Consider the following 57671-nt stretch of genomic DNA (forward strand, 5'->3'; position numbering starts at 1 on the left):
TCAGACAAACCTGAGATCTTCAACGTATGTTTTGCAGCAAACACAGTCGCAAAAATCGACTTAACATCATAACATGACCGTCACCCATGTCCCCGAACAAACGTCAACTATCTCTCCGGGACAAACACGAAGACCCGGGATCTATAACCCCAGTGTCAGAAATTGACCGAACGCCTTCGTGAAAAAGCAATCGGTTATGGATCCCAGCTAAAAAGCTAGGACGGCACCGAGGGAGTTTAACTGATGCAGTCTCTTGGTGGCTACCTGTTACGAAACCGGAACGCACTCATGCTGATGGAGCGGTAAGTGAAGCTCTCATGCAGCTTTTCGCCATAAGCATGCTCACCTGCAGCTCCATATGCCACCAGAAGCGGAAGGAAGTGTTCATCAGTTGGAAGTGCTTTTTTGTAGTACTTGTGATTGCCGGAAGAGAGCAGTGCGCAGGTCTCCCCTTGTTCCGCAAGCTCGGTAATCCAGTGGTCAAACTCCAATGCCCAGTCTGGCGTGACACCATTGCCGCTGACTTCAGAAAAATTATGCGTCAGCGCACCACTGCCGATAACAAGGATACCCTCTTCCGCCAGCGGAGCTAAAGCACGCCCTAGGTTAAAGCTCTCTTCGCTTCCATAGGCATAGGGCAAAGACACCTGAACCACTGGAATATCCGCATCAGGAAAAGCCAGTGACAAAGGAACCCAGGCACCGTGGTCCAAACCCCATGAATTATCTTCGCAAACGGTCAGGCCATAGCGCGTAATGGCGTCGTGTGTGCGAGTAACCAGCCAGCTTGGGGCATCCGTAGCGTATTGCATGTCATAGAGTTTCGGCGAGAAGCCGCGAAAATCATGGATGGTCTTCAACGGACCTGCTGAGGTGATGACGAGTCGCTCTGTTTGCCAGTGAGGCGAAATGATCACGATCGCATTGGGCTTAACCTCTGAAACACAAAGGTTTTTGAGAAACTGATGAGCTTCCAGTTCAGGTCTTATTGCGAGATCTGGTGCTCCATGGGGCAAAAAGAGAGGTGATTGTTTCATGTGAAACGCTTTTTTGTTTCGGTTTGTTGATGAATTTCTTATTCTCAACAGTGTATTGCATTAGCGAATTACGACCAATCTCAGTAAAGTTGATAGGACTGTTCACTGAAAGTGACCTTATCCTGGGATAAGGACCTTGATCGAATTTCATGCGCCTACTGGAAGAAATTGCAAACTCCTGTTAGAAAAGACGCCTCTTATCAATGGGCCTCTTCATGACACCAAAACTAAAAATTACGCGCCTTCCTCACAGCGAAGGATTAGAGCTTCCTGCTTATCAAAGTGCAGAGGCTGCTGGTTTGGATTTGCAAGCAGCAAATACAGATGCGATCGAGTTGAAGCCTGGACAGCGGGCGATGGTGCCAACGGGCCTTTCACTTGCTCTGCCATCTGGTCATGAGGGGCAGGTTCGTCCACGTTCAGGTCTGGCCGCTAAACACGGTGTGACGGTCCTCAACACACCAGGTACGGTTGATGCTGATTATCGCGGCGAAGTGAAAGTCATCCTGATCAATCTGGGGGAAGACTCCTTTGTGATTGAACGCGGAATGCGCATCGCTCAAATGGTGGTGGCCCCTGTCACGCAAGTGCAGATCGAAGAAGTCAAAGAGCTTGAAACCACCGAACGTGGTGAAGGCGGGTTTGGCTCCTCTGGCGTTTAAGCGCATCTTCAAAGGATACGCTGGAAGAAAACTGGAGCATCTCGCGTCAACTCCCATGAAGGCGAGAGGCTCCGAGGAATACAAGGAAGAATTATGAAGCCGGAACTGGTGATTTTCGATTGTGATGGCATTCTTGTCGACACCGAAACCATAGCGAATGAAGTCCTTTCTGACTTCATGAAGAAAATCGGCCTCGATTTCTCGCCTTTGGAATGTCACCACCGCTTCACCGGCACCGCAATGGACACCATTAAGGAAGAAGCCGAGCGCCTCAGCGGCAAAAAGCTTCCTGATGACTGGGCTGCACAGGTTCGCCAGGCTGATCTGGTCGCGTTTGAAGCTGGTATTGAGCCAATTCCGGGTATTCTGGATGTTGTTGCTCATCTGAAAGCAGAAGGCATTCCATTCTGCGTTGGCTCCTCAGGTCGCTATGAAAAGATGCAGATGACACTTGGCTCTGCAGGCCTTTGGGAAACCTTCAAGGACGTGCTTTATTCTGCGCAGGATTGCAAAATGGGCAAACCAGCGCCGGATATCTTCCTCTACGCAGCCAAAGGCATGGGCTTTAAGCCAGAGCAATGCGTTGTAATTGAAGACAGTATCGCTGGCATCAAAGCCGCAAAAGCCGCAGGAATGCGCGTCTTCAACTACACGGGCGATGTAAATGCAGACATCGAGCAGGCCAAATCTCTTGGCGCTATCACCTTCGGCCACATGTCAGACCTGCCTGCCCTGTTGGGTCTTGAAGCGCTGGATCAAACCACCGCGTAGTTCATCTATTTTCGAGGAAATGGTCTTTTTTGCAAAAGACCATACTAAATCGTCTCTCAGCTAGAATCTAATTCTATGTTACTGCAGTATTTTGCATCACGTTTCTATATCCTATAGTATTCGGGGTTTTTGAAACCTCGAAAACCCTCGTTACACTTCCTACATTTCATTCAGAAATTTAATGAGGCTGCAGCTCGGGAGTCTTCCGCCGAGACAGGGCTCAAACTCACAAGTAAATTGCATAAAGGGGATTTCGATGAGCACTTCCAAGCCGGGTCGTGGAAAAATTTACTCTTCCATCACTGAGACTATCGGAAACACACCAATCGTACGTCTGGACCGTTTGGCAAAGGCTCACGGCGTAAAAGGCAACCTGCTTGCCAAACTCGAGTTCTTCAACCCGATTTCCAGCGTGAAAGACCGTATCGGTGTCGCAATGGTTGAGGCAATGGAAGCAGCGGGCAAGATCATTCCGGGCAAAACCACTCTGATCGAGCCAACCTCCGGCAACACAGGCATCGCGCTGGCCTTCGTCGCAGCTGCAAAAGGCTACCGCCTGATCCTCGTAATGCCAGAGACCATGTCCATCGAACGCCGTAAGATGTTGAAGCTTCTGGGCGCTGAGATTGACCTGACTGAAGGTCCAAAGGGCATGAAGGGTGCTGTCGCACGCGCAGAAGAGCTTCTGGCGGAGATTCCAGATGCTGTTATTCCGCAGCAGTTCGAAAATCCGGCCAACCCTGAGATCCACCGCAAAACCACTGCTGAAGAAATCTGGAACGATACCGACGGAAACGTTGATGTATTCGTATCCGGCATCGGCACCGGCGGCACCATCACGGGCACTTCTCAGGTGTTGAAAGAGCGCAATCCAGCCCTTCACGTGGTCGCTGTTGAGCCAGCTGACAGCCCGCTTTTGTCCGGCGGTCAGCCTGGTCCGCACAAAATTCAGGGCATCGGCGCTGGCTTCGTGCCGGGCGTTCTGGATACCGCTGTTTATGATGAAGTGGTCACCGTTTCCAATGAGGACTCGTTTGCGCTGTCTCGTGAAGTGGCGAAAACAGAAGGCGTTCCGGTCGGTATCTCTTCCGGTGCGGCGCTAAAAGCTGCGATCGAAGTTGGCAAGCGTGATGAAATGGCAGGCAAAAACATTGTCATCATCATCCCAAGCTTTGCGGAGCGCTATCTCTCAACAGCTCTTTTCGAAGGTCTGGATGCCTGATCCCAGCGAGACTTGAAACGAATTAAGGGAGGCAATTGCCTCCCTTTTTTGTGTCTACCGATCATTTCGAGTCTGAATCGAACCTTGTTTACTCAGGCGGTGTGCCATTTCTGTCAAGAATTTCGCCAGCTAAGTAAAGTGAGCCGCTAAACAGAATACGTGGTGCTTCGTCTTCATCCTGCGCACGTCGTCTGATCTCCGCAATTGCTCTGTCCATGGTGCCATGAGCCGATGCCGAAAGACCTGCGGCCTGTGCAATCTCGGCAAGTTCAATCGGAGACCGCCCTGCGCTTGTGGTGGTCAACGGCACGCAGATGACATGCTTCGCCAGCCCTTCAAACTGCTCAAAGAACCCTTCTGGATCTTTCGTGTTCATCATGCCCATGACCAGATAGGTCGGACGGGACGCTTTATCCGTCAAATCCGCGAGAAAAGAAGCAATCACCTTTGCGGCGCCGGGATTATGCCCGCCATCAACCCAGATTTCACTGCTTTCTGGCAGCTCGTCAAAGAGCTTACCTTCATAAAGAGGCTGCATCCGTGCTGGCCAGTTGATGGAGCGCAGCGCTTTATCGCAAGCAACCCGCGCCTCTTCGCTCTCAAGCAGTCCCGCCGCCCGCAACGCAGCCAATGCAAGACCGGAGTTGGACATCTGATGGAATCCAGCAAGCTTTGGCGGTGAAAGGTCCAGCAAGCCAAACTCATCCTGATAAACAAGCCGCCCGCCCTCTTCCCAGGCAGAAAACTCTTGTCCCTGGAACCAGATCGGCGCGCGCTCCCGCCCGGCTTTGTTCTCAATCACATCCCACACGGCATCCGCTTGCGGTCCCACAACAACAGGACAACCCGGCTTAATTATCCCAGCCTTCTCCAGCGCAATGCCTTCAAGGCTATCACCCAGGAAATTCTCGTGGTCTTTTGAGATCGGCGTAATCACACTCACCAGCGGCTTCTCAACAACGTTGGTGGCATCCAGAACACCACCAAGCCCAACTTCCAAAACAAGGTAATCAGCAGGATTTTTGGCAAACAGGTAGAACGCAACAGCCGTTGTCGCCTCAAAAAACGTCAGCTCATGACCATCATTGGCTTTCTCAACCTGCTCAATCGCTTCAAGCAATGCATCATCTTCAACAAAGCGACCTGTACCACCCAGCCGAATGCGCTCGTTGAAGCGAACCAGATGCGGTGAGGAATACACATGAACGGTTTTCCCCTGTGCCTCCAGAAGCGCCCTGATAGAGGCGCCAGTAGAGCCTTTGCCATTGGTCCCCGCTATATGGAAGACTGGCGGAATGCGTGTCTCAGGGCTCCCCAGCGCCTTCATGACCCGATGCATACGGTCTAAGGACAGATCAATCTCATCGGGATGAAGTTTCATCAAACGATCAAGGGCGGCTTTGATCTTGTTCATTGGCTATCCACCTTCAAATCTGCTGGGCATCTGAATAAAGAAAAAGCCCGGCACGGTATGCCGGACTTTTTAAAGCAAATCGCAACTCCGTGAGCCGTAAAGGCTTATTGGGTTGCAGCAACCTCAGTGCTAGCCTCTGGTTCTACAGGCTTTTCTTCAAGCACTGGCAGCTGAGCTTCACGCTTCATCAGCAGGTTACACAGGTTGGAAATGGTTTCTTTCAGCTCGTGACGATGCACAACCATGTCGACCATACCGTGATCACGCAGATACTCAGAACGCTGGAAGCCTTCAGGAAGCTTCTCGCGAATAGTCTGCTCAATCACGCGCTGTCCAGCAAAGCCGATCAAAGCGTTAGGCTCAGCAATGTGAACATCGCCCAGCATCGCGTAGGAGGCTGTTACGCCACCGGTCGTCGGGTTGGTCAGCACCACAATGTAAGGCAGGCCTGCTTCACGAAGCATCTGTACGGTTACAGTAGTCCGTGGCAGCTGCATCAGCGAGAGGATGCCTTCCTGCATGCGTGCACCGCCGGAAGCGGCAAACATGACGAAAGGTGTTTTGTGCTCAACGGCATGTTCCATACCGCGGATGATCGCTTCACCAGCTGCCATGCCAAGAGAACCGCCCATGAAGGCGAAATCCTGAACAGCAGTGGTCATGTCGTAGCCATTCACCTTACCGCTGGCGACAACGACAGAGTCGGTCATCTCGGTTTTGGCTTTGGCATCTTTCAGGCGATCAACATACTTGCGCTGGTCGCGGAATTTCAGTGGGTCGACAGCAACTTCCGGAGTCTCGATGCTGGTGTATTCACCCTGGTCAAAGAAATACTCCAAACGCTTCTTGCTGGAGAGGCGCATATGAAAGTTGGAGTTTGGTACAACCCACTGGTTTGCCTCCAAATCGCGATGGAAGACCATCTCGCCAGTTTCAGGGCACTTGATCCAAAGGTTTTCCGGAATTTCGCGCTTTTCGAGAAAGCTGCGGATTTTCGGCCGTACGACGTTGTTAATCCAGTTCACGGGCTGCCGCCTGTCTTTAATTTCGTTTTCAATTTTTAATGGCCATTAAACGGGCCATACGTAAAGCAATACTTATTTCCGAGCTTTTTCTACACCCACACGTAGTGAGCGCACAACTTCGGTAACAGCAGCTTGTGTCTGATTTGTGGCTTTACCATTGTCGTCAAGGCTTGTTCTAATCGCCTCAACAAGAATAGAGCCAACCACCACACCGTCGGCATGCTTGCCAATTTCTTCTGCTTGTTCAGCGGTTTTAATGCCAAAGCCAACAGCAACAGGAAGCTCAGTGTGGGATTTAATTCGTGTAACTGCCTTAGCAACAGCAGTGGTGTCTGCAGCGGCAGATCCGGTTACACCAGTTACGGATACGTAGTAAACAAAACCTGATGTATTCGCCAGAACAGTTGGAAGGCGTTTGTCATCAGTTGTTGGTGTGGTCAGGCGGATAAAGTTTACACCACCCTCAATTGCCGGAATGCAAAGTTCGTCATCTGCTTCCGCAGGCACATCAACAACAATAAGACCATCAACGCCAGCTTCACGTGCTTCTTTCACAAAAGCAGCGCTGCCACGTACAAAGATCGGGTTGTAGTAACCCATCAGAACGATTGGAGTGTCATTGTCCTTTTTACGGAACTCACGCACCATCTGAAGCGTTTTGTCCATCGTGTGACCATGCGCTAGAGAGCGCTGAGTCGCCAGCTGGATTGGAACACCTTCAGCCATCGGGTCAGAAAACGGCATGCCAAGCTCAATAACATCACTACCCGCTTCTGGAAGTGCATCCAGAATAGCTTGTGAAGTGGCGAGGTCCGGGTCTCCGGCCGTAATAAAAGTTACGAGCGCAGGACGTCCTTCAGCCTTCAGCTTAGCAAAGCGTCGATCAATACGAGTTTCAATCATTCATCCGACCATCTGATGTATTGGGGCAAGCCCCACCAATCAATCAGCAAGGATGTAGGGGTGCAACTAGCCCTCTGTCAATAAACACAGCGCAAATTGAATGCGTTTCTGGCGAATTTTATAAGAAATAGACAACAGCTCCAGAGAATATCCAGCGATAAAGACTCTCAAGGTCTCAGATTGACCATTACGTCAAATATAATATTGCCTGCTCTGATCGTGAGCATATGGTGAACTCGACCCACTAAGCGGCAATAAGCACTGTATTTTTAGATCTGTAGTAGAACCAGTTTTAAGCATCGAAACGCGATAAACAGCCATATCAATAATCAATTCAATCCCCCCTTAGACCATAGTTGTGTGGCTCATATGACAACCCTCTGCTTTGGTTCCGGCGTATTTTTTTATGAGATTAGTTTTGGGGTAAGAGATGCGAGGATGGAAGGCGATAGTTTTTATGTGTTTGGCGGTGGTTCTTTCCGCCTGCGTAGATATTGAGTTGCACTATGATTTTGCTGAGGATGGTTCTGTCACACAGCGCATGACCTACAAGATGACAGAGGCTACCTATGCCCGTATGCAGGAAAAAAAGAAGCAAAACTCAGGTCCGGTTCCTGTGGTGGCCTTTTGTGATAACGGCGAGGTAAAGCGGGAAAACGGGTTTGTGTTCTGCAGCAATACCGTTGAACAGAGTTTATCTGATTTGCTCTTACCAGAGCAGGAAACCCCTTCGCCCCCTACATCCATGGGGCCATCCGTTCTCCAGTTAACTCGGGTGGATGATACGAGCTTACAAGTGGTCTTGAAGGTGTCGGATTTCAATAATGCCGATTCTGGAACTACAGTCCTGACCAAAGCCACTTTTCTTGAGAAAGCTGTGCTGTCTCAAGCTCTTGCTGAGCGCAATCTGACCGTAATCCTTAGCGGCCCTGCGCTTATCAATGCTTCTGGAAACAAGATTGCAGACACAACGCAATCAGTAACATCGGTTCCACTCACTGATCTCATCACCGGCCAACTTGATGCAAAAGATCCCTCCGCCACTTTCCGATTTGCTCACCCCTTGCCTCCTGATAGAGAGAAGCAGGTAAAAATGATGTCTCAACTTTTCGAGGGCTATCAGTTCGACAATTGGGAAGACATGCACGGTCCAATATCGGATTACCTTCAACAGCAACCGCGTATGATGACTTGTGGAGTCCGCATGACAGAGCAGGCCTGTAAAGTTACGCGGGCAGAACTGGCTCAGCGCATCACGGCCGATAACACTGGCTTCAAAGAGCAGTTTATAAAGGTTCTTCACGCGCGTTATAGTATTCAGGATCTTCAGGACATGCTGGGGCTGGTTCAACAGAACCCTACTCTGTTCAAGTCACCCGTGTGCGATGACTTCCCACAAATGGACCGGCGCTGTGTGGTTATGGCACATACGGTGGATGCCTTGTTGCTCAAACACATCGTTGCGGCCAACGAGGCAGCGCAAGCGCGCGTGTCGCCCTTTTTAAAGGATGAGTGAGTGCGCCAGTAAAAGCAGCCGCAACACTCCGGAAAGCAAAAAAGCCGCAGATTATCTGCGGCTTTCTCAGTCTTGAAACTAAACGCAAATTAGCCGCGACGGCTTTCCAAAAAGCCAATAATGCGACGTACATCATGCAGCACTGGTTCTGCAATCTCAGCAGCACGTTCAGCACCATCACGCAGAACAGCATCAACGCTTGCAGGATCATCCATGATCCGGCGCATTTCATTGTTCATTGGAGCCAGTTTCTCAACAGCCAGCTCGGAAAGAGCTGGTTTGAATGCTGAGAACTGCTGACCGCCGAACTCGCCCAGAACCTCTGCTTTGGTACGTCCGGAAAGGGCAGCATAAATGCCAACAAGGTTGTCAGCTTCCGCACGACCTTCCAGTCCATCCACTTCACTTGGAAGCGCTTCAGGATCGGTCTTTGCCTTTCTGATTTTCTTCGCAATCGTGTCCTGATCATCAGTCAGGTTGATGCGGGAAAGATCAGAAGGATCAGACTTGGACATCTTCTTGTTGCCGTCACGCAGGCTCATGATACGGGTCGCAGGACCAGTGATCATTGGCTCAGTGACCGGGAAGTAAAGCTCATCCGGCGCTTCATGAGATGGTTCAGGGTTTGGAACACCAAGACCCAGCTCTTTGATGCGATCAGCAAAATCATTGTTGAACTTCTGCGCAATATCGCGTGTCAGCTCAAGGTGCTGCTTCTGGTCATCGCCAACCGGAACATGGGTAGCGCGGTAAGCCAGAATGTCTGCTGCCATCAGGTTAGGATAAGCAAACAGACCAACAGAAGCGTTTTCTGCGTTCTTTCCTGCTTTGTCCTTGAACTGAGTCATGCGCTTCAGCCAGCCCATGCGGGCGATACAGTTGAAAATCCATGCCAGTTCAGCATGTTCTTTCACCTGGCTCTGGTTGAAGATGATCGACTTCTTCGGATCAACACCGGCTGCGAGGTAAGCTGCTGTTACTTCACGGGTCTGCTGCGTCAGCTCGGCAGGGTCCTGCCAGACTGTGATCGCATGCATGTCAACGATGGAGAAGATGGTCGGCATCTGGTCCTGAAGCGGAACAAAGCGGACAATAGCACCGAGGTAGTTACCAAGGTGGAGGTTTCCGGTTGGTTGAACACCGGAGAAAACGCGAGGCTGAAACGCCGTCATAACAAATATCCCTAGGCTTGGGCCTGTTGGAAGGGCCAGTGGGTTGCGCGGGCATAGATTGAATGGGTGACAAACAAACTAGAACAGCCCGCGCAGATAAAGCCCGGTGGTTATGACTGCGCTTTTTCGTATGTGCAAGTGATTTGCAGAGTGAGAAAGCCTTTATCGCCGCAATTTCTGCAGTTGTACGCGAAAATCCACGGTCCCGGTGAGCTGAACCAAAATCCCAAAGGAAATCAGGCCAATGGTGACAAGAAGGACCAGCTCGCTGGCTCGCACAACAAACAGATTGGAGGTTGAAAGCGGCTCCAGAACAAGCGTGCCGCCATAGACCACAACACCCATCAAAGCGCTGGCAAAGCCCAATAGCGGAATTCTTTTCAGCAATGCTGCGTCGACAACAAAATGACCACGCCGCCACAGCACAAAGGCCAGCAGCGCCGAGTTGACCCAACCCGCAGCAGTTGTCCCAATCGCGATGCCCACGTGCTTGAAGGTAGGGAATAACAAGATTGAGAGCGCCACGTTCACCACCATGGCAACAGCGGCAAAGTACATTGGGGTCTTTGTATCTTCCCGCGCAAAGAAGCCAGGGGACAGCACCTTATTCAGCACAAACGCAGGCAAACCAACGGCAAATGCCATCAAAGCCAAAGCAGTCTGCTCAACAGCAGCATCCGTAAACTGACCGCGCTGGAACAGTACGGAAATCACGGTATCTGGGATGATAACGAGCGCGACTGCAGCAGGTAGAGTAAGCGCAAGAGCGAACTCCATTGACCGGTTCTGCGTATGATGAACCAGCTCTTCCTGACCAGAGCGCAACTGCCGTGTCAGGCTTGGCAAAAGCACAACACCAATCGCGATACCCACCACACCAAGCGGCAGCTGGTATATCCTGTCAGCATAGTAAAGGTATGAATTCGCACTGCTTTCCAGCGATGCGATGATCGTTCCAACCGTGATGTTGATCTGCGTAATCCCCCCGGCAATCACACCGGGAACACCCAAAACCAGCAAGCGCTTTACGCCCGGCGTCCATCGTGGGCGCATGATAGGGACGCGAAACCCGAGCCGCTTCATGCCAATGGCAACGACAGCGAGCTGAACAACACCTGCTACAGCGACACCAGTAACCAATAGCACTCCGGTCGTCTGATCAGGCTCCATACCATAAAAACCAATGCCTGCGAGCACAGCCATCATCACAACATTGAGCATGACCGGTGCCATGGCTGCGGCCAGAAACTTCTGAAATGTATTGAGAATTCCGCTTAAGAACGCGAGCAAGGACATGAACAGCAAATACGGAAATGCAATGCGTGACATGAGGACTGTGAGGTCGAATTTTGCGGGGTCAGAGAAATAACCCGGCGCCAGCACATGTACGAGCAAAGGCATGAAAACCTCTGCCAGAGCGAGGATAACCACCAGCGTCCAGAACAAAGCTGCCGCAATCTCACCAGCAAATTTTTGTGCGCCCTGCTCTCCATCTTCCTCAACAGAGCGGGCAAACAACGGTACGAAAGCTGAGTTAAATGCACCTTCCGCAAACAATCTGCGGAACAGGTTTGGTAAGCGGAAAGCCACAACAAAAGCATCTGCAACAGGACCAGTGCCTACAAAGGCAGCCAGCATCACATCTCGCCCAAACCCGCAGAGACGGCTTAGCATTGTTGCACCACCAACCGTGGCGAAGCTCTTGAAAAGGCTCATATAAAATTACTTACCTGTATGTTTTTGAGGTTTACGGCGTGAGCTCGTAGGCGCTTTTTGTGGCTTTTTACCGTCAAAGGCATTTTTGAGTCTATCGCGAATAGATTCCTGACGTCCCACATTGTGTACTTTCTGGCCAGTCAGATCGGTCACGTAAAATACATCGACCGCTTTCTCCCCAAAAGTCCCAACATGAGCACTCGCAATATTCAGGTTGAGAGCCGAGATCTCGGTGGTCAAATCAGAAAGTAAACCCGGTCGGTCAAGTCCGGTCACTTCAAGAACCGTATAGTTTTCTGACCATGAATTGCTAACTAAAACAGTTGTTTGCAGCGTAAACGCCTTGTTACGAGCATTCGGCTTTGTCGCTGCACCCTTCACTTCAGGAACAGGTGCCGTGCCGCGCAGTGCTTCTTTAATCAAACAGCAAATCCGCTCCCCGCGACGATGCTCGTCATCGTCCTCAGGTAACTCACGGCTGATGTAGATCGTATCCAGCGCGAGACCATCTTTTGTGGTGTCGATGTGTGCGTCCACAATGTTTCCACCTGCCGCAAAACAAGCTCGTGCAATTGTGGAGAGTAATCTTGGATGATCCGGTGCTAGAACGGTGATTTCTGTAACGCCCTCAAAAGCATGAGGCTCCACAGAGGTCGCCAGATGCTCTTCTTCCTTGTCCGTTTTGCGGATCAGGTTCGCATGGTTGATCTTGCTCTTCAGATCAACGCGCAGCCAATAGGCCGGATAGTGGCGATTGAGGTAATTATCCAGCTCCTCATCAGTCCAGCCTACCAGCTCTTCGGCCAGCTCTTGCTTCGCATGGTCAACACGTTGCTGCTGGCTCATACGGCCATGACCACCACTGAGGATCGTCTCGCTCTCATAATAGAGCGTGCGCAGCAATTGCCCTTTCCAGCCATTAAATACATTGGGACCCACTGCCCGAATGTCCGCAACCGTCAAAATCAACAGGAGCTGCAAACGCTCCAGACTCTGCACTTTACGGCAGAAATCCTTGATGGTTTTCGGATCACTCAAGTCGCGAGACTGTGCAACCGTACTCATTTCCAGATGCTGCTCGATGAGCCAGGCGACAGTATCAGTCTCTGCTGGAGAAAGGCCAAGACGTGGGCAAATCTTCCGCGCAATCTTGGCTCCTGCAATAGAATGATCCTCTGGCCGTCCCTTCGCCACATCATGCAAAAGCATTGCAACATAAAGGACTTTCCGGCTGTGAACCGATTTGATCAGATCCGTTGCCAGCGGGTGGCTATCACCACCCATCCCGCGCTCAATTTCAGAAAGAACGCCAACAGATCGGATGAGGTGTTCGTCGACAGTGTAGTGGTGATACATGTTGAATTGCATCATCGCGACGACCTTCCGAAACTCCGGCAGGAACTGGCCAAGGATAGACGACTCGTTCATCGCACGCAAAACGGTTTCCGGATCACTGCGACTTGTCAGGACCTTCAGGAACAGCCGATTCGCTTGTTCATTCTTGCGGAATTCCGCATTGATCAGCCGCCTGGATCGACGAACCAGTTTCAGCAATTCTGGGTGCATATCCAAATTGGTTTTGTCGATCAGATAAAACACACGGATCACATTGACCGGATCTTTCTCAAAGACATCCGGCTTCGCCGCAATAATGCGCCCGTTCTCGACAAGGAAGTCCTTGGTTCCTTTGATAGATCGCCGCTTGTGCTTGCTTCCCGGAACAAAACTGCCAAGGAACCGCGAAATGCTTGGGGCGGACTTCACATGCTGCTCTTCAAGAGCCGCCGCAAAAATGCGTGTCAGATCACCAACATCCTTCGCAACAAGGAAGTAGTGCTTCATGAACCGCTCAACAGCCCGCATGCCGGGATGGTCCATGTAACCGAGACGGTCAGCAATTTCCCGTTGAACATCAAAGCTCAAGCGTTCTTCAGGACGGTTTGTTAGAAAATGCAGATGACAGCGGACAGCCCAGAGAAAATCCTGACTCTTTCGGAACCGATTCAATACACGCCGCGAGAAAACACCCTTTTCAACCAGCCCTAAGCCACTGGGAACGCGATAAAAATACTTGGCGATCCAGAACAGCGTGTTCAGATCACGCATCCCGCCTTTGCCTTCTTTGACATTGGGTTCAACAAGGTAGCGGGACGCGCCGTGGCGTTCATGACGATCATCTCGTTCAGCAAGCTTGGCGGCGATGAAATCCGGTCCAGTGCCGGAAACGATTTCCTTGTCGAAGCGCTTGGTAAGCTCTTGGAAAAGCTCAAGATCACCCCAAACATAACGCGCTTCCAAAACAGCTGTGCGAACGGTCATATCTTCGCGGCACTGCTTGATTGTCTCATCAAGATTGCGCGTGGAATGACCGACCTTTAGGCCCATGTCCCAAAGCATGTAGAGGATGAACTCAACAACCTGATCACCCCAGGGCGTTTGCTTATATGGCCAGAGAAACAGCAGATCCACGTCAGAGTGCGGCGCCATCGTTCCGCGCCCATAACCACCAACAGCTATGATGCTGATACGCTCGGATTTTGTTGGATTTTCAACGGGATAAACATAAGTAACCGCGAACTCATAGATCACCTGAATGAGCATATCCTGCACGCAAGACAAGCGCTCGGAACATCGCCGGCCCTGCCCGTCTTCCATCAGGAGCTTTTCAATTTCTTTAAAGGCTGCTTTGTGCGTGGCTTTCAGCTTTGTCAAAACATCGCTGCGCAGCTTAAAGCTGTTGCCGTCGCCATCGTGCTTCTCAACCAGCTCTTTGAGTTCGTTGAGAAGGGATTGGGGATCAACCAGTTGATCTACTTTGAGTTCTTCAGGCGTCATATCAGCAGTCCACTTCAAAAGTCAGCAGACTGACTTTACAGAGCTTTGTCGGCTTAGACTAGATATTGTCGCGAGAGCTAACCACTCTTAGTTGATGAATGAGGTGCTCCAGGGATTCCTCTGAGAGTCCATTGATCTTCGAGGCAAGCATATTCGTCAGCTCGGTCGCCCGAGGTGTCAGGCCGCCAGTATCGATGGTGATTTTCGGGTTGGAAAGTTCCGCAAGTCTTTGAAGTTCTTCAGCTTCGTCCCAGATCACATTGAAATAAGTGATCATGCGCTGAACCATGTACCAGGTCGGAGTACCACGCTTGCCATGTTCAAGCGCACTCAGGTAGGCAGAGGAAACCGAAAGCGCTTCCGCCATTTCCTTCAGGGTAATCTTCTGCTTAGCCCGCAGCTCTCTAACCTTGGCTCCAAAAGGCGTCATCTTACTGAAATTCCTGCCTTATTTTTTGCGCTTACGAATGCGAACGTAAATCGCACCGCTGCCCCCATGCGAAACATGAGCTTGGTCGAAGCCTACCACACAGCTGCGCATATCAGGAAGAGAAAGCCACTGCGGCACCATTCTGCGCAACACACCACGATCATCGCCATAGGGGCTGCTTGAATAGTCGAGCCCCTTGCCGGTGATCACAAGCACGAGGGAGTAGCCCATGGCCTGCGCTTGATAGATGAACGAGGTTAAGCGTTGATGCGCTTGATACTGCGTCAAACCATGAAGATCGATGCGCGCATCAATATAGCCCTTGCCCCCGCGGACAACTTTTTTGCGCTCTTTCTTGTTGAGCGGTGAAAGCGGAGGCATCGCAGGAACAACAGGCTTGGGCGGGCTGTAGTCTGGCGCGGTCTTCCCTTTGGAACCGCGAGACTTTTTGGCCTGAGGCTTCGGTGGAGAGGTCAACTGCGGCTTAAGCTCAGGCTGAGACACCTCAGCGCTTTGAGCGTGCATAAGGGACTGATCAGGCTCGGAAAGCTGCGTCGTGTCTTCCAGCATATCAGAAAGGCGCTCTTGATGAATAGGCGTCAGAGTGGCTTTCACCCTGTCCCACAAGCGCTTGTCTGCTTCGCTCAGCTGCTTTGTTTTGGCTCGCTTTGTGCGATCACCATTCGTCATCTATCCGATCCGTCCACGATCATTTATTATTTTGGAACAAGGAGATAGAATTCCGCACGGTGACGGATATTCCCGGCAACGGCACCTGCCTCTGCACCACTTCCTACATAGATATCGCCGCGCGCGGGGCCTTTGATGGCTGACCCGGTATCCTGAGCAACCATAAGTTTGGCGAAGCGATCACCTGATGTGTCGTAGGTCCTTAACTCACTAGAGACAAAAATTAAACTGCCATAAGTGTGCAGATCATCATCAATTGCCAGTGATCTCAGGTCCGTCAGGGCTGTTCCTGCCCCTCCAATGGCTGCAATCTCAGTGTCTTGCGCAGATTGTAACTCAAAGAAGATGTAGGATTTATTGTGCCGAAACACGTCTTTCTGCTGGGATGGGTTTTGGGATAACCAGGCACGAAGCGCATCCATGCCCATGTTATCTCTGGAGATTTCGCCTAGCTCAATCAACACACGGCCAATCGCGGTGTACTCATGACCAGACTTGCCTGCAAAAGCTAAACGCCGCAACTCGCCATCGGGCAGACGAACACGGGCAGACCCTTGAACAGCTGTAAAAAATGCATCTATCGGGTCTTTCACCCACAGCACTTCAAGGCCCATTCCATCCAGTGCACCGTCCATCACATCGCCGCGTGTTGGCATCACCTTCAGGCCTTTGGGATAGGCATGAAGGGGAACAACAAACTCGTCAGTGCGAACAAGTGAGCCTTCCAGCTCTGGCATGTAGTAGCCGGTCACAAACCCGTCGTTCTCTACGCGCTGAAGCGTAAAGTTATGTTCTAAAAAGGTTTTTGCATCACTTGCGTTATTTACGTCGATTTTGCGCGATTTTGCGCAGATAGCGCGTAACTTTGCGTCGCTAATGCCAAACGCCTTTGTCGGCAGCGTTCGGCCTTCACTCGCCTCGCAGTGAGCCACAAATGCGGAAAGGGCCGCAGAATGATCATCTGCAGCCCATCCGTCGATTTCGTTGGGATCAAGTGGCCCGGAGAGCTTCGCGCTTCGCATGGTCCTATGGTCTTTTGTAAGGGTGTTTCCAGCTACAGCAGCAGAACTTATCCCCGCCGCGACGCTGAGTGTCATAATGAAACTCATAGCGTCGCGAAAGAAAGAAAACGTCATGCAGATTCAGTTGCAACCAGCTTCCAGTTTGGATCGTTCTCACCAGTTACGCGAGCGAAGGTCCAGATGTCAGTCAGGTCACTCACTGCGGTTGGGTCACCATCCACAATGCGGTTTTCAGAATCCCGTGTCGCGGTGATCAGCTGCCCCTTGAAGCGAACAGTCACTTCAGCAAGCTTGTCTTTGTCGTTGAAGACCGCCTCCACAATGTCAGCTTTGTCGATGCCCACAAAAGTGGACTCAACACGCTCATTGCGGCTTTCCCGGTCATCAATCGCAGCAGAGAAACCACTGAACACTTCAGGAGAAAGAAGCTCTTTGAGCGTGCGGCGATCACCCTGCGCAAACGACATCAAAATGATTTCGTAAGCGCCGCGTGCACCTTCCGCAAACTCTTTTGGATTGAAAGACGGCTCAGCTTTCCAGATTTCCCGCAGACCGTGATTCAACTCGCCGCCTTTTTTGGCAAGCTTGTCGATTTCGGCCTCAATCTGTTCGCGAGCTTCACGCTCTGCGCGCTCAGGGTCATGTTGAACATGCTCACTGCCTGGAAGAGGAATAACATTGTCCTCATTCTCAGGAGCCTGAGTCTTTTGAGAGTCTTGTTTTTGCTGAGCAGAATACGGGTCAAATGGTTGACGCTCGTTACCGGTGCGATTGCCCAAAACGGAGCGTAACCGCAGGAAAATAACAACTGCCGCAATAAGGAAGATTATGTTGTAGACGTCGAATATTTCGTTCATTCCGAGTACCGACCGGTCCTTTACTCGTGGGCTGCCAGGCGCCGATGATCAAATGCATTAGATATCTAGATAATGTGCTCTAGCGCATTTTTACAGGCTCTGTCACTAATTTAAGGTTTCTATCAGCAACATCCAGCTATTTCGTGTCCATCCCAACGCCTTTTTAAAGTCTTACCACGCAAGTATAAGCTAAAATCAGTCATTGCAATTCTGTGAAGATCACCCACTATAAGTAAGATCGCTTCAAAAAGAAGTGATCAAAAAGCAAAATAAACCTAAACCTACGCGGACGCTATGCCACTCGGACTTATCATTCTTGCCTGTTTCATTCTGCTACCAACCATCGAGATCTATCTCTTTATTGAGGTTGGAAGTGTTATCGGGGCAATTCCAACAATCCTGTTGACTGTAGCTTCCGCAGCTGCCGGCACCTATATGCTGCGCCAGCAGGGGCTGTCTTTGCTCATGCGCATGCGTTCTGAAATGGACTCAGGACGCGTTCCAAGTCATGAGATGATGCATGGCGCGATGATCGTGTTTGCAGGCCTCATGCTGTTGATTCCAGGCTTCTTTACAGACGCAATCGGCCTGCTGCTCTTCATCCCGCCACTGCGTGAGGTGATTGGCAACTATCTGGCACGCCACGTGAAGGTACAAAACCTTAACGTCAATCCAGGTTACCGTCGCCGCGATGGCACTGTGGACCTGAATGAAGATGAGTGGAGCTCCTCCCGTCATACAGAGCAGGATGATGACCCTTCCCGTCCTCGTTCCAATGACCCGGACCAGATCAGCCCATGGTCCTCTGACGACGACAAGCGTCGCTAAATCCCGCCAAGCTTAACGGAGAGCTGCCTGAACTGACTCAGGACTCTCCAACAGTGTCGCGACCAAAGCAATCAGATAAGTGACGTCCAGCTCTTGCTCTGCATTCCAGGTGGTTGAGAAGCACCAGTTATTTCCGTCAGGGTCTTCCAAGGCATAGGTCATGTTCAGCACGCCAATCTCACTGCCGCCCTTATAAGCGTAAGACGTCCAGTTATCCGGTTCAGCCACCCCCGGATTCACGAAAACTCCCTTGATATCCTTCACTTTTGTCACAATCTCGCAGAGTTCGCGGTTCGAGATGTACCACTCAACTCCCTCTGTCAAAGGCACGGAAACCTTGTCCATTGGCGGCAACTGGGCCGGTAAGGCAGCAAGAATCAGTGCCCGCTCCTCTGGCCCTGCTTGGCGATAAGCTTCTGCAGCTTGCTCATCCGCTTTCAGGTGAAACAGCTGCTGCGTCGTAAGAGCCGGTGAACTTTCTCCCGGCAACATCACACTTTCCTGTCCCACCAGATCCATCAGCAAGTCCGTGGCCGTGTTGTCCGAAATCTCGATCATGTTGCGGGCCACATCCAGCAAAACAAACTTCTTGCCAATCGGCTCATTCTGCATTGTGCCACCTGGATACGAGATATGCTGTTGCTCCAGCGTGACTTTATCTTGCCAGCTCAGGTCCCCGTCCCTGACCCGCTGCGCCACTTGGTCCAGCACATAAAGTTTAAAGGCAGATCCGACAGCCAATTGCGCATCACTGTTGTTCTCAGCATGCACCTTTCCGTTTTGCATCAGCAAAAAGCTCTGCGTCGCGGTCTGCTGTTTCATGTGTTCCAGAAGGCCTTCGTGTTTCACATCCTTCACAAGCGCAAAGCGAAACAGCAATCCCGTCAGCTGACCGGTCTTATTCTGCTTCAAAAGCGTTGGAATCCTGTAGGATTTCGTCTCAACAAGAAATTTGTGCGGGTCCTTGGTCGCTTCAACATGAAGCGCAGGGCCATAGATCGAACGTTGTTGTGAAAGAATGGAGACGAGAAGTTCTTTCGGGATCTTCTTGTAGACTTCGGGCGCAAAGTCATTGGCATTAAAGTCCGGCCCATTCCAGATTTTCTTGAGCAACTCCGGCGGGCTTGTGGCCTCCTGAGCGCTTAAGGGCTGTGGAGCGATGACTAAAACTGCAACAGCGCATAACGCCTTAAAATACCTAAGCAATTGCATCTCCAGAATATCTGGTGGAACTATATGTATCCTAGGCGCATAAAAACTAACATTACCTTAGGTCATAAAGATTCAAGCCACAACATCAGGCTGTGTTGCAAAGTCTCAGGTAGCCCTATGGCAATCAGGCGCGGTAACCAACAATTAAAGTTGAAGAGATGACGCTAGTATTCGCATCCCTTAAAACTTATGATTGCACGAATTAATTAGTAAATTTATGGGCGGTATTACATGGCGGCGCACCAAACCTCCAGTCGTGTGGATTGGGTCGACTACGCGAAAGGCTTTTGCATCTTTCTCGTGGTGATGATGCATTCAACCCTTGGGGTTGGAAGCGCCATTGGCGAAATGGGGTTCATGGGCGACATTGTTGCCTTTGCTAAGCCCTTCCGTATGCCGGACTTTTTCATGATCTCCGGCTTGTTCCTCGCCTTGACGCTGGATCGGGACTGGCGCCTGTATCTGGACCGTAAAGTCGTCCATTTCTTCTACTTCTACATTCTCTGGCTTACGATCCAGTTTGGAATGAAAGCACCATCCTTCGCAGCAGAGTTTGGCTGGGACGGCGTGTTGATGCACTACGCGCTCGCCTTCGTACAACCATTCGGAACCCTCTGGTTCATCTACGCCCTGCCCGTTTTCTTCGTCATCACCAAACTGCTGCACTCACTAAAAGTGCCATGGCAAGTGACCTTGCTGGTCGCTGCTGGCCTGCAAATCAGCGCGTTGCACACCGGCTCGGTGCTGATTGACGAAACAGCCGCTCGCTTCGTGTTCTTTTTCGCCGGTTACATCTTTGCGCAAAAGATCTTCGTCATTGCTGACTGGGTGCGCGAGAACGTGTTGAAGGGCTTGGCCTTTGTGTTTGTCTGGGCCGTCGTCAACGGCCTGTTCGTTGGCTACGGCTATGCAGACCTGCCATTTGCCTCGCTTGCTCTGGGCGGTTTGGGCGCATTGGCGGTGATCACCGTTTCCGCACTGCTCTCCAAGGTCAAGGCGCTGGATCTGTTGCGCTACATGGGCAAAAACTCTATCGTGATCTACCTGTCTTTCTTCTTCCCGATGGCTGTCTCGCGCACAATCTTGCTCAAACTGGGCATCATTCAGGATGCGGGCGTGATCTCGTTGATCGTCACGTGCACCGCAACCATCGCACCGATGATCCTGTTCTGGCTGATCACCAAAGTAGGTTACGGCCAGTTCCTGTTCAAACGTCCGGCATGGGCCTACATCGCGGAAATGCCACGCGCCAAGAGCCCTGCACCGTCACCAACCTGATATCTGCGCGAAATCGCTGATCTGCCTAAGCCCCCGGAGCCGCTGCTTTCGGGGGCTTTTTGCATGCATGTTCAGCAAGCGCCAATTTTAGTGGTTGGGTTCAGAAGGTCTTTCCGGTCTTTGCTTAGGCTTTGCGGAAGCAAACGGTGTGACAAGATCAAGGAACGTATCTTCATGAAACTCGGGGCTCTCAGGGTTCTGCCGCTTCTCTTCATTCTCGTGGCCATTGGCTGGCTGGAGCTACGCCCCCACCCCGCTGTTGCGCAAAAAGAAGATAAAGCACGTCAAATTCTCAATAAGACCATCGAGAAGTTCAGCGAAATCAAAGCCATGAGCTTTACCGTCTACGCGAGCGAGGAACGGATCTTTAAAGACAGGGTGCCGCTAAACTTTGTGTTCGAATACACGGTCAACATTCTTGGGCATGGTGATCTGAAAATTGATCTCCCACGCCCCAACGGGATGAGTGAAATCTATCTTGATGACGGCATCATCACTTACTTCGACAAAACGCGGAACATCTACACTCAGGGTGATTTCACTGGAACTTCCTCGGAATTTATTGAGGTACTACGCAGTGACTTTCAGCTCACATTGCCCGGCATTGATTTGGCCAACCCGGAACTGGGCCAGATGCTTGATGACCTGATAACGAAGTCCGTCTACGTCGGGCGTGAGGTTCTGCCAGAAGGGGTTGCCCATCATCTTGCCTTTTTTAACGATCAGGTAGATTGGCAGTTGTGGGTCTACGAAGACAGCGGCCTGCCCGGTTATCTTATTATCACTTATAAGGACCTTGTTGGTTTGCCTCAAACACACCTGTCCTATCGAGGGTGGAACCTTGAACCTCAGCTCAATTCAGAAGACTTCCGCTTCAATCCTCCTGAGGGGGCTGAGCGCTTCAGCCTGCCTGCCCTTTCAGCAGTAGAAAACGGAAGGAGCTCAAGATGAGTTACTCCACCACAGCACAGCTTCTCAGCAACTCACTCAGATCACTGGCCATCCTGACCTTCATCACAGGCACCGGCATACTCACAGCCCAGGCGCAGGAAACTCCGCCTCCCCCCAAACAGGCCACATCCGCCGAAGTTGCGGAGTGCGAGGAAGAGCACATGAAGCGTGAGGGCATTGCTGATCTGGGCGGCTCTCAATACCGCGATAAGATCCGCGATCTCTGCAACAAATCCGTACATGGCGCTGACAAAGCAGAGGCGGGAAAAGAGCCAGCTACCAACGATTACTACTTCAGCGGTGACAACAACGGCTTTGTCTATGAGCTCAACGAAGAATGCCAGCAGATCCGCATTCAGGAAGAGCTGATTTTCATCTGTCCGGAAGGCAAATACAAACCAACCATCCGCAACAACCAATCCGGTTTCATGCCTTATTTAGAGCCCGTGGAACCCATTAGGCAGGGTGAGAAGCCGTAGGAAGGTCATAAGTAAACACATGGTGTACTCTGTGATTGTCAATCTGACTCATGACCCAACTGCGGGATTGCGCTTTTCTCTGGTTTGGGCTTCGAAATAAAGTCCGTGCCGGATGTTCATTTTGGGAGCGCCTAAATTACATTGGACTTCTATGCCCGACAGAATGCTCTTCGTGTAGCCTTCAACATCATTCGTTGGGGCAAAATTGCTGATAAAATCAAAAGCATACGCTCTGAAAAAGTTGAAACTGTAAGGCGGTGTGGAGGCTTGTCTGACATGCAAGCACGAACGACTAAATTTGCAAATCGCTCCGGGTCATTTCCGCTTTCTTCGCTTTTCGCCATACTGTTAATTGCACGTGTTGTAGAAGGTTCGTAAGGGTCGTTGTCGGATGGACTTCGCCTTCTCGCTGCACCAAAGCCAGTTCGATGATCTCCCGGTTCCACCAGTATAACGTGGAGTCCAAAAGGGGCGACCTCCATTGATAAGGCCGCCGCATAATTAGCAATCGCAGCTTTTGATGCACTGTAAAGTGCTTGAAAAGGGATTGGGAGCCGTGATGCAATAGAGCCAATAATCACAATCGTTCCTGCTCGCCTTTTTCGCATATCAGGAAGAAAGGCGCGTACCATTCTATCAACGCCGAGTAGGTTGGTATCGATCTGTCGAACGGCTTCAGAAGCAGCTGTCATTTCAATAGGGCCAGCGATGCCAGAACCCGCATTCAATATCAAACAGTCGGGGACAAGGTTAATGCGGTTGCGAAGTGCAATCACAGAATCTTCGTCGCACACATCAAGTTCTTCTAAAGTGCCTCCTTGGCGAGATGTACCAATCGCTTGCCATCCGTTTGTTGTAAAAGCTTTTAACATTGCGGCACCCAGCCCTTTGGAGGCACCGGAAATTAAAACAGAATTCATGAGTAATTCTCCAGATTTCAAATATGTTATCGATGGTAACATTGGTTGAGGCTATCTGGTCAAGTGGAAAGTTATCAATGGTAACATCGAGGCAAGAACAACAAACTCCGGGCACATCAGAATATCATCATGGAGGTTTGCGTGAGGCGCTTCTGGATGCTGTCGAAGCTCAGTTGCCTGAAAAAGGGCCAGAGGGGGTGAGCTTACGGGCTGCTGCCAAAAATGCAGGTGTTTCCTCTGCTGCGGCTTTCAGGCACTTTAAAGACAAGCGGGCTGTGATGACGGCAGTTGCTGTCCGTGCACATCGCGGAATGGCAGAGCATATGGAAACGGCAGCCACTGAAGCACGCAGTGCGGGGCTCTCAGTATTTTCCGCTAAGGGGCAGGCCTATCTGGACTTTGCTCTTTCTGAACCTGCCAAGTTCAAAACAATGTTCCGTACGGCATTGTTGGATGAGACAGATGTAGATTTAGTCGAAGCAGAGGCACGCATGACGCGCCTATTGCTTAACGATGCTGTTGAAGATGAAAAACACACTGAAATCCCAGCTAAGTCCCTGCTTGCGTGGGGGGCCGTACACGGCCTGGCTATGCTCTCGATTGAAGGTGGATTACCAAGCACATCCACGAAGGATACAAGATCAGCAATTCTGGAGGCATTAGATTTGTTAGAACAACAGGATTAGTCAGAGTAACTTCATTTTTGTTAGGTGGAAGTTGAAAGCTAAGTAGCCAGAGGCCGTTCCAAACTCACCCTCCGCTAAAACATCATTGAAAAAGGGTTAATTCCTCTTTCTTTGTCGGCCCAAGGCGGGCATGATCCCGCTCATGTCGACACAATCCATTGCACCAGCTCTCACAGAGAACGATCACCTCATCCTGATCGATGGCTCTACCTTCATTTTCCGCGCATATCACGCGCTGCCGCCGCTTACTCGCAAGCCTGACGGACTGCCCGTTGGCGCGGTTTCCGGCTTCTGCAACATGCTTTGGAAGATGATGCAGGAAGGCCCCACCAAAGAAACTGGTGACGAGCCAACCCACTTCGCCGTGATTTTCGATAAGTCCGGCAAAACGTTCCGCAACGATTTCTACCCGGAATACAAAGCTCACCGCCCACCGCCGCCAGAAGACCTGCGCCCGCAGTTTGGTCTGATCCGTCAGGCAACGCGCGCGTTTGGTGTGCCTGCCATTGAGCAGCAGGGCTATGAGGCGGATGACCTGATTGCCACCTACGCCCGTCAGGCAGCCGCACAAGGCGCCCGCGTTACCATCGTTTCCGGCGATAAAGACCTGATGCAGCTTGTCACCGATAAGATCGGCATGGTCGACACCATGAAAAACAAGGTGATCGGCAAGCCCGAGGTCTTCGAGAAATTCGGCGTTGGCCCGGAAAAGGTCGTCGAAGTGCAGTCGCTCGCAGGCGATAGCGTCGATAACGTGCCCGGCGTCCCAGGCATCGGCCTCAAAACCGCCGCTCTGCTCATCAACGAGTTTGGCGATCTGGATAGTCTTCTGGCACAAGCCGACACCATCAAGCAGAAGAAGCGCCGCGAGAACCTCATCGAGTTCGCCGAGCAGGCCCGCATTTCCAAGCGCCTCGTGCAGCTGGAAGAGGCCGTACCGGTGGAAACTCCGGTCGAAGACTTCACCGTGTGTGATGTGGATGGCGCGCAAGCAGTTGGCTTCCTCAAAGCCATGGGCTTCACCAGCCTCACCAAAAAAGTGGCAGATAAAACCGGCGCTGTGTTGGAAAACATCGAGCCGATTGAGCCTGTGATTGAAGGCTGGGAAAGCACTGCAAAACCGGCAGAACAAGCTGAGGATTCTGCGGGAGAACTTGAGGGTAAAGCATGGACCGCCGCCCCTCTGGCAGAGAAAGTTGCAGCTGAAATATCTACGCTGCCTATAGATAATTCCGCATACGAAACAGTTTCTACCACTGAGCGCCTCAAAGAGTGGATAGCGGAAGCCTATGAAGTGGGCTACGTGGCTGTGGATACTGAGACAGATGCCCTCAACGCCATGGAAGCTGGCCTTGTTGGCGTTTCCCTCTCCTGCACTCCGGGCAAAGCCTGTTACATCCCGCTGGCCCATGTGGATGGCGAAGGCGATCTCTTCAGCGGCGGTGCGCTGCTGGAAGGTCAGATCCCGCTAAACGAAGCGGTTGCCCTGCTCAAGCCAATGCTGGAAGACCCGGCTGTCCTCAAAATCGCGCAGAACATGAAGTACGACTGGCTCGTGCTCAAACGTTACGGCGTGGAAATGGCGCCGTTTGACGACACCATGCTGCTCTCCTATGCGCTCGACGCGGGTATGGGCGGCAATGGCATGGATGAGCTCTCCCAGCGCTGGCTCAACCACACACCAATCCCGTTCAAGGAAGTGTGCGGCTCCGGCAAATCGCAGATCTCATTCGACAAGGTGCCGCTGGACAAAGCCACCTCCTATGCGGCGGAAGATGCAGACGTCACCCTGCGCCTCTGGAAAATCCTCAAACCACGCCTCGCTGCTGAGGAAATGACCGTGGTTTATGAGCGTCTGGAACGCCCGATGGTGGCAACGCTGGCCAAAATGGAGCGCCGCGGCATCTCCATCGACCGTCAAATGCTCTCTTTGCTCTCCGGCGAGTTTGCGCAAGGCGCAGCCGCGCTGGAAGCGGAAATCCACGATAAGGCTGGCGAAATCTTCAACGTCGGCTCGCCAAAGCAGCTGAGTGAAATCCTGTTTGGCAAAATGGGTCTGCCCGGCGGCAAAAAAACCAAAACCGGTGCTTGGTCCACTTCGGCTTCCGTGCTGGATGATCTCGCCGCGCAAGGTCATGAACTGCCTAGCAAAATTGTAGAGTGGCGCCAGCTCAGCAAGCTGAAATCCACCTACACTGACGCCCTGCCAAGCTTCATCAATCAGGAGACGGGCCGCGTCCACACCTCGTTCTCGCTGGCGTCCACCTCCACGGGCCGTTTGTCCTCCTCTGAGCCAAACATCCAGAACATCCCGATCAGAACCTCTGAAGGCCGCAAAATCCGTCAGGCGTTTATCTCTGGGAAGGGCAAAAAGCTCATCTCTGCCGATTACAGCCAGATTGAACTGCGCGTGCTCGCCCATATGGCCGATATTCCTCAGCTCAAACAGGCGTTTGCTGATGGGCTCGACATTCACGCCATGACAGCAAGCGAGATGTTTGGTGTGCCGATTGAGGGCATGGATCCAAGCGTTCGCCGCCGTGCAAAAGCCATCAACTTCGGCATCATCTACGGCATTTCCGCGTTCGGTCTTGCAAACCAGCTGGGCATTGGTCGTGGTGAAGCCGGTGATTACATCAAAACGTATTTTGAGCGCTTCCCCGGCATCAAAGAGTACATGGAAGAAACCAAAAAGTTTGTCCATGCAAACGGTTATGTAGAAACCATCTTTGGCCGCCGCGCCCACTACCCGGATGTAAACACCAAAAACCCGAACATGCGCCAGTTCTATGAGCGCGCAGCCATCAACGCCCCAATTCAGGGCTCAGCGGCAGATATCATCCGCCGTGCCATGGTGCGTATGGACGAGGTTCTGGAAACGGCAAATCTGGACGCGCAAATGCTGCTGCAGGTGCATGATGAATTGATCTTTGAACTGCCTGAGGATCAGGTGGACGAGACCAAAAAACTCGTCATCACCACCATGGAAAAAGCAACAGAACCCGCCCTCCAGCTCTCGGTCCCTCTCAAAGTAGAAGCCGAAGCCGCCACCAACTGGGAAGAGGCGCACTAGCGCCTCTTTTTCCCTCAGGGCAAGGCTATTAGCTCCAGCAAACAGTGCGATCCCGGGCCAAGCACCCCGCCAACCTGGGCCGCACAAAACCACGCACATAAAGCCTTTGCTCACCAGCAGACCACGAACACCGAAGTCGCCAAGCCACACCCCTTCGGTGTCTTCCCGGCCCCCGAGCCGGGACCCATGAGGCGTCACCTCACGCTCAACCGCGCTTATCGCCCGCAACTCCCCAGCAGCCACTTCATCGGCACTCCATCAAAGCGCTCATGAGCAGCTCTGGATCCCGGATCACCGCTCCGCTCGCCCGGGAAGACGTCAGAAGGCAACAGCAGCCCCCAAACCACCACCGCCATCCCGCACTTGTTGCGGGATCCAGATAGTGAATTTTTGAATGCGGTGGTGAGCTTAACAACTTGCAAGAGTAATGCTAGGAACACCCTAAGATTTTAAGGGTGTTTAGCCCACACAAGAATTACGTCTTCAATAGGTTAGTGAGCAATGATTAAGCCTGAGTACATACCCAACGATCCATCATTGCCCTTAGTGATTTTTGAAACGGCACCTCACGAACAGACTCACGGGCCAATTGGTGGATTGGTTCGGTATGTGAGGCAACTCTTTGAAGCGGGTTATTCGCCAAAGACTTTATTAAATGAATACAGTGATTTGTACCATCTCGACTACTATGTGGCTCAAGTGAAAAATGGCGGAAATAGTCAGTTCATTCACAACAGCTTTGATTTGCTGGAGCAAAATCTTGAGGGAGCAGCAAGGGGTGCTCGCACAATTGGCCTACCGGAGCTTGCTAATATCGTTGATCGCTGCGCTGAGTTTTGCCGTCAGAACCCAGAGGAAGCTTCTATTCAAGATGGGGCCGATAATAGGGCACCTGAACTGGAAGTACTTGATGATGAACTTTATGAGCTAAAGTTCTCTGAAGAGGAGCGTGCTGAGTATTTTGCAAGCCTGCCAGAGGACACTGCAGCGCTCTTAAGAGCGAAACTTGAACTCCCTCCCAATCTTGAAAAAGTAGCGACTGCTGTTGAAGACGCAGTAATGGAGCGTATTGATACAAAAACTCTAGAAGCAGCAGTGCGAGAGGGGCTTCGATGCGCTGAGGCGGCCTTTGCGCATAAAGCAAGAGTTACATGGGGGCCGCTACCAGCCGAGCGCTTAGAAAAGCTGATCCAAATCGATATAGATCAAGTTGTGACGCTAATTAAGATAACGATTGATAACAGGCGCAAGGGAAGACAAAAGAGAAGCGTCTTCGAGATCGTAAAAGAGCATTTTTCGGAGCCTGATCCTGATCATTTATCTCGTTATTTCATTCATAGCTTTACTTGGATTACCTGTCATCCCAACCTTATGCTTGTGCCTGAGGACGAGATCACGTCGACTATTGAGAAAGTAGTTGCAGCTAGTCCATTTGCTCTCGCCGAACAAGCAGAGCGTGCTCATATTAAGAAAGCGGATGATTTGGAAGAGCTTACTAATGCTATTCCAGATGACAAGAAATTTGCACTTGCTATAGCTTTAGCAAGTGTTCAACAGACTACCAACACAGGTCCATTTTTTACAAGTTTACAGAATACGCTAGATCATAATTCTCGCTACCTTGCAGCATTTCTGATTGAAACAACAATCGGTGAGATGTGTCTATTCCAAACTGAAGATACTGTATCATTGTTCGAGGTGAGGAATAGTATAGCGCATAAAATATGGTTCAAATTTCTTTCATATCTTGGGCGCAAAGACATATTAGATGCTGCGGAAGCTTTTAAATTATCGAAAAAGATACCGACAAAAAAGCCGGGTAAGCTGCTCGCGCGAGCAAAAATTCTGTCCGGCTTTCCTCAACTGTTTAAAGACCTTCGTCTGCCTGAAGCTGTGTTGCTCTGGACTGATCACAAAGAAAAAGATGTTGGCTTTCATTGGGGTGTTCTAGATGAATATAACCTAGAGCATCGCTTTGTGACGTGGCGATTTAAGGTAGAGGAGCGTGTCTTTATAGCAAAGGCCAATCCCGGGGGAGTCCATTTATCTGATCTTGAAAGCGGGAGAGAAGAGCACTTTCCGATTGCGATGTTAAAGTCGATGAGGCTGGACGCAGAAGCCGCTCGGCAACTGCGAGATGAAAAGAGAAAGTGCCAAACATAGCCTGCTTGATCTATAAACGGGATATGGGGTGTTTCCGCAACACCCCTCCCCCACCCGCAACAACTCCCCATTGACACCGCATGCATCTGCGGCCATCCTGTTTGGCGAGGCTTCACAACCTCTCTAAGACAGCGGTTACCGCTCCCGTCACTGGCGGATTTTTTGTGCCTGCTTTATAGGTAGCGCGCAAACCCTTTGCTATGAGCGGGAGGGCGGTGAATACAACACCTCCTTCGGGGGGGAATAAACTCGCCTGTCTGTCTTACAGGTTGTGAACCTCCCGCTCGCCAGCGGGCCATCACAAGCTCGTTGTCGCTGCGGTCCTTCAACACCCTAAAGACAGAGGGATTGAGAATGGACGACACCGCATGCGCATGTAGCGCCACAAACACGCTTCAAAACGAAATTGACGAAGTCATCATAGCTGTCTCGGATTTGGAAAATCTAGCTTATATGCAGCAATTAGTGCTGAATGAGCGGATGCAGGAATGCCGGGAACGCGATGCTTTGTTCACTCTGCAACAAGCCTTACGCGACCGACTGGAAGCATTAAGAAAGACCTGCGGAATACTGGAGCGGGTCGCCCATCCGCAGCCAAAAAAATCCAAAATATCGCTTCTTGAATAAGCCAGTCTTTGCCTGAAACTTAAACAGGCAAAACGGCTTAATCCCATCACGCGCGCAAAACCGGGTGTTCCAACCACCCGCCCGTGCGCACTCACGCACTGTGCCTTTCGATGCTCCGGCGATCTCACAACACCCCGTGTCATCACCCGTGCACACAGCACAAAATGAGCATCCTGCTGGCCTGCGGCCGGGCAACTAAGCCCGCAGGTCAGCGCCTTGGTAAATTTGACCCTAGCAGCACCTACAGGTGCGAGCCATTCCCCGGATCTAAGGAGCCGCAGCACCTGAGCTTAAAGCGAGCCATACTCTGCGCAAACCCCTTAGTCGGTTATCTTGATCTTTCCGCAGGCCTCATCAGAAAAGCTCTTTGGCTTCCACTGCTTACCTGCCAAATACGTATAGCAAACCTTGATCTTGTTGATGGCAACACTGCTGTTCACGTCGCTGTCTGCATCAAGCGGGTTCCTGTCGAGTATGACCAGATCAGCCACTTTGCCCTGCTCCAGCGTGCCAACCTTGTCATCAATCAGTGTTTGCTCGGCTGCAACGGCGGTAATGCCCTTCAGGTTCTCATAGATGGATCGGCCATCCCGGTTTCCAGCCCACTTGCTGTCAGGCATGTCTTTGACTTGACTGCCCTTGATATCTGGATAGACCCAGGTGTTGCGAGTGACCATCTGCTCAACATACCAAAGCGGATTCACCGGTGCGATAGGCGCATCACTGTGCAGCGTGAAGGGGATGTTATCGCGAACATCTAACGTGGTGGCATCCAACGTCGGCGCCCGCCCGTTAGGGTCTCCGTCCGCACCTAAATTATTGAGATCCTTGCCATCCAGCAGGCTAACAAACCCGCCACCCCAATACCCGACATGACCGGTAAGGTGCGACACGATGAAATTCAGAGGAAGGCCTCCCTCGTTTTTGCAATGCACCCGCCTTGCAACTTTGGTCAGCTCCCACAAATACTGCGCAACTGAACTGGGTGAAGTTGCAGGGTCCCCGCCAACCGTCGCGTGAATAAGCGTCACAGGATACTCGTTGCACCGTCCGGTACTCAGTCCCAATGTGGTGATCGCGACGGCCTTGATCGCCTTGTCGCCATTGGTGTGGATTTGAATAGGCCAGCCTTTGCTCCAGAAGGGTTGCAAAGCGGCCAGAAAGCTTCCATCCCCTCCCGCAATCTTGCTCAAATCCGGCTCTTCATCATTGTCCGGCATAAAGAACTGATAGTTCGCGCCATGCGAGCCGGTAACGGCAGTCTTCTTGCCATTCTCCTCATCCACGCAAATGCCATTTATGTTGTAACCCTGAGTGAGATAAGCCGAACACCCCTGCGTTGAACCATCCGCCCAGAACTTGATGCCCGTCGCACCGTAGCGGCCCTGCGTGTTCTTTATCAGCGTCGTTTTGCTCAAAACCTCGTTAGGCCACAAAGACGTCATCTCCGCCTCGGCAATCTCAACCGCTGTTTTACTATGCTCACTGGGATCAATCGCCGTAGCCGAAATAAGCGTGCGGATACGGAACGGAGCTGTGAAATTGCCAGCCTCATCTTTATGCAGCGCAACGTCTTTGTTGAGCTGAATGATAGGAACAGTGAAGCCACCACCATTCACAATGGTCGTGACGCCAGCCGCCGCAATCTTTTCAACCACCGGAGCAACGGCCTTGAGGCCTTCCGCATAATCCATGAAGAAGAAGGGGCTACTGGCAGGCACACCTGCCATCTCCTGAATTTTCGCAACAAACGGCCTGTAAGCCGCTTCTTCCTGCAATAAGCCGGAGTAATAGGCGTTCCCATCCTGACCAGTATAAACCTCCCATTTGCCAAGAGGGTCTGGCGCAGGCATGTCCTTGTTCCTGTTTATCTCCGGCCCACAAGGCCAGGCAGTGCAGATGTTGGCAGCAACAAACGCATTCCCATTGACATAGGCAACGTGTTCGGACTGATCCAGAATAAGTACAGGATGCGCATCAGCACCCTCAACACTTTCACTGATTTCCTCGGCGGGACGGGAGCGGAAAGCAACAACGCGCTGGATCTCATCTGGCGTGACACCAAACCGTGAAGGATCAATGCCATTCCCCACAATCCAGGCCTGTTTTGTGAGCGTCCCATCCGGCGCAAAAGGCACCCAGCGATTGGGTGCACTGTTCAAGACATTCCACGTCCATTCAAAACCAGTCTCAATACTGCCATCATATTTGCAAACGGTTTTGTCTTTAAAACGCGGGTCAACCTGGTTGTCATAGGTGCGGTAGCTGTAAGGTTCTGGCAAACAAGGAGAAAGGTCAGCAACCGCAGCATAGTTCACCACAAGCGGCATATGCATATGTGGCTCAATAAAGCCGGGCATTAAGATAGCCCCACCCAAATTGACCTTGGTGACAGCGCTGTCGGATAAATAGGTTTGGTAGTCTTCGTCCGACGTGAAGATCTCAGAGATTTCGCCATTTCGAACAATCAGCGCTTTGACTGTTTTGCGTCGATCCGCCTTCTCATCGGCCATTGTCAGAATATCGCCGCCATAAAAAAGCGTCTGCTGCTCAGCCTGCGCCTGAGAGAGTGTCATCATCAAAACTACCGGAGCACAGGCGACCAAAAACGATGCCCGCCGTTTGACCGTGCTGCCTCTATGCCTGGCAGTTGGAAAGCAGATGGATGCAAGCATGAAAACCAAATCTCCAATTGATGATAAACACATAATTGCCATTGGAGATTGTAATCTGATGTACTCTGATCCCTGATTTCAACCAACCCGCCGCAAGTTCCAAGCTTGACTTACAAAGTCTAACCCAAGCCCCCCACAAAGAAGCCTTTCTCTAAAGAAAGCCTTATGTTTTAGGTCTGCTCACTTGCGCAGCCGACCAACCTGTAACAAACGGAAAAAAGCATGGGTGTCCTCTTTATTCGGGAACTGCTTTGTAAACCGCAGGCTTCAGCGAGAGGTTCTGCTCCAAAGGCGACCGCAGCTCGAAACAAGCGGGTTCCTCAGAGAAATTGTAGACACGGACAAGCACAAACTTCTCCGGCTCATCCTCCGAAAAGCTCAGTTCATTCTCGGAGATGTAAAATGGTGTTTCCCGCCCACCATTCGTGGTCTTCACCTCAATGAGCCGCTCAGTACCATCAATTTCGTAAGAGCGGATGTCATACCCAAGCCCATCGCCTTCCTCTTCAGAAGCCCAAATGGCTTTCTCGGCTAAGTCAGTTCTTCCAGCTTTCTTCAGCCGTTGTTGCTCAAGTTGAACAACATATGCCTCACCTAGCTTGCCAAGTTCCCGATTGCTCGCATCCCGCTCTGCATAATCCAGCTTTTGCGCCCGACGAACCACATTGCGAGGCGTGGTGGGCTCAATCGTCGAAGCTTGGGAGCGAGGCGGAGCAATATACTCCTCAGGTCCTTCATCAAGCTCCATTCGTTCTCCTGGAACTTGCTGCAAGTCCTCCTGTTGTCGTGCATCTAAGTGCCGTTGAACTGCATCTTTGAGAGATTTTTGATAATGTTCGGCTGGACTGAGGCCAGTGATCCATAGTTGATTGCGGTCTTCCAGAATAGCACTTACATTCTGCTGTTTCCGTCCAATGGCTTTCACCGACCTTGGAATAGAGCGCGCAAGTTCTCTCTGCCGAGCAGCCTTATTGAAACTCTGACCTTGAAGCCCCAACTTCAGCATTTCAAAATACTCAGCGACAAGAAGATCATTCTCCTCGTCTGTCCAATCATCTGCGCCCATGAAAATCTCAAATCAAACAATGTTTGAATTGAAGTTAGCACGTTCATTATACAACTTTAAGTAGGCTTATGAGCCTTATCTCTCATCCCTCACATAAAGCTCGTGGGGCAATCCATCCTCTGTGAAGACTTTGCAATAGCGAAAGCCTGCGCGTTGAGAGCAGTGGAGTGCAGAGGTGTTTTCGGGTCGGTGACCAACGCAAAAGAACTGATCCTCAACGCAGACAAGCGGCTTCACATGCTCAACTGCAGCATTCAGCATGACTGTTCCTAGTTGTTGGCCTAGGGAAGCAGGATCGCCGATGTAGTAATCGAAGCTAACACCAGCTGTTATGCCAATTGTACCAGTGCCGTACTCTGGAAAGTCGCGGTTCAGATACCATTGCAGATAACCGAAGGGCGCGCCGTTAAGCTCCGCGATCAGGCAGTTGGTTGGATGATTATTTGAAACGCGGCACGCATAGCGCTCTGTTACTTGCTCAAGCGTGCTGGGCTCACGCTCATAAAAGGGCCGCAGATGGGGTTGGTTGTGCCATTCATGCAATAAAGGCATGTCCGAGACGGTAAGGGCCCTCATTTGAACAGTGATGCTTTGCGCCTCGCTCATGACCAATGCCTCCGTTTTCCCTGCGTTCAAAACTCTAGCCCATCCAAACTTGCTCCAACAGGCCTCCAAATAAAACAAACCCCGCCATAAAGACGGGGTTTGATAATATCCGGCGGACTTGTAGGGCATCAAGGCCGGCAGGATTACCTTGCTGGTCTACCAGCCGCAGGATTTGCCAGAATTTTGCTCGTCCAGATAAGCTTGGAGTGGAGCAAAATATTCAAGAATAGCTGTCGCGTCGGCCTCACGGCTTCCGGTGAAGGCTTCCAGACTGTCTTGCCATGGAAGCGCAGCGCCTGTTTCCAACATCGCGTTGAACTTCTCGCCAACTTCCTTGTTGCCATAGATGGAGCACGCTGCCAGCGGTCCTTCCCATCCTGCAAGGCGACAAGCCTCACGGTAAAACTGGAACTGGAAGATGTGCGCCAGAAAATAGCGTGTGTACGGCACGTTGTTTGGAATGTGGTACTTGGCACCCGGATCAAACGCATCCGCAGCACGGTCAACTGGAGCCGCAACGCCTTGATACTTCTCGCGAAGGTCCCACCAACCGTCGTTATAGGTGTCTGGAGTCAGCTCACCGTTAAACACCTTCCAGCGCCACTGGTCTACCAGCAAGCCAAATGGCAGAAATGCGATCTTGTCCAGTGCCTGAGCCAACAGGATGTTGGTGTTGACCTCTTCTGAAGCATCAAGCGGCAGAAGGCCGATCTGCTTCAAGTACTTAGGCGTAATGGACAGGCTCACCATGTCGCCAATCGCTTCGTGGAACCCATCGTTCGGGTCATCCTGATACATAGGCGACTGGTGATTGTAAGCGCGCTGGTAGAAGTTGTGACCTAGTTCGTGGTGGACGGTATTGAAATCCTCCCCCGTCACCTCGGTGCACATTTTGATGCGTAGATCATCCTTGCCATCCACGTTCCAGGCAGATGCATGACACTGCACATCACGGTCACGCGGTTCGGTAATCAACGAGCGCTCATAAAACGTCTCAGGCAGCGGGTCAAAGCCAAGCGAGGTGAAGAACCCTTCCGCCGTCTTCACCATTTTGAGCGGCGTATAGTTCTGCTCTTCCAGCAACTTGGTCAGGTCGTAGCCTTGCTCGTCCCCATCAGCAGCGACAAGCGGATAGATGTTTCCCCAGGATTGAGCCCACATATTACCCAGCAAATGCGCAGGAATTGGCCCGTCCGCAGGTACTTTATCGGCCCCGTAATGATCTGCCAACTTATCGCGTACATAACAATGCAAGCTGTCGTAAAGCGGCTTCACTTCACCCCAGAGGCGATCAACATCCTGCCGGAATTCATCCGGATCCATGTCGTATTTGGAACGCCACATGGAGCCAGTGTCTTTAAAGCCCAGCTCACTGGAACCCTGGTTGGCGATGCCGACCATCTCCGTGTACATGTCCTTCATCGGCGGAGAGACAGTGCGCCAGCCTTTCCAGACTTCCAGCAGCTTATCGTAATCACGACTTGTCGCCATGATGCGGCTGAGCTTGGAAAGAGACAGCGCCTCGCCATCAATCTCATACTTGCCCGTGCCGTAAATGGTTTCCATCTCGGTATTGATCTGCGCAAGTTTCTTGATCTTGGCAGGGTCATTCTCAGGGGCAGGCAATGTCAGGTTCAGCTTCAAAAGCTTCATTTTCCGAGCAAGGTCTGGCGGAAGGTCAAGGCCGTCATACTGCTTGGTCTGATTGGCAAGAGAAACGTAGAGCTTCGTGGTGCGCTCCGACATTAACGCATTCAGCCAGTTGGTGTCATAGGTGATGAAATTAGCATTCACCCAAGCAACGCGGCCCGCTTCTTCGCCGATCTCCTGAATGGCTTTTTCGGAGGTTTCAATAAACGTTCTTGCATCCTCAACGCTGACTTTACTATCGGCGTCAGCTTGTGCTGAACTCAGCGGAATGAGAGCGAGTGAAAGTGCGGGCAATACAGATAACAACCGCTTCAAGGCAGCCTCCCCAACCATGGCATATTTTAGAGATTCCAGATGCATTTCTAATGCATAATCTCTCTGTTATGCCGTTACGGTAAGGGTTTTATCCCGTAAGTCTAGCCCGTTTCATCGCGATATTTCTCCTATTTTTGGATTGATCTAGCAAAATTATTGCATTAGCAATTTAGAAGAATCTTCAACACTGAGCCCGTTTCACGCACATAGCTGCAATGCCTGAAACGGTATAATGATTGCGTTTTAAAACGACATTTTGAGTAAGTGACAGCCCTCCTTGCGAGTCGAGGCAAACTTCATGTCGTTCTATCTCCAGAAGCTGTTCGCTCTCCATTTGACACCAGATGATGACAAAGAAAACGAAGCTTCTGCTCTGGCAACGGTTCAAACATTCACCGTGGTGTTTAGTACCCGCTCTGGCTGGCCTCATTGCCAATTCAGCCTTTTGGCTCTTCTCCAGTTTCGCGGTCTTTGGCATTCTCGGCATATTCAGCACATGCAAAATCACCAATTGGCATGCATGTGCCGAGCTGAAAGAGGCTGAGGCACATTTCTAACCATATGAAGAAAAAAGAAGTTCCGCCTCCATTCATGCTAGTGCCCTCCTAAGGATCTAGCAATGCATGCTTAAGGCAATCGTTAGATTTCTGGTTACCCTAAACGTAAGTTAGAAATCTCACTGTGATACCTCCCTCAAATCAATATGAGGAGAAGTGTCATGTTGAGGAAACTAGGCGCAGAATTTGTAGGAACCTTTGCTCTGGTCTCCGCTGTGTGCGGCGGGGCATTGGTGTCCTATGCACCGGTTGAATGGTATGGCGGATCTGGCTTGCTGGGCGTTGCCTTTGCGGTTGGTCTTTCCGTTGTCTGTATGGCTTACGCGTTCGGCAATGTGTCAGGTGCTCATTTCAATCCATCGGTGACCATCGGCCTTTGGGCTGCAAAACGGTTCCCAACCTCAGATGTGGTCCCCTACATCATCGCGCAGGTGATTGGCGGCACAACAGCAGCCTTTGTATTCTGGATCATTCTCGCCCATGGCCCGGGCGACCCTCCGGGCTTTGCTTCCAACGGTTATGGAGAGCATTCCAACGGCGGCTTTTCTGAAATTGCGGTCGGCATTACCGAAATCACAGTCACAGCGCTGTTCCTGATTGTTATTATTGGTGCAACCTCCAAAAAAGCACCCGCAGCCCTCGCTCCGCTTGCCATCGGCCTGATGCTGACATGCATGCACATCATCGCGATCCCCATCTCGGGCGCATCTTTAAACCCGGCTCGGTCCACAGCAACAGCTATTGTCAACGGTGGTTGGGCACTGGACCAGCTTTGGTTGTTCTGGCTGGCACCAATAGTTGGAGCGCTCATCGGGGCGGCAGTCTGCTGGATCATCGGCACTTGTGGTCGTGAAGAAACAGATTAACCAACGGAGATGCAATTGTTTTTTGGCCTCCTTCGCAATTAAGAACCTGCGAAGGAGGCTTTTCTGATGAATGCACTCAATCCCCAGCTAGGGAAAAACCCTCAATTTAAAACTTGACTATTATATTCATGTTTATAAAACACGGATAGAAACAACGTTTGCATAACGCAAACACAAGCTAGCCAAAGCAGCGTCTCAGCCAGCCACTCCCATAAAAATTCAGACTGAGGCGATCATGTCCATTTCGCGCTATTCCCGTGCGGCCCTCCTGGCCAGCACAACCCTCTCGCTCGCCCTGATTTCTGCGGCTGTTTCAGCGCAGGAAGCTAAACAGCCTGTTGCTGCCGACAGCCTTGCAACCATGCTGGATGAAATCATTGTTTCAGCAGGTAAAGAGAAGGTGGCGATTGATACACCTCAGGCTGTGACTTCAGTCTCTCGGGAGCAAATTGAAGCAGCCCAAGCAAGCACATTGGGTGAGATCCTCGATGCAGTTCCGGGGATCACCACTATAAATGCTGACAATGCGCTGGGGCAGTCCATCAATATTCGCGGCATCGGCTCTGCTCTCGGTTCCGGTGAAAATCGTAATATCATTCAAGTGGATGGCGTCACCTCCTACTTCGAGATGTACCGTGCAGGCTCTTTCTTCTTCGATTCTGAACTGCTTAAGGAAGTTGAGGTTCTGCGTGGACCAGCTGCCTCCACATTGTTCAGCGCAGGCGCGCTTGGTGGTGTGGTCAGTGCGCGTACGAAAGATGCTAGCGATTTGTTGGAGGGAGATGACAAACTGGCCGTCCGCACCAAAGCCATGTGGGACTCGAACGGCAATGGTGCGCGAAGCACAGTTACAGTCGCTGCCCGACCACTGGAAAATCTGGAGCTATTGGTCAACCTGAACTATGGCCGTGATGGAGATTATGAGGGCGCTGATGGCGCAGACCTCGGCAACTCCCGCATGACAGATCTCTCGGGCCTCGCCAAGTTGAAATACAGCTTCGGTGTCGATAACGATCAATCTCTTACTGCAAGCTATTTCAACGTCAATAAGTCTGGGTATGGCCTATATGACCAGACAACCTTTAGTCCCGGATTTGGTTATGCGGACCAAACCACAAGCGAACAACAGGCATTGCTTGCTTATGAAAACGCTTTTTCTGGCAATGATTTGTTGGATGTAAAAGCACAGGTATCCTGGAGCCAGACCAAGCGTGATTTGGATGATATTACGTTCCGCGCAGGTCCTGGTGCTCCTTTGGGAACTGAAGCTGAGTACGTCTACAACAACTGGCAGGCAAAACTGGAAAACACATCGGAATTTCGGCTTTCCGAAGGTGTACAGACCTACTTCACCTACGGGGTGGAAGGGAAATATCAGGAGCGCCTCAACCCGCGTCTGAATCCGGATGGAAGCTCAACGCCGGGCTCCTCATCTCATCCAGAAGGTGAAACACACACTCTTGGTGTGTTCGGGCAGGCTGAGTTTGTAATTCATGACCGCCTTACACTCATTCCTGGAATGCGTGTTGACCATTCTCGCCTGAAGCCGGGGACTGGCGTGGCTCTGCGTAAAGATCTGGATGAGACGGCCTATTCTCCAAAACTTGCAGCAATTTACGAGCTGACAAACTGGCTGAATGTCTTTGGTTCTGTTGCACACACAGAACGCATGCCAGTTTTGGATGAAGTTTTCTCGGGTGATGGCTTTACCGATCTCGGAAAAGAAAAATCTAACAATTTTGAAGCTGGCTTAGGCTTTAAATTCAATGACGTATTGTTGGAAAATGATAGCCTTCGCTTCAAAGTAACGGCCTTTTACAACAACATCGACAACTACCTCTATTCCTCTCGCGATCATGCAACGGGCAAGACAATCACAACTGCTATTGATGAGGCGCGGATCAAAGGCATCGAATTAGAAGCAGGTTATTCCTCTGACAGCTGGTACGGCAATCTGGGTGCTTCAGTTACACGGGGTGACAACCTTTCTGATGATGAATATCTGGATAGCGTAGCGGCAGATAATCTTTTCCTTTCAGTAGGATATAAGATTACTGACTATAATCTGGATGTTTCCTGGCGCTCTGATTTATACGCAGAACAGGATCGCGTGAACGATGCTGACGATGCTTCGCCAGGTTATGCGCTGCACAGTGCGCGTTTAGCCTGGAAGCCTGAAGATGGGTTCCTTGCAGGCTCAGAAGTGCGCGCAAGCGTGACCAATATCTTCGATCAGAAACACACAGCGCATCTGAGTGAAACCGAAGGCAAAGGTCGGTCCTTCAAGCTTAGCTTGGCGAAAACGTTTTAAGCCTCTCTTCGGTGTGCTGCAAATGCAGTGTGTCTGGCAATGCTGGTGAGACAGGTTTGCCTGAATGGGGCTAGGCCTTCTGTGGCGGAAAGGCCGGGATCGGCGGGGAAGAAATTCTCCGCCGTTTTCTTTTGTAACTCAATTAAGTTGGATCAGCCGTGCTCAATTTCCAGCATTTCACTCCATGTTTTTGGGGTGTCGCCGTTGAGCGGGTTCTTTGCAGAGCGTTTGTACTTGATGGTTTCAAAGTGCATGCTCAGTGTGTCTGCCAGCAACAAGCGCCCAACCAGACCTTCACCAAACCCAACGATTTCTTTGATCACCTCAAGTGCCTGCAGTGTACCAACCAGGCCTGTCAAAGCACCCAGAACGCCTGCCTCTGTGCAGGTCGGGATGGAGCCAGCCTCAGGGCGTTTGGGGAACAGGCAGCGATAAGTTGGGTTGATGTAATTGCCCTCATCATCGCGCTCAAATGGTTTCAGTAGCGTAACAGAGCCGTCAAACTGGCCCACAGCAGCCGTAACCAAAGGACGGCCAGCATAAAAGCACGCATCCGAAACGAGGTAACGGGTGGCAAAGTTATCAGAGCCATCAACCACGATATGGTAATCGTTGATCAACGCCATGGCATTTTGCCCACTAATGCGTGTCGGATGCGGAACAACGCGCACATTCGGGTTCAGCCGAGCAATCGCCTCCGCTGCACTGGCAACCTTAGGCTCGCCAAGCTTCTCCGTGTCATGGATGATCTGACGCTGAAGGTTAGACAGCGAAACAACGTCATCATCAACAATACCAATGGTGCCAACGCCAGCCGCCGCCAGGTATTGCAGAACCGGTGCGCCCAGTCCTCCAGCGCCGATTACCAGAACGCGCGCAGCTTTAAGTTTCTGTTGCCCAGGACCACCGACATCTCGCAGGACGATGTGGCGGGCATAACGTTCCAGTTCAGAAGCTGTAAGGGAAAGCAATTGGGACTCCAGTAGTTTAACCGAGCATACGGCTCACCAGTCGGGCTGTGTAATCCACCATGGGAATGACACGCGCATAATTGAGACGAGTCGGCCCGATAACACCAAGAACGCCCACAACGCGCTGTTCACTATCGCGGTATGGAGACACGATCAAGGAAGAACCGGAAAGCGAGAACAGCTTGTTTTCTGACCCGATAAAAATACGTACGCCTTCGCCGCCCTTTGCAAGATCAAGCAGGCGGATCAGTTCACTCTTGTTTTCCAAATCATCAAATAGCAGGCGAATACGCTCCAGATCTTCCTTCGCACCCACGTTTTCCAGCAGGTTGGAGCGTCCACGCACGATCAGTGTTCCGAGATCATTCTTGTCTCCACCCCAAACAGCAACACCCGCATCGACTACTTTGGATGTGAGCGTATCCAGCTCAGCCTGAAATTCGTTTCGCTGCCGAACAAGTTCAGATTGTGCATCGGCTAGCGTGCGGTTTCTGATGATGGAGTTGAGGTAGTTCGAGGCTTCAGTCAGCGCAGATGGAGGCAAGCCAGCAGGTAGATCGACAACACGGTTTTCAACGGAGCCATCTTCACTCACCAGCACGACAAGCGCTTTTAGCGGCTCAATCTGCACAAACTCGATATGGCGAAGGGTGGTGTCTGTCTTGTTGGAAAGAACAACCCCCGCCCCGCGGCTCAGGCCAGATAGCATCTGACTGGCTTCTGTCAGGACCTGCTCCGGTGTTTTCTCACCACCTTTAGCCTTCACCTGAACAGCAATTTGCTCACGCTCTTCTTTGGTCAGGTCGCCAACTTCCAAAAAACCGTCCACGAACAGACGAAGACCGGACTGCGTCGGCAAGCGTCCAGCACTGGTGTGCGGAGAGTAGAGCAGCCCATGGTGCTCTAGATCTGCCATTACGTTGCGAATAGAGGCCGGAGACAGAGGCTGCGAAAGCCCACGTGCAAGGTTGCGAGACCCCAACGGTTCGCCGGTATCAAGGTAGTTCTCAACAATGCGCCGGAAGACCTCACGGGAACGTTCATCAAGATCCTCAAGAGGGACAGAAGGAGGAACGCTCGTCACGGTATCGGTACTCCACATCAACAGCAGGTTTGGGCCAAAGCCTGTATTCAATCCCTAACACAGGACAATTGAACAGCCAAAACTCATTTTTAGCAGAAAATAGCCTCTCAAACCAAAACCAGCCTTTGCGCTAACGGCAATCCGCAGCTAAAAGATCCGCAATACCATTTGTGAATTTGTAGCTATTAAGCAACCCGAGGGAGCTTGCCTTGAACCGTCCATCCAAACGTACACCAGAAGAAATGCGTCCAGTCAGCCTGGAGCGCGGTGTTGCAAAACATGCCGAAGGCTCCTGCCTGATCAAATTCGGCGATACCCATGTTCTGTGTACCGCAAGTTTGGAAGAGCGTGTTCCGCCGTGGCTCCGTGGTCAGAACCGTGGCTGGGTAACTGCAGAATACGGCATGCTGCCACGCGCAACTCATGACCGTATGCGCCGTGAATCCTCCGCAGGTAAGCAGTCTGGCCGTACTCAGGAAATCCAGCGTCTCATCGGCCGCTCTCTGCGTGCTGTTGTTGATCTGGGTGCACTGGGCGAGCGTCAGATCTCCGTTGACTGTGATGTCATTCAGGCAGACGGCGGCACCCGTACAGCATCCATCACCGGCGCATGGGTCGCTCTGCACGACTGTCTGAAATGGATGGAAGCGCGCGACATGGTCAAAACCGATAAGGTTCTCAAAGACCACATCGCAGCGATCTCCTGCGGTATCTACGAAGGTACTCCGGTTGCTGATCTGGACTATATCGAAGATTCCTCTGCTGACACTGACGCAAACTTCGTCATGACTGGCAAAGGCGGCATCGTTGAAATTCAGGGTACTGCTGAAGGTGAGCCATTCTCCGAAGAAGAACTCGGCCAGCTCATGGGTCTTGCAAAACAGTCCATTTCCAAACTGGTTGAGCTGCAAAAGCTGACGGTGCTCTGATGCAGGCAGACACAACAGAAAACCGCCGCCTGGAACCTGGCAAGCTCGTGCTTGCCAGTCACAACAAGGGCAAGCTGCGCGAAATTCAGGACATGCTGGCAACGCATGGCTTTGAAGTTCTCTCTGCTGGTGATCTGGATCTGCCAGAGCCAGTGGAAGATGGCGACACGTTTGAAGCAAACGCTGCAATCAAAGCACTTGCTGCGGCAACAGCCACTGGCCTGCCTGCCCTTGCAGATGACAGCGGTTTTTGTGTAAACGGCCTCAACGGTGATCCGGGCATCTACTCCGCACGTTGGGCTGGGCCAGGTAAAGACTTCGGCGTGGCCATGCAGGCCGTGCAGGACAAGTTGACCGAAACGAACGCTACAGACCGGACCGCTTACTTCGTTGCTGTGCTGTGCATGGCATGGCCGGATGGGCACACTCAGTTCTACCGTGGTGAAATCCATGGCGACCTGGCATGGCCTCCGCGCGGTCTGGAAGGCTTCGGCTACGATCCAATGTTCGTTCCGGAGGGTTTTGATAGAACCTTCGGTGAGATGGACAAGCAAGAAAAACACAAAACAAAAGAAGACGAAGCGCTGTCTCATCGCGCCCGTGCCTTTGTTAAGTTTCAAAAAGAGTGCTTGCCGGCGTAATACGCGTTCCCGAAAAGTGGCTTCCAGTTTTCGGATAAGAACTCGTGCAAATGAGCTGGCAAACGCAAAGGAAAAAGAATGACTGTGTCACCGGTTGGCGGCTTTGGGATTTACGTGCATTGGCCTTTTTGTTTGGCAAAATGCCCATATTGCGACTTTAACTCCCACGTGCGCCACCAGCCGGTTTCGCAGGAGCATTACGCCAAAGCTCTGGCAACAGAGCTGGCACGTTATGCGCAGATGGTGCCGGGTCGCACAGTTGACTCCGTCTTCTTCGGCGGCGGCACGCCATCTTTGATGGAGCCGAAAACCGTTGAGACAATCCTCAATGAAGTTGCGCGCCTCTGGCATCTGCCGTCCACCGCTGAAATATCCATGGAAGCCAACCCAACCAGCGTGGAAGCAACCCGCTTTGCAGGCTACAGATCTGCAGGCGTAAACCGCCTCTCCGTTGGTATTCAGGCGTTGGATGACAAAGAGCTGAAGATCCTTGGTCGCCAGCACTCTGTTTCGGAGGCGATTCGAGCTGTTGAAATTGCGCGCAAAACTTTCCCGCGCATCTCGTTTGATCTTATCTACGCCCGCCCCAATCAGACCTTGAAGGTATGGGAGCAAGAGCTCAACCGTGCTATCGATCTGGCCGCTGATCACCTCTCCATGTATCAGCTCACCATTGAAAGCGGCACCATGTTCCAGCGCTTGTATGCAGCTGGAAAGCTGGAGATGCTGGACCCTGATCTAGCCGCAGACATGTTTGACCTGACACAGGAGGTCACCGCAGCACGCGGTTTGCCGGCCTATGAGGTCTCAAACCATGCGGCGCCTGACGCTCAGTGCCAGCACAACCTCATTTACTGGCGTTATGGTGATTACGTCGGTGTTGGACCTGGTGCACACGGCCGATTGACGCTGGAAGATGGCACCAAGCTGGCAACCTCGACTGAAAAACATCCGGAAACATGGCTAGGTTTGGTTGAAAGTCAGGGCCACGGCTCTATCTCTGAAGACATACTTGGTCATGGCGAGCAGGGTGACGAGTTGTTGTTGATGGGTATGCGATTGCATGAAGGCATTGACGTACCACGTTATGAACAGCTCTCTGGCCGTCAGTTCAATCCGCAGAGATTGTTAAATCTGCAGGAAAACGGCATGGTAGAATGGGTGAGCAACACTCGCCTGCGTGCAACGCAAGCAGGCTTTCCCCTACTGGATGCCGTAATTGCTGAGCTGGCTTCCGATTAGCATTCCCAAATAAAATTCATTAGCGATTTCAACTTAGTGAAATAATTGCAGTCGAATTACTCGATTCGATTGGGGTATTAATTTACATATTGTGCAATGCAACATAATTGATTACACTGACATGTACCTCAGCGATGGTGAAGAACCTATTGATCTTCAATGCAAGTTAAGGTTGGTTTGAATTTCTCCATGAGTCTATGTTGCTGAAAAGGTATAGAGCTGTCTATACTTTTGCGGTGCAGCACTTCGGGCTAAAGTGTATTCGTGTTGCGGAAATCAAGAATTACATGAACAAGAGTTGGCTGAAGCGAACGTCTTGGGAGGAAACATTCTGTGCTGTTCTACCACTTGTATGAAATGAACCATGCAGCGATGTCCCCTGTCCGGGCTGCAGCAGACATGACAAGATTGTGCTTTCAAAACCCGCTCAATCCCATGTCACACACGCAGGTTGGTCGCACGGTTGCTGCATCCTGTGAGATGCTTGAGCGCGTAACCCGTCGTTATGGCAAGCCGGAGTTTGAGCTCGACACCACTGTCGTGGATGGCAAAGAAGTAGACATCACGGAAGAAATCATCTGGGCGAAACCATTTTGCGGCCTGTTGCACTTCAAGCGTGATTTACCTCAAAGCAGAAAAGACGATCCTAAAATTCTGATCGTCTCGCCCATGTCTGGCCATTACGCAACTCTTCTGCGTGGCACTGTTGAAGCCTTACTGCCAAATCTGGATGTTTACATCACGGACTGGGAAGACGCGCGACAGGTGCCTGTAGCTGATGGCCGTTTCGACCTGGACGATTACATCGAATACATCATGCAGATGCTGCATTATCTGGGACCAAATACGCACGTTCTGGCGGTTTGCCAGCCATCCGTTCCAGTTTATGCAGCCGTTGCCTTGATGGAAGAGAACGGAGACAAATGCGCTCCGGCGACTATGACGCTGATGGGTGGCCCAATTGACACCCGCGAAGCGCCAACCGCCGTGAATGATCTGGCCGTCGAAAAAGGTATCGACTGGTTCAAGCGCAATGTTGTCATGGAAGTTCCCTTCCCCCACAAAGGGTTCACGCGACAGGTTTATCCGGGCTTCCTCCAGCTTTCTGGCTTCATGAGCATGAATCTGGATCGGCATATGGTTGCCCACCGCGATTTCTTCCAGCATCTGATTGAGGGTGATGGTGACAGCGCTGAGAAGCACCGTGACTTCTATGATGAATATCTCGCTGTTATGGATCTGACCTCCGAATTCTATCTCCAGACCGTGGAAACCGTGTTCATCGAGCATTCGCTGCCAAAAGGCGAAATGATGCATCGTGGCAAGATGGTTGATCCGAAAAAGATCACCGGCACGGCGCTGTTTACCGTTGAAGGCGAAAACGACGACATTTCTGGTGTTGGCCAAACCCAAGCGGCTCAAAAACTGGCTGAAAACATCCCATCCAGGCGCCGGTTGCACTACATCCAGCCGGGTGTAGGCCACTACGGTGTGTTTAACGGTTCAAAGTATCGTTCTGAAATCGCGCCACGTATCGTCAAGTTCATTCAGGATAATCCAAGAAACGTGCGCGCGGAGCAAGTTTCCAAACGTGCAGCGAAAAAGACCCTGCGTGAAAACACCTCTGAGAAAATTGCGGGTGACCCACTACGCGAAATCCTGCTTGCTGAGCCAAAAGGTGCTGCAGATGACCTGCAGTTGATCAGCGGTGTTGGACCTAAACTAGAGCGGGCTTTGAACGGCGCAGGTATCTTCCACTACTGGCAAATTGCAAATCTGACAGAACATCAGGCCGCGGCGCTGGACGATCGTTTGGATATTCGCGGACGCATGGTTCGGGATAATTGGGTTGAGCAGGCACGCCGTCTCAATGAAACAGTGCATTCCAACTGAACGTAAGTGAAGATAACTCATCGTCTAATAAAATTTCATTCTATCTCTTGAAAGTAAAATAAAATCATCCCATCTCAAGCTTGTTGATTTGAGAAAGGGGTGATTTTAATGAATGTAAATGCAATAAAACCCTCCTGGAATCCTCTAAGTATTGCACTTATGGTTCTTGGATTCGTAATTTTCTGGCCTCTTGGCCTTGCTATGCTTGCCTACATCTTATGGGGCGACAACTTTAATGGCTGGAAGCGTGAAGCTAAATGCCAGTGGAATCGTAGCAACTTGAAAAATACGATGGACAATATGCAAAATGCGACCCGCAGCGGTAATGCTGCATTTGACGACTACCGTGAAAAAGAGCTGACCCGCTTGGAAGAAGAGCGCAGAAAGCTTGATAGCATGCGTCAGGAATTCGATGATTACATGAACGACCTGCGTCGGGCTAAAGATCAGGAAGAATTCGACCGCTTCATGAGAAACCGCCACAACCGTCCAGGCGAGCCATCTGCTGGTGAAGCAATCTAGTGGTTCTCAAAGGTTCATAACAAGCATCTGGTGCTCTGCTTTCGCAGGGCACCCTTTTGTGCGTTGAGGCTTACTCGCAAAGCAACACACGCGCTAAAGTAATTCGCACTGGTCGACTTTCAAATCGCCCCTTTCTCTGCAATAACGAGAGCGACCAGTGCAATTTTTGAGGTGATATGGGGTTCTTTGCGACAAAGGTTTTGCCGGAGTTTATTGAGGTGGATCTGGGGCATAAGCCTCTGCAAATCCGCCTGAAGCGTAACTCCAGAGCAAAGCGCTATATCCTCAGAATTCCCCCTGGAGACCCAACACCCGTCATCACTGTTCCTGCCCGTGGCAATTTGAAGACAGCCCAGGATTTCGCCAACCGGCAAGTCGAGTGGTTGAAGCAAAGACTGGGTTCTCGTCCGGATACCATCAAATTTGAAGAGGGTGCGCGCATCCCCATTAAAGGTGTCCTGCACACCTTGCGGTCTTCTGGCAAACTGCGTGGGCTTGCGAAGCTTGATCTCGAAGAAGAGACGGATGAACCGCTGTTGTTGCTGCCGGGCGAAACCCAAAGCTTTCATCGTAAAACCAAAGATTTTCTGCGCAAATCAGCCAAAGAAGCTCTTGAGGCACACGTACAACACTTCACAAAGAAGCTTGGACGCAACTATCATAGCATCACACTACGAGACACCAAGAGCCGTTGGGGATCCTGCTCGTATGATGGGAAACTATCGTTCTCCTGGCGCCTTGTGATGGCACCACCCGACATTCTGGAGTACGTAGCCGCTCACGAAGTTGCTCACTTGGTGAAACTGGATCATTCACCAGAGTTCTGGCGTGTTTGTGAGCAGTTAGCACCCCACACAAATCAAGCCCAACGCTGGCTCAAAGAGCACGGTTCTCAACTTCACCTTTTCGGACAGGAATAGCTAACCACCGCCAAACAACCTTCCAAGCAGGTCCAGAGGGCTTGTGCTGGTGTTGTTTTGCGGGCGCGGAGCTGTTGTTGCTTGAACAGCAGGCCTTGGTGGCTGAGGAGCTGCCACAAATGTTGGTTGACGACGCGTAGGCGCAGTGCCCGGTTTCAACAATGGTGATGTTTCGGCAAGATTAATCGGCACACCCGGCAGTCTGGCAATCGGGATACCCTGATGCTCTGTCTCCATCACCCATGCCCAGATTTCTGCTGGTAGTGTACCTCCACTCACCTTCTTCATCGGCTTGTTATTATCATTCCCAAGCCAAACCGCAGTGGTGAGTGAGTTTGTATAACCAATGAACCACGCATCTTTGTAGCCTTGCGTTGTACCGGTTTTGCCTCCCGCCGGTCGTCCAGCCAACAGCGCGCGTTTTCCTGTGCCTCCATAGACTGTTTGTGCCATCATAGTATTGATTTCACTCAGCTTATCTCCACGAACAACGCGTCCTGTACCATCACCGGAACGGCGATAAAGCACTTTGCCATGTTCATTTCGAATTTGCCGTACCACATGAGGAACGACACCATATCCGCCATTGGAGAAAGGCACATACGCAGCTGCAATTTCAAGCGGGGTGACCTCAGAAGTTCCAAGAGCGATGGACGGATTGGACTTCAGCGCGGATGTAATGCCCAGACGGCGCGCTGTACGCGCCACATTGGCCGGGCCAACCTCATGCGCCAACTTTGCTGCAACGGTGTTGATCGAAAATGCAAGCGCTTGTGTCAGTGTCACATCGCCGTAGTATCGCTTGGTGTAGTTCTTCGGCGTCCAACCCCTGTAGGTGACACGAGCATCCCTGCGGACAGTATTAGGGGTCATACCCCGTTCCAACGCAGCAAGATAAACAAACGGTTTGAAGGCAGATCCCGGCTGTCTGCGTGCATATACAGCGCGGTTGAACTGGCTTTTCCGATAATCAACACCACCAACCAGAGCACGGATTGCACCGCTGCGATTGAGCGTAACAACCGCGCCTTGAGTGACATTAAACTCTCGGCGAGACTCCGCAATTCGAGTGGTCAGCGCCGTTTCTGCCGCTTGCTGCATGTCCCAATCAATGGTGGTATCGACGATGATGTCCTCACCAATAGAGCCCACAAAGCCGGGTAGCAACTCCATCACATAATCAGCAACATAATTGCCACTGCTGCTGTTGTGGCTTGTAACCACGTGCGCTGGGTTGAATAATGCGTTCTTGGCGTCATCAGCGGTGATGAAGCCAGCCTTATGCATTGATGCGATCACCACCTGCGCACGACCCTCTGCAAGAGCGGCATTGCGTGTGGGGGCATACTTACTAGGTGCTTTCAGAAGTCCTGCAATGGTTGCCGCTTCAGCAAGGTTGATGAGATGAGCGGATTTACCAAAATAAACTCGCGACGCGGCATCAACACCATATGCCCCTGCGCCGAGATAGACCCGGTTAAGGTACATCTCCAGAATTTCGTCCTTGCTGTAATTCCACTCCAACCACAGTGCCATCACCACTTCTTGCATCTTACGTCGCATGGTGCGCTCAGGTTTTAGGAACAGGTTTTTCGCCAGCTGCTGTGTGAGTGTTGATCCGCCCTGCACAGTTCGCCCGCTGGTGTAGTTGACAAATGCAGCGCGGGCGAGACCGATTGGATCGATGCCGAAATGATATCTGAACCGCCTGTCTTCGATAGCCATCACAGCTTCAGGCAGATACGTAGGTAACTGCTCCAAACGGACGGCCTCTCCGCCGGTATCCCCACGATTGGCGATCAAAGTGCCGTTTGCTGAAACGATGCGCACGTTAGGTGGACGTTGCGGAACAGCCCACTCCGAAGCTGGTGGCAAATGCGCAGCGTAATAGGTGAGAATTCCGCCAACAACGACGATCCCCCAAATGCCAAGTACGACGCTCCAATACATGGAAAAGCGAAAGGACTTCCACAAGAACCGCCGAAACTTGCTTTGGCTCTTTGGCTTGCCAGAAGAGGTCGCTGCATCAAGAGCTGCCAGTGTCTGTTGACGTGCCTTGCGGCTAGGTTTTTTGGCAGGCTTCTTGACTGGCATTCCTTGCGCAGGTCTGGGACGCTGAGGAGCAGGTTTTCTGGCCTGTGCCGTTGGGTTTTGCGGTGAAGAGCGTTGCCCTGATGATGATTGCTTGCTTGGAGCGTTGGCTTTGCTCGGACGGCGAATATAATCTTCGACCTCGTCCGGACGCAATGCGACGCCTTGTAAGCGTGGGCGTTGAGGTTGTGCTGGGCGTTTTGAGCGCTGTCCTTCAGGATGTTGAGGCGGCCTGCCGGAAGGGCGTTGCCCGGGGCGCACTGGCCTCCGTTTTTTGCCATTTCCATTTTGGCCTGTCGCCATAACTTTAAAACACCCCAGTACCAATCACTCAAATTTTGGGCAAATATTGCCATGAAAGATTGAGCAAGCCTGAACAAACTCAGGCTGCTGACCGCTTGGGAGGGAGGTCGCAACCTGGATACAAAACACGAACGATTTTAGGGAAACACGCTTAATTGTGCGTTAAGCTATTGAGGTGAATTGCGCGCAGTTGGCCGGGAAATGCCACAAATATGCAGAGATGTTAGCGCTTCTACGCAAATAAAAAAGGGCGGAAACCCGCCCTCTCCATTTTGAAACATTGATAGCTTTGTGATCAGCTGGAATACCGGCTGGCATCTTGGCCATAGTAATTCACATAGCGTGAGTTCAGCTTGGACACTGGCATGATGATCAAAACATCAGTGGTGCCGAACTGGTGATCAACAACTGCTCCGTTACCGATATAGGCGCCAAGGCGTAAATATCCTTTAATCAGCGGTGGCAGAGAACGCAGCGCAGCGCGTTGATCCACCTGATCTTTCGCAATGCGGTTCATTTCTACATACTGGTCCGGCAGCGCTGATACGTGCCATTCTTCTGGTGCACTAGCAAAATGATGCAGGAAGGAAAGCTGCTCAGCAAGAAGATCAGGATCAGTACCTTCGATAGAGGCACAGCCAATCATTACATCTACATTGTGCGTCAGCACATAAGACCAGATGCCATGCCATAGCAATTCTACGGTCTTCTTGGTGCGATAAGGTTTCAAAACACAAGAACGACCGAGTTCCATGAAATTCAGATCACTGTGGCGATCCAGAATCCCTTGAATATCAAACTCACCTGCTGTGTAGAAACCGCCATTGAGCTGTGCAAGTTCCTGACGGAGCAATCGGTATGTGCCTACAATCTGCGGCTTGAGTTTGGAAAATGGTTTGTTGCGAACCTGACTGTTGTGATCAACGACCAATAGATGATCACAAATCTCGTCATAACTGTCGCGATCAAGACGCGATAACTGCGTTTGTGCATCTGCAATAGCGGACATCTCTTCGTAAAACACTTCGTAGCGTAAACGCTGAGATTGCTTGAGTTCTTTGGCTCCGTTGGAAAGACGAACCTCAAGTGGGCCGACCTTACCGAGGCTTTGTCCTGCCTCCGGCATTTTTCCAAGCATTGCCTGAGGGATCCACCGCGGCGCAGGTCGCCCTGACAACTTGCTCGGTGTAAACTTTTTTAGGACTTTCATCGGGGAGATATGTCCAGATCCAGCCATACTATTATTATCTCATATTGCTTAGGTGTTTATGAAACAATGCAATAATGAGAACGCCTTTCTGAATTTGCACCAATCGAGTCACCCATGTCAATTTTGGGTAGTCAATCTGTGATATAAGCCCATTTTAGGACAGTTGAGTGACATAACACCAACATTTACCCGCGTAACGACGCTCACATCTGCTAAACAATGCTGCGGTCGCGGTTAATCTGAGTATAACAACCGCCTCGTGATATTGAACAGGCTAAATATACCGAGCTATCCCTTAGCATAGCGTTTTAAAACAGCTTCGAGATCCTGCTTTTTTAGGGGTTTGCTTAAAAAACCGTCTGCTCCAGCATTAAGAGCCTCTTCTTTTGCATCTGGCATAACATCTGCTGAAACAACATAAATTGGCACTTTCGATGCAGATTTTTCTTCCCGGCCTCTAATTTTTGAGATGGCTTCAAGTCCATCCAGACCGGGCATGTGCAGATCCATGAGCACAATATCAAACGAGCCGCTGGCACAGAGCGAAACAGCCTTATGCCCATCCTCAGCAAGCGAGGATGTGTGGCCCAATTTGTCCAGTAGTGCCTGAACCAGCGTCCAGTTAATTGGATTGTCTTCGGCCACTAACACATTGAGATTTGTACTCTGGCCTTGTGGTGTAGATGCCACCTCTTCTTCTGCTATATCTTTGTCTACCTCGTCAGTCTGCAGTGAGCTGGGTGAGAGCACCCGAAGCAGTGAGCTGCGACGAACAGGACGGGTCAAGTAACCGGAGAACTCTCCAGTTTTGATGTCGGCAATTCGAGCTCGTTCCTGAGGTTTAATGAGGACAAAGATCTCCGGCGCACTCTCAGATTGCCGCCCATAGAAATTGCGAATGCGTTCTACATATTCTTCACCGACAAGCAAACGGTCAAATTGTATCGTAGGAGACAAACCTTCTAGTTCATCTGCTGCCAGAACCTTGGTGTGATTGTAACCGCTTGTGCTCAGCGTTTTATAGACGAGGTCGGCCTCAATCTGATTGCTGGTTATGATCGCGATACGATCATTATGTTCTTTTACAAAGTCCTCTGAAATCTCATCAACTGGCATCTCAAGAAGGAAAGTGGAGCCACAACCCAGCTGGCTTTGAACGGTGAGCGAACTTCCCATAAGTTCCGCGAGTCGTTTGGAAATTGCCAGGCCCAGGCCTGCTCCATCGAACTTGCGGTCTCGCCCATATTCACCCTGTTCAAATTCCCGGAAGATGCGAGCTGCTGTGACGTCATCCATGCCGGGGCCAGTATCTTGAACAGCGAACTCCAGCAAGTGGTGGCCTGTAGTATCCGTAGTGACTTGCAGGACTAAAGAAACACCGCCTTCTTCTGTAAATTTGATCGCGTTTCCAACTAGATTGTATAGGATTTGCTGCAACCGTGCCGGGTCACTCTGGATGGTATCTGGTACGGCTGGATTGATAAATGAACCAATCTGTAGCCCCTTTGCATGGGCTTTGGGAGAGAGCAGCTCCACAACGCGTTCCACTAACGGAGCAAGTTCAACATTGCCAGTCTCCAACTCCAGCTTTCCTGCTTCGATCTTGGAGTAATCAAGTACCTCATCAATGAGCATCAAAAGTGTGGAGCCTGAAGTTCTGATCGCATTAATGTAATTTTGCTGCTCTGCAGTGGTTGTCGTGTCATCCAACAAATCTGCCATGCCCAAGACACCGTTTAAAGGCGTGCGAATTTCGTGACTGACCATCGCGAGGAAGCGAGATTTTGCCTCGCTGGCATTTGCAGCATGATCGCGATCTTCCCGCAGTTTTTGCTCTGCTTGTCGCCTATCTGTGACATCCGTCAGGATCCACTGAATGATAGGAGCTCCACCGCTGCCATCACGAATGCTCAGGCGCAGGAGTGAATACCAGCGGGTGCCATGTTTTGTGCGCAAAGCAACGTCTTCGGTAGTCCCAGCAGCCCCTTCCTCAAGATCAGGAGTAAAGTCATCGGCATAAGGCAGATGAATAGCTCCTCCGATCTCAACTCCAAACCCAGCTGGAAAATTGCGTTTACCTGCATCATTGACTGACAGCACCACCCCATTGCTATCACAACGGATCACAATAGCGCCCAGCGCATCCAGAATGGAACGATGCCGATCATCCGCTTCACGTAATTGCCAGTCAGTATCGCTAGCTAATTCAGATGGGTCTTCAAGTTGCTCCACTTCACTCTGGATTTGAGCTGTCTTCCAACTTTGGGCGATAACATCACTTGCTGGAAACCGGCGAAACAAGACAGCGCCAGCCCCAAATGCAAGCAATACAACATAGAAACCTTGCAAGGATTGCCAATCGGTCAGCAGCAGCGCAATCAGCAAGCATATAACGCCCACAAAAATGGAGAGGCTCTTTAGAACAAAGGAGGATTTCTCGGTGATTTCGCTTTGCTTAATCAGAGACACGCGAGCCTGAGTAACAACATGGGTGCTCTCCTCAGTTTTCAGTCTCCGTTTCAACACAGCTTTTGCTCCACCCGAACTATTTCGGTAAATCAGTAAAATTCAATTGGTAGGATATACCAGATTATGCTGCGGCCAAATAGGCTGAAGAGCGTTTGAAGCTCAGGGCCTCGGCCAGGTGAATACGCTGAACGGACTCTGACCCGTCCATATCTGCGATTGTCCGTGATAGTTTCAAAACACGATGGTAGCCACGTGCAGAAAGACCAAATTGTATGGAGGCCTGTTCAATTAATTCCTTACTGCCTTGATCCAATGCAACAATTTGCTCGATAGTCCGCGCACTGGCATGTGCATTGACAGTGATATCTAACCCAAGAGAGGCATAGCGAGCTTGCTGTATTGCACGAGCGCGCCCTACACGTTGAGCAACCACCTGCGAACTCTCAGAAGTGCGCGGGCTGATCAGGTCTCTTGCAGAAACCGCGGGAACATGAAGTTGCAAATCCATCCGGTCCACGAAAGGCCCAGACACTCGCGACTGGTAAGAACTGGCGCATTTATCGCCTCGCCTGCAAGTATGTCCCGGTTCTCCTGCATATCCGCAACGACAAGGGTTCATCGCAGCAACCACTTGCACTATGGATGGATAGCTCACCCGATAATTGGCGCGAACAATCGTCGCCACACCGTTCTCAATAGGCTGCCTCAAGCTGTCCAGAACGGAGCTATCGAACTCTGGCAGTTCATCCAAAAAAAGCACACCATTGTGAGCCATGGACACTTCGCCAGGTCTGGCCTTTATGCCTCCGCCAACCAGTGAAGCCATGGATGCGGAGTGATGTGGTGCCCGGAAGGGGCGTTGATTGCTCAAAGCGCCATCTTCCAACTCTCCTGAAATGGAAGCGATCATGGATACTTCCAGCAGTTCGCGAGCTGAAAGTGGTGGCAATAGAGCGGGTAACCTGCTTGCGAGCAAGGTTTTTCCTGAGCCTGGAGGGCCGACCATCATCAGGTTATGAGAGCCTGCCGCAGCAATCTCTAGTGCCCGCTTCGCTGTTTCCTGACCTCGAATATCGGCAAGATCCAGTGAACTGGCAGCTTGTGGAGAGCTACGCGGTTCTGGGGCAGAAAGAGTAATATCACCTTTCAATGCGCGGTAGAGCTGAACCAGTGATCCCGCGGCCATAATCTTCAGGTTCTCATCCGCCCATGCCGCTTCAGAGCCGCAACTTTCCGGACAGATCAAACCTTTCTCGTTTGCAACAGCAGCGATTGCAGCTGGGAGGGCTCCGTTTACGTGTGAAATGCTGCCATCCAGTGAGAGCTCACCTAGAACGAGGAAACCTTCGACAGCTTCCGCAGGCAGTGCCCCCATCGCCACCAAGAGGCCAAGTGCAATAGGAAGGTCATAATGAGATCCCTCCTTTGGCAGGTCAGCCGGAGCCAGATTAACTGTCACACGTTTGGCGGGTAGCGCCAGGCCGGAGGCAATGAGAGCTGAACGAACCCGCTCTTTGCTCTCTGCAATTGCCTTGTCGGGCAGACCAACAAGAGTGAAATAGACGGATCCGGGGCTAATCTGGACCTGCACGTCAACATTTGCAGCGTCGACACCTTGAAAGGAAACGGTAGAGATGCGAGCAAACACCTGACACTCCTGCGGCCACAATTAATCATCATTGTAGTAATTAAGCAGGAACGAATGAGAAACACACAAGCCTTGAATACTCAGAAATACGAAAGCTCCCATAAGAAGCTCTACCTGAATTCTCGGAGTTCATGATGAAAAAGAAAAGCCCTGTTGAAGAACAGGGCTTTTGCTACTTTTTAGGCTTCCAGCTTTTTCTCAAGCACATCCCAGACCATGCCGGCCACATCTGGCCCACCCAGCTTCTGGATCGCTCGAATGCCAGTTGGGGCAGTCACGTTGATTTCAGTGAGGTTTCCGTCAATCACATCGATTCCAACGAGAATGAGCCCCTGCTCTTTCAGCGTCGGCCCAAGGCGTGCGCAAATCTCTCTTTCGCGCTCGGTCAGGTCACTGTCTTTTGGAGATCCGCCACGCACCATGTTGGAGCGTAAGTCACCTTCTGCAGGCACACGGTTCACTGCACCAGCAAACTCACCATCAACCAGGAGAATGCGCTTATCACCGTGCTTCACATTCGGCAGAAACTTCTGAATGACCCAAGGCTCGCGGAACGTGACGGAGAAGAAGTCGTAAAGTGACCCATAGTTCAGGTCATCTTTGGTCACGCGGAAAACAGCAGCTCCACCATGTCCAAACAGCGGCTTCATCACGATGTCGCTATGGATGTTGCGGAACTCATCAATCTCCTCGCGATCATGAGTGATCAGCGTTGGCGGCATCAGGTCTGCAAACTGGGTCACAAACAGTTTCTCTGGTGCATTACGCACAGAGACTGGATTGTTCAGAACGAGCGTTGTCTCGGAAAGCTTTTCGAGAATGTGGGTCGCAGCGATGTAAGCCAGATCAAATGGAGGATCCTGGCGCATCAGAACGACGTCCATTTCAGACATGTCAACGCGCTGCGGTTCACCAAAACTGAAGTGATTGCCTGCTTCGTCGCGCACGGTTACCGGCTCAACGCGGCACATAACCTTTTCACCCCACAGCGCCAGACGCTCTGGTGTGTAGTGATACAGTTCATAACCACGATCCTGCGCTTCTAGCATCAGAGCAAAAGCACTGTCGCCCGCAATGTTGATGGTAGAGATATGGTCCATCTGTACGGCGACTTTAAGCGGCCGCTTGGCACCAGAAGAAGCTGCTTGGGACATGAGGCACTCCTGAAATAACGCTGGGATAGAAATCCATGTAAATAAAAATGGATGTTAGCTGCAGATATGTGGGTCAGAAAGCAATTTGTCTACATTTTTGCGATAAAATATTTGTTTCCTAAAAAATTTCAGCTTCAAAAAGATTAGGGAAGTGTTGGGCTTCTCCGTGTTTGGGAAGAATAACCGCATCAAATCGCAAGGTTTTTCCAACCACATCGTTGTGGTGTGAAACCCATTCTCGGGCGGCATTTGCAATCCTTCGTTGAGAGCGTTGCGTGATTGCATATAAGCCATCATCCACACCCCGTCTGGCTTTCACCTCCACAAACACGATCGTCTGGTCTTGTTCGGCGATCAAATCGATCTCGCCCTGCTTGGTTTTGTAGCGTCTTTCAAGAATCTGCCAGCCAGCCTGACGAAGCAACATCTCTGCTTTCAACTCCGCCTGCAGGCCTTTTCGGTAAGCTGCCTGCTTCTTCAGAAGGCTGCTTTTAGTCGCTCTCGGGCTCTTCTGCGGTTCCTGCATTTTTAAGCTCCATCGCACGGGTATAAATCGTCTTTCGATCCACCCCGGTCGCTTTGGAGACTTTTTTGGCTGCTGCGCTCACTGGCATTTCTTTCAATGCCTCATGCAACAGCGCGTCTGCATCAACCTCGGTCAGTTCCTGCTCTTCAGGTGGTGAAACAAGAATAACAATTTCTCCCTTAGGGCGATCCCCCGAATAGAAATCACTCAGTTCTGCAAGGGTACCACGCTGGAAGGTCTCAAACCGCTTGGTCAGCTCGCGGGCAACAGCTGCTTTACGCTTTCCAAGAATTTCAGTCATGTCGATAAGAGAAGCCCCAACTCTGTGAGGGCTCTCATAAAACACCAGTGTCGCTGGAATATCTCTCAGTTCTTCAAGACGTTTCTTTCTGCCATGGGTCTTATTGGGCAAAAAACCAGCAAACAAAATGGTGTCAGAAGGCAAACCAGCACCTACCAGACCGCTCAACATGGCCGAAGCTCCTGGAATTGGTACCACCTTGTGCCCGTGCTCCACCACATCACCTACAAGT

Annotated in this window: 46 protein-coding genes (1 of these 46 running past the window's edge); 20 read left to right on the forward strand and 26 right to left on the reverse strand. The window is 51.3% G+C overall.

Translation table 11 applies throughout. The features are described 5' to 3' along the window. Window positions 1-260: 260 nt before the first annotated feature. The gene (locus PsAD46_RS01615) at window positions 261-1037 is read right to left on the reverse strand and encodes a class III extradiol ring-cleavage dioxygenase (RefSeq protein ID WP_063303364.1); all 777 of its coding nucleotides are present in this window, start codon (window positions 1035-1037) and stop codon (window positions 261-263) included. A gap of 203 nt (window positions 1038-1240) precedes the next feature. Between PsAD46_RS01615 and dut the strand changes: the two genes are divergently transcribed. The 3 genes from dut (at window position 1241) to cysK (ending at window position 3692) form a co-directional block, all read left to right on the forward strand. Then, window positions 1241-1699, forward strand: coding sequence for a dUTP diphosphatase (gene dut / locus PsAD46_RS01620; protein ID WP_057463191.1), 459 nt, complete (start codon window positions 1241-1243; stop codon window positions 1697-1699). A 93-nt stretch (window positions 1700-1792) separates the two neighbouring features. Continuing rightward, on the forward strand, window positions 1793-2470 hold the full coding sequence (locus tag PsAD46_RS01625) for an HAD family phosphatase (protein ID WP_063292541.1): 678 nt from the start codon (window positions 1793-1795) through the stop codon (window positions 2468-2470). Window positions 2471-2726: 256 nt separating this feature from the next. Beyond that, window positions 2727-3692 carry a cysteine synthase A gene (cysK, locus tag PsAD46_RS01630; protein WP_063292542.1) on the forward strand — a complete coding sequence of 322 codons (966 nt, stop codon included), beginning with the start codon at window positions 2727-2729 and terminating at the stop codon, window positions 3690-3692. Between the two features lie 88 nt (window positions 3693-3780). Here the strand turns inward: cysK and PsAD46_RS01635 are convergent, their stop codons facing one another. The 3 genes from PsAD46_RS01635 to trpA form a co-directional block, all read right to left on the reverse strand. Then, window positions 3781-5106, reverse strand: coding sequence for a folylpolyglutamate synthase/dihydrofolate synthase family protein (locus tag PsAD46_RS01635; RefSeq protein WP_063292543.1), 1326 nt, complete (start codon window positions 5104-5106; stop codon window positions 3781-3783). Between the two features lie 104 nt (window positions 5107-5210). Continuing rightward, entirely contained in the window at window positions 5211-6131 is a 921-nt protein-coding gene (gene accD / locus PsAD46_RS01640; protein ID WP_063292544.1) for an acetyl-CoA carboxylase, carboxyltransferase subunit beta, read from the reverse strand. Between the two features lie 72 nt (window positions 6132-6203). Then, a complete protein-coding gene (trpA, locus tag PsAD46_RS01645) occupies window positions 6204-7034 on the reverse strand; it encodes a tryptophan synthase subunit alpha (protein WP_063303359.1) in 831 nt (276 codons plus the stop codon). Between the two features lie 553 nt (window positions 7035-7587). Here trpA and PsAD46_RS01650 point away from each other — a divergent pair. Then, complete coding sequence (locus tag PsAD46_RS01650) at window positions 7588-8550, forward strand: hypothetical protein (protein WP_153040664.1); 963 nt, start codon at window positions 7588-7590, stop codon at window positions 8548-8550. Between the two features lie 89 nt (window positions 8551-8639). On the opposite strand, the gene trpS is transcribed toward PsAD46_RS01650, so the two are convergent. The 7 genes from trpS to PsAD46_RS01685 all read right to left on the reverse strand — a co-directional run bounded on the left by trpS (window position 8640) and on the right by PsAD46_RS01685 (window position 17272). Then, the gene (gene trpS, locus PsAD46_RS01655) at window positions 8640-9722 is read right to left on the reverse strand and encodes a tryptophan--tRNA ligase (protein ID WP_063298934.1); all 1083 of its coding nucleotides are present in this window, start codon (window positions 9720-9722) and stop codon (window positions 8640-8642) included. Window positions 9723-9884: 162 nt separating this feature from the next. Then, window positions 9885-11438, reverse strand: a complete 1554-nt coding sequence (gene murJ / locus PsAD46_RS01660; RefSeq protein ID WP_063306010.1) for a murein biosynthesis integral membrane protein MurJ — start codon at window positions 11436-11438, stop codon at window positions 9885-9887. Between the two features lie 6 nt (window positions 11439-11444). Continuing rightward, window positions 11445-14273: a [protein-PII] uridylyltransferase gene (locus PsAD46_RS01665; protein ID WP_063292549.1), complete on the reverse strand. Its 2829-nt coding sequence runs from the start codon at window positions 14271-14273 to the stop codon at window positions 11445-11447. A gap of 58 nt (window positions 14274-14331) precedes the next feature. Further along, window positions 14332-14703 carry a helix-turn-helix domain-containing protein gene (locus PsAD46_RS01670; RefSeq protein ID WP_057463182.1) on the reverse strand — a complete coding sequence of 124 codons (372 nt, stop codon included), beginning with the start codon at window positions 14701-14703 and terminating at the stop codon, window positions 14332-14334. Window positions 14704-14721: 18 nt separating this feature from the next. After that, complete coding sequence (locus PsAD46_RS01675; protein ID WP_063292550.1) at window positions 14722-15393, reverse strand: Smr/MutS family protein; 672 nt, start codon at window positions 15391-15393, stop codon at window positions 14722-14724. A gap of 26 nt (window positions 15394-15419) precedes the next feature. After that, a complete protein-coding gene (locus PsAD46_RS01680; protein WP_208981620.1) occupies window positions 15420-16490 on the reverse strand; it encodes an MltA domain-containing protein in 1071 nt (356 codons plus the stop codon). 35 nt (window positions 16491-16525) lie between these two features. Next, on the reverse strand, window positions 16526-17272 hold the full coding sequence (locus PsAD46_RS01685) for a Tim44/TimA family putative adaptor protein (protein WP_063306011.1): 747 nt from the start codon (window positions 17270-17272) through the stop codon (window positions 16526-16528). A 294-nt stretch (window positions 17273-17566) separates the two neighbouring features. On the opposite strand from PsAD46_RS01685, the gene PsAD46_RS01690 reads away from it, so the two are divergent. Next, window positions 17567-18100, forward strand: a complete 534-nt coding sequence (locus tag PsAD46_RS01690; protein WP_063292551.1) for an FxsA family protein — start codon at window positions 17567-17569, stop codon at window positions 18098-18100. 12 nt (window positions 18101-18112) lie between these two features. Here PsAD46_RS01690 and PsAD46_RS01695 read toward each other — a convergent pair whose 3' ends face one another. Further along, the gene (locus tag PsAD46_RS01695) at window positions 18113-19306 is read right to left on the reverse strand and encodes a serine hydrolase (RefSeq protein WP_208981621.1); all 1194 of its coding nucleotides are present in this window, start codon (window positions 19304-19306) and stop codon (window positions 18113-18115) included. A gap of 237 nt (window positions 19307-19543) precedes the next feature. Between PsAD46_RS01695 and PsAD46_RS01700 the strand changes: the two genes are divergently transcribed. The 3 genes from PsAD46_RS01700 (at window position 19544) to PsAD46_RS01710 (ending at window position 22020) form a co-directional block, all read left to right on the forward strand. Continuing rightward, entirely contained in the window at window positions 19544-20590 is a 1047-nt protein-coding gene (locus PsAD46_RS01700; protein ID WP_063292552.1) for an acyltransferase family protein, read from the forward strand. A gap of 174 nt (window positions 20591-20764) precedes the next feature. Then, entirely contained in the window at window positions 20765-21541 is a 777-nt protein-coding gene (locus PsAD46_RS01705; protein WP_063306012.1) for a DUF2092 domain-containing protein, read from the forward strand. Further along, window positions 21538-22020, forward strand: coding sequence for a hypothetical protein (locus PsAD46_RS01710; RefSeq protein ID WP_063306013.1), 483 nt, complete (start codon window positions 21538-21540; stop codon window positions 22018-22020). Before PsAD46_RS01705 ends, PsAD46_RS01710 begins: the two co-directional genes overlap by 4 nt. Window positions 22021-22169: 149 nt before the next feature. On the opposite strand, the gene PsAD46_RS01715 is transcribed toward PsAD46_RS01710, so the two are convergent. Then, window positions 22170-22940, reverse strand: a complete 771-nt coding sequence (locus PsAD46_RS01715) for an SDR family NAD(P)-dependent oxidoreductase (protein WP_208981622.1) — start codon at window positions 22938-22940, stop codon at window positions 22170-22172. A 77-nt stretch (window positions 22941-23017) separates the two neighbouring features. Between PsAD46_RS01715 and PsAD46_RS01720 the strand changes: the two genes are divergently transcribed. From PsAD46_RS01720 to PsAD46_RS01735, 4 genes are all read left to right on the forward strand, one after another. Beyond that, window positions 23018-23626, forward strand: a complete 609-nt coding sequence (locus PsAD46_RS01720; protein ID WP_208981623.1) for a TetR/AcrR family transcriptional regulator — start codon at window positions 23018-23020, stop codon at window positions 23624-23626. A gap of 130 nt (window positions 23627-23756) precedes the next feature. Then, entirely contained in the window at window positions 23757-26699 is a 2943-nt protein-coding gene (gene polA / locus PsAD46_RS01725; RefSeq protein WP_084404304.1) for a DNA polymerase I, read from the forward strand. 501 nt (window positions 26700-27200) lie between these two features. Next, window positions 27201-28862: a DUF4375 domain-containing protein gene (locus tag PsAD46_RS01730; protein WP_063306016.1), complete on the forward strand. Its 1662-nt coding sequence runs from the start codon at window positions 27201-27203 to the stop codon at window positions 28860-28862. Between the two features lie 354 nt (window positions 28863-29216). Further along, complete coding sequence (locus PsAD46_RS01735) at window positions 29217-29489, forward strand: hypothetical protein (protein ID WP_063286260.1); 273 nt, start codon at window positions 29217-29219, stop codon at window positions 29487-29489. Between the two features lie 320 nt (window positions 29490-29809). On the opposite strand, the gene PsAD46_RS01740 is transcribed toward PsAD46_RS01735, so the two are convergent. The 4 genes from PsAD46_RS01740 to PsAD46_RS01755 all read right to left on the reverse strand — a co-directional run bounded on the left by PsAD46_RS01740 (window position 29810) and on the right by PsAD46_RS01755 (window position 35801). After that, a complete protein-coding gene (locus PsAD46_RS01740) occupies window positions 29810-32068 on the reverse strand; it encodes an amidohydrolase family protein (RefSeq protein WP_193776897.1) in 2259 nt (752 codons plus the stop codon). Window positions 32069-32399: 331 nt separating this feature from the next. After that, window positions 32400-33230: a DUF3883 domain-containing protein gene (locus PsAD46_RS01745; protein ID WP_057463167.1), complete on the reverse strand. Its 831-nt coding sequence runs from the start codon at window positions 33228-33230 to the stop codon at window positions 32400-32402. 75 nt (window positions 33231-33305) lie between these two features. Continuing rightward, on the reverse strand, window positions 33306-33836 hold the full coding sequence (locus tag PsAD46_RS01750) for a GNAT family N-acetyltransferase (protein ID WP_193776898.1): 531 nt from the start codon (window positions 33834-33836) through the stop codon (window positions 33306-33308). Between the two features lie 156 nt (window positions 33837-33992). Continuing rightward, the gene (locus tag PsAD46_RS01755) at window positions 33993-35801 is read right to left on the reverse strand and encodes a M2 family metallopeptidase (protein ID WP_084404322.1); all 1809 of its coding nucleotides are present in this window, start codon (window positions 35799-35801) and stop codon (window positions 33993-33995) included. Window positions 35802-36519: 718 nt separating this feature from the next. Here PsAD46_RS01755 and aqpZ point away from each other — a divergent pair. Both aqpZ and PsAD46_RS01765 read left to right on the forward strand, forming a co-directional pair. Beyond that, window positions 36520-37224 (forward strand): aquaporin Z, encoded by a 705-nt coding sequence (gene aqpZ, locus PsAD46_RS01760; protein ID WP_057463164.1) that lies wholly within the window; start codon window positions 36520-36522, stop codon window positions 37222-37224. A 235-nt stretch (window positions 37225-37459) separates the two neighbouring features. Further along, window positions 37460-39535 carry a TonB-dependent receptor gene (locus PsAD46_RS01765; RefSeq protein WP_063306019.1) on the forward strand — a complete coding sequence of 692 codons (2076 nt, stop codon included), beginning with the start codon at window positions 37460-37462 and terminating at the stop codon, window positions 39533-39535. Window positions 39536-39687: 152 nt separating this feature from the next. Here PsAD46_RS01765 and PsAD46_RS01770 read toward each other — a convergent pair whose 3' ends face one another. Continuing rightward, a complete protein-coding gene (locus PsAD46_RS01770) occupies window positions 39688-40506 on the reverse strand; it encodes a molybdopterin-synthase adenylyltransferase MoeB (protein WP_063294367.1) in 819 nt (272 codons plus the stop codon). Between the two features lie 16 nt (window positions 40507-40522). After that, the gene (gene hrcA, locus PsAD46_RS01775) at window positions 40523-41608 is read right to left on the reverse strand and encodes a heat-inducible transcriptional repressor HrcA (protein WP_063306180.1); all 1086 of its coding nucleotides are present in this window, start codon (window positions 41606-41608) and stop codon (window positions 40523-40525) included. 191 nt (window positions 41609-41799) lie between these two features. On the opposite strand from hrcA, the gene rph reads away from it, so the two are divergent. The 6 genes from rph to PsAD46_RS01805 all read left to right on the forward strand — a co-directional run bounded on the left by rph (window position 41800) and on the right by PsAD46_RS01805 (window position 47737). Then, a complete protein-coding gene (gene rph / locus PsAD46_RS01780; RefSeq protein ID WP_082596820.1) occupies window positions 41800-42519 on the forward strand; it encodes a ribonuclease PH in 720 nt (239 codons plus the stop codon). After that, window positions 42519-43160, forward strand: a complete 642-nt coding sequence (rdgB, locus tag PsAD46_RS01785) for an RdgB/HAM1 family non-canonical purine NTP pyrophosphatase (protein ID WP_063294365.1) — start codon at window positions 42519-42521, stop codon at window positions 43158-43160. The genes rph and rdgB overlap by 1 nt, the downstream gene beginning before the upstream one ends. A gap of 78 nt (window positions 43161-43238) precedes the next feature. Continuing rightward, window positions 43239-44402, forward strand: a complete 1164-nt coding sequence (hemW, locus tag PsAD46_RS01790; protein WP_063294364.1) for a radical SAM family heme chaperone HemW — start codon at window positions 43239-43241, stop codon at window positions 44400-44402. Between the two features lie 333 nt (window positions 44403-44735). After that, window positions 44736-46295 (forward strand): polyhydroxyalkanoate depolymerase, encoded by a 1560-nt coding sequence (gene phaZ, locus PsAD46_RS01795; protein WP_082831057.1) that lies wholly within the window; start codon window positions 44736-44738, stop codon window positions 46293-46295. A 108-nt stretch (window positions 46296-46403) separates the two neighbouring features. Then, window positions 46404-46817 (forward strand): DUF2852 domain-containing protein, encoded by a 414-nt coding sequence (locus PsAD46_RS01800; RefSeq protein ID WP_063303343.1) that lies wholly within the window; start codon window positions 46404-46406, stop codon window positions 46815-46817. 176 nt (window positions 46818-46993) lie between these two features. Continuing rightward, on the forward strand, window positions 46994-47737 hold the full coding sequence (locus tag PsAD46_RS01805) for a SprT family zinc-dependent metalloprotease (RefSeq protein WP_063303342.1): 744 nt from the start codon (window positions 46994-46996) through the stop codon (window positions 47735-47737). Here PsAD46_RS01805 and PsAD46_RS01810 read toward each other — a convergent pair whose 3' ends face one another. From PsAD46_RS01810 to rsmI, 7 genes are all read right to left on the reverse strand, one after another. After that, the gene (locus tag PsAD46_RS01810; protein ID WP_244273165.1) at window positions 47738-50131 is read right to left on the reverse strand and encodes a PBP1A family penicillin-binding protein; all 2394 of its coding nucleotides are present in this window, start codon (window positions 50129-50131) and stop codon (window positions 47738-47740) included. A 295-nt stretch (window positions 50132-50426) separates the two neighbouring features. Continuing rightward, on the reverse strand, window positions 50427-51269 hold the full coding sequence (locus tag PsAD46_RS01820; protein ID WP_108818558.1) for a GNAT family N-acyltransferase: 843 nt from the start codon (window positions 51267-51269) through the stop codon (window positions 50427-50429). 360 nt (window positions 51270-51629) lie between these two features. Beyond that, on the reverse strand, window positions 51630-53867 hold the full coding sequence (locus tag PsAD46_RS01825; protein ID WP_208981625.1) for a PAS domain-containing hybrid sensor histidine kinase/response regulator: 2238 nt from the start codon (window positions 53865-53867) through the stop codon (window positions 51630-51632). A gap of 64 nt (window positions 53868-53931) precedes the next feature. Beyond that, a complete protein-coding gene (locus PsAD46_RS01830) occupies window positions 53932-55458 on the reverse strand; it encodes a YifB family Mg chelatase-like AAA ATPase (RefSeq protein ID WP_063306021.1) in 1527 nt (508 codons plus the stop codon). 179 nt (window positions 55459-55637) lie between these two features. Then, entirely contained in the window at window positions 55638-56612 is a 975-nt protein-coding gene (gene gshB, locus PsAD46_RS01835; RefSeq protein ID WP_084404307.1) for a glutathione synthase, read from the reverse strand. Between the two features lie 118 nt (window positions 56613-56730). Beyond that, complete coding sequence (locus PsAD46_RS01840; RefSeq protein WP_153040665.1) at window positions 56731-57138, reverse strand: YraN family protein; 408 nt, start codon at window positions 57136-57138, stop codon at window positions 56731-56733. Then, window positions 57104-57671: the 3' portion of a 16S rRNA (cytidine(1402)-2'-O)-methyltransferase gene (gene rsmI, locus PsAD46_RS01845; RefSeq protein ID WP_063306022.1), read on the reverse strand. It continues 353 nt past the right edge of the window; the window shows 568 of its 921 coding nt (coding positions 354-921); its start codon lies beyond the right edge, outside the window; its stop codon occupies window positions 57104-57106. The genes PsAD46_RS01840 and rsmI overlap by 35 nt, the downstream gene beginning before the upstream one ends.

This window comes from Pseudovibrio sp. Ad46 (genome assembly GCF_001623065.1).
GTDB lineage: Bacteria > Pseudomonadota > Alphaproteobacteria > Rhizobiales > Stappiaceae > Pseudovibrio.

Excerpts from the sequence above, each read along its gene's own strand:
- PsAD46_RS01615 (WP_063303364.1), bottom strand. The coding sequence starts at position 1,037 with ATGAAACAATCACCTCTCTTTTTGCCCCATGGAGCACCAGATCTCGCA.
- dut (WP_057463191.1), top strand. The coding sequence starts at position 1,241 with ATGGGCCTCTTCATGACACCAAAACTAAAAATTACGCGCCTTCCTCAC.
- PsAD46_RS01625 (WP_063292541.1), top strand. The coding sequence starts at position 1,793 with ATGAAGCCGGAACTGGTGATTTTCGATTGTGATGGCATTCTTGTCGAC.
- cysK (WP_063292542.1), top strand. The coding sequence starts at position 2,727 with ATGAGCACTTCCAAGCCGGGTCGTGGAAAAATTTACTCTTCCATCACT.
- PsAD46_RS01635 (WP_063292543.1), bottom strand. The coding sequence starts at position 5,106 with ATGAACAAGATCAAAGCCGCCCTTGATCGTTTGATGAAACTTCATCCC.
- trpA (WP_063303359.1), bottom strand. The coding sequence starts at position 7,034 with ATGATTGAAACTCGTATTGATCGACGCTTTGCTAAGCTGAAGGCTGAA.
- PsAD46_RS01650 (WP_153040664.1), top strand. The coding sequence starts at position 7,588 with ATGACAGAGGCTACCTATGCCCGTATGCAGGAAAAAAAGAAGCAAAAC.
- trpS (WP_063298934.1), bottom strand. The coding sequence starts at position 9,722 with ATGACGGCGTTTCAGCCTCGCGTTTTCTCCGGTGTTCAACCAACCGGA.
- murJ (WP_063306010.1), bottom strand. The coding sequence starts at position 11,438 with ATGAGCCTTTTCAAGAGCTTCGCCACGGTTGGTGGTGCAACAATGCTA.
- PsAD46_RS01665 (WP_063292549.1), bottom strand. The coding sequence starts at position 14,273 with ATGACGCCTGAAGAACTCAAAGTAGATCAACTGGTTGATCCCCAATCC.
- PsAD46_RS01670 (WP_057463182.1), bottom strand. The coding sequence starts at position 14,703 with ATGACGCCTTTTGGAGCCAAGGTTAGAGAGCTGCGGGCTAAGCAGAAG.
- PsAD46_RS01675 (WP_063292550.1), bottom strand. The coding sequence starts at position 15,393 with ATGACGAATGGTGATCGCACAAAGCGAGCCAAAACAAAGCAGCTGAGC.
- PsAD46_RS01680 (WP_208981620.1), bottom strand. The coding sequence starts at position 16,490 with ATGACACTCAGCGTCGCGGCGGGGATAAGTTCTGCTGCTGTAGCTGGA.
- PsAD46_RS01685 (WP_063306011.1), bottom strand. The coding sequence starts at position 17,272 with ATGAACGAAATATTCGACGTCTACAACATAATCTTCCTTATTGCGGCA.
- PsAD46_RS01690 (WP_063292551.1), top strand. The coding sequence starts at position 17,567 with ATGCCACTCGGACTTATCATTCTTGCCTGTTTCATTCTGCTACCAACC.
- PsAD46_RS01700 (WP_063292552.1), top strand. The coding sequence starts at position 19,544 with ATGGCGGCGCACCAAACCTCCAGTCGTGTGGATTGGGTCGACTACGCG.
- PsAD46_RS01705 (WP_063306012.1), top strand. The coding sequence starts at position 20,765 with ATGAAACTCGGGGCTCTCAGGGTTCTGCCGCTTCTCTTCATTCTCGTG.
- PsAD46_RS01710 (WP_063306013.1), top strand. The coding sequence starts at position 21,538 with ATGAGTTACTCCACCACAGCACAGCTTCTCAGCAACTCACTCAGATCA.
- PsAD46_RS01715 (WP_208981622.1), bottom strand. The coding sequence starts at position 22,940 with ATGAATTCTGTTTTAATTTCCGGTGCCTCCAAAGGGCTGGGTGCCGCA.
- PsAD46_RS01720 (WP_208981623.1), top strand. The coding sequence starts at position 23,018 with ATGGTAACATCGAGGCAAGAACAACAAACTCCGGGCACATCAGAATAT.
- polA (WP_084404304.1), top strand. The coding sequence starts at position 23,757 with ATGATCCCGCTCATGTCGACACAATCCATTGCACCAGCTCTCACAGAG.
- PsAD46_RS01730 (WP_063306016.1), top strand. The coding sequence starts at position 27,201 with ATGATTAAGCCTGAGTACATACCCAACGATCCATCATTGCCCTTAGTG.
- PsAD46_RS01735 (WP_063286260.1), top strand. The coding sequence starts at position 29,217 with ATGGACGACACCGCATGCGCATGTAGCGCCACAAACACGCTTCAAAAC.
- PsAD46_RS01740 (WP_193776897.1), bottom strand. The coding sequence starts at position 32,068 with ATGATGACACTCTCTCAGGCGCAGGCTGAGCAGCAGACGCTTTTTTAT.
- PsAD46_RS01745 (WP_057463167.1), bottom strand. The coding sequence starts at position 33,230 with ATGGGCGCAGATGATTGGACAGACGAGGAGAATGATCTTCTTGTCGCT.
- PsAD46_RS01750 (WP_193776898.1), bottom strand. The coding sequence starts at position 33,836 with ATGAGCGAGGCGCAAAGCATCACTGTTCAAATGAGGGCCCTTACCGTC.
- aqpZ (WP_057463164.1), top strand. The coding sequence starts at position 36,520 with ATGTTGAGGAAACTAGGCGCAGAATTTGTAGGAACCTTTGCTCTGGTC.
- PsAD46_RS01765 (WP_063306019.1), top strand. The coding sequence starts at position 37,460 with ATGTCCATTTCGCGCTATTCCCGTGCGGCCCTCCTGGCCAGCACAACC.
- hrcA (WP_063306180.1), bottom strand. The coding sequence starts at position 41,608 with ATGTGGAGTACCGATACCGTGACGAGCGTTCCTCCTTCTGTCCCTCTT.
- rdgB (WP_063294365.1), top strand. The coding sequence starts at position 42,519 with ATGCAGGCAGACACAACAGAAAACCGCCGCCTGGAACCTGGCAAGCTC.
- hemW (WP_063294364.1), top strand. The coding sequence starts at position 43,239 with ATGACTGTGTCACCGGTTGGCGGCTTTGGGATTTACGTGCATTGGCCT.
- PsAD46_RS01800 (WP_063303343.1), top strand. The coding sequence starts at position 46,404 with ATGAATGTAAATGCAATAAAACCCTCCTGGAATCCTCTAAGTATTGCA.
- PsAD46_RS01805 (WP_063303342.1), top strand. The coding sequence starts at position 46,994 with ATGGGGTTCTTTGCGACAAAGGTTTTGCCGGAGTTTATTGAGGTGGAT.
- PsAD46_RS01810 (WP_244273165.1), bottom strand. The coding sequence starts at position 50,131 with ATGGCGACAGGCCAAAATGGAAATGGCAAAAAACGGAGGCCAGTGCGC.
- PsAD46_RS01820 (WP_108818558.1), bottom strand. The coding sequence starts at position 51,269 with ATGCTTGGAAAAATGCCGGAGGCAGGACAAAGCCTCGGTAAGGTCGGC.
- gshB (WP_084404307.1), bottom strand. The coding sequence starts at position 56,612 with ATGTCCCAAGCAGCTTCTTCTGGTGCCAAGCGGCCGCTTAAAGTCGCC.
- PsAD46_RS01840 (WP_153040665.1), bottom strand. The coding sequence starts at position 57,138 with ATGCAGGAACCGCAGAAGAGCCCGAGAGCGACTAAAAGCAGCCTTCTG.